This is a genomic window from Pseudomonas sp. MF08831 (genome assembly GCF_059862645.1).
This window is the reverse complement of sequence record NZ_JCBCUX010000017.1, coordinates 112,237-169,907: the sequence shown is the minus strand read 5'-3', so window position 1 is coordinate 169,907 and position 57,671 is coordinate 112,237. Positions and strand designations below refer to the sequence as shown.

General features: G+C 61.1%; 42 protein-coding genes and 2 pseudogenes (1 of these 44 running past the window's edge). 26 read left to right on the top strand and 18 right to left on the bottom strand.

All coding sequences use genetic code 11. The features are described from left to right. The 3 genes in view from AC19YS_RS28060 to AC19YS_RS28050 are tightly spaced (at most 1 nt apart) and all read right to left on the bottom strand, a layout consistent with a single transcriptional unit that may run on beyond the window. Positions 1-79, bottom strand: partial view of an efflux transporter outer membrane subunit gene (locus AC19YS_RS28060; RefSeq protein WP_179608542.1) — the start only. It extends 1,367 nt beyond the left edge of the window; only the first 79 of its 1,446 coding nucleotides appear in the window; the start codon lies at positions 77-79; its stop codon lies beyond the left edge, outside the window. Continuing rightward, on the bottom strand, positions 72-1,241 hold the full coding sequence (locus tag AC19YS_RS28055) for an efflux RND transporter periplasmic adaptor subunit (protein WP_179608544.1): 1,170 nt from the start codon (positions 1,239-1,241) through the stop codon (positions 72-74). The genes AC19YS_RS28060 and AC19YS_RS28055 overlap by 8 nt, the downstream gene beginning before the upstream one ends. Before the next feature lies 1 nt (position 1,242). Further along, positions 1,243-4,422, bottom strand: a complete 3,180-nt coding sequence (locus AC19YS_RS28050; RefSeq protein WP_500603138.1) for an efflux RND transporter permease subunit — start codon at positions 4,420-4,422, stop codon at positions 1,243-1,245. Between the two features lie 328 nt (positions 4,423-4,750). On the opposite strand from AC19YS_RS28050, the gene AC19YS_RS28045 reads away from it, so the two are divergent. Next, positions 4,751-5,170 (top strand): MarR family winged helix-turn-helix transcriptional regulator, encoded by a 420-nt coding sequence (locus AC19YS_RS28045; protein ID WP_124418887.1) that lies wholly within the window; start codon positions 4,751-4,753, stop codon positions 5,168-5,170. A 929-nt stretch (positions 5,171-6,099) separates the two neighbouring features. On the opposite strand, the gene AC19YS_RS28040 is transcribed toward AC19YS_RS28045, so the two are convergent. Then, a complete protein-coding gene (locus AC19YS_RS28040; protein WP_500603137.1) occupies positions 6,100-7,299 on the bottom strand; it encodes an MFS transporter in 1,200 nt (399 codons plus the stop codon). A 65-nt stretch (positions 7,300-7,364) separates the two neighbouring features. Here AC19YS_RS28040 and AC19YS_RS28035 point away from each other — a divergent pair, with 65 nt between their 5' ends. The 3 genes and pseudogenes from AC19YS_RS28035 (at position 7,365) to AC19YS_RS28025 (ending at position 9,525) form a co-directional block, all read left to right on the top strand. Continuing rightward, positions 7,365-8,363 (top strand): cupin domain-containing protein, encoded by a 999-nt coding sequence (locus AC19YS_RS28035; protein WP_448201525.1) that lies wholly within the window; start codon positions 7,365-7,367, stop codon positions 8,361-8,363. Next, positions 8,360-8,892 (top strand): annotated as a pseudogene (gene mug, locus AC19YS_RS28030) (G/U mismatch-specific DNA glycosylase). The gene AC19YS_RS28035 and the pseudogene mug overlap by 4 nt, the downstream one beginning before the upstream one ends. Before the next feature lie 30 nt (positions 8,893-8,922). Then, a complete protein-coding gene (locus AC19YS_RS28025; protein WP_119736126.1) occupies positions 8,923-9,525 on the top strand; it encodes a glutathione S-transferase in 603 nt (200 codons plus the stop codon). Between the two features lie 5 nt (positions 9,526-9,530). Here the strand turns inward: AC19YS_RS28025 and AC19YS_RS28020 are convergent, their stop codons facing one another. Next, a complete protein-coding gene (locus tag AC19YS_RS28020) occupies positions 9,531-10,298 on the bottom strand; it encodes an SDR family NAD(P)-dependent oxidoreductase (RefSeq protein WP_200623694.1) in 768 nt (255 codons plus the stop codon). A gap of 138 nt (positions 10,299-10,436) precedes the next feature. On the opposite strand from AC19YS_RS28020, the gene AC19YS_RS28015 reads away from it, so the two are divergent. Then, positions 10,437-11,585 carry an aldose epimerase family protein gene (locus AC19YS_RS28015; protein ID WP_500603135.1) on the top strand — a complete coding sequence of 383 codons (1,149 nt, stop codon included), beginning with the start codon at positions 10,437-10,439 and terminating at the stop codon, positions 11,583-11,585. 143 nt (positions 11,586-11,728) lie between these two features. Here AC19YS_RS28015 and AC19YS_RS28010 read toward each other — a convergent pair whose 3' ends face one another. The 5 genes from AC19YS_RS28010 to AC19YS_RS27990 are packed head-to-tail and all read right to left on the bottom strand — an operon-like array spanning position 11,729 to position 17,572. After that, positions 11,729-12,733: a substrate-binding domain-containing protein gene (locus AC19YS_RS28010; protein WP_500603134.1), complete on the bottom strand. Its 1,005-nt coding sequence runs from the start codon at positions 12,731-12,733 to the stop codon at positions 11,729-11,731. 38 nt (positions 12,734-12,771) lie between these two features. Next, positions 12,772-13,635 carry an SMP-30/gluconolactonase/LRE family protein gene (locus AC19YS_RS28005; RefSeq protein WP_500603132.1) on the bottom strand — a complete coding sequence of 288 codons (864 nt, stop codon included), beginning with the start codon at positions 13,633-13,635 and terminating at the stop codon, positions 12,772-12,774. Between the two features lie 15 nt (positions 13,636-13,650). Next, positions 13,651-15,231: an aldehyde dehydrogenase (NADP(+)) gene (locus AC19YS_RS28000; protein ID WP_500603131.1), complete on the bottom strand. Its 1,581-nt coding sequence runs from the start codon at positions 15,229-15,231 to the stop codon at positions 13,651-13,653. A 10-nt stretch (positions 15,232-15,241) separates the two neighbouring features. Beyond that, positions 15,242-16,234, bottom strand: a complete 993-nt coding sequence (gene araD1 / locus AC19YS_RS27995) for an AraD1 family protein (protein WP_500603130.1) — start codon at positions 16,232-16,234, stop codon at positions 15,242-15,244. A gap of 15 nt (positions 16,235-16,249) precedes the next feature. Further along, positions 16,250-17,572, bottom strand: a complete 1,323-nt coding sequence (locus AC19YS_RS27990) for an MFS transporter (RefSeq protein ID WP_500603129.1) — start codon at positions 17,570-17,572, stop codon at positions 16,250-16,252. 191 nt (positions 17,573-17,763) lie between these two features. Between AC19YS_RS27990 and AC19YS_RS27985 the strand changes: the two genes are divergently transcribed. The 3 genes from AC19YS_RS27985 (at position 17,764) to AC19YS_RS27975 (ending at position 21,519) form a co-directional block, all read left to right on the top strand. Next, a complete protein-coding gene (locus AC19YS_RS27985) occupies positions 17,764-19,500 on the top strand; it encodes an IlvD/Edd family dehydratase (RefSeq protein ID WP_500603128.1) in 1,737 nt (578 codons plus the stop codon). A gap of 47 nt (positions 19,501-19,547) precedes the next feature. Beyond that, positions 19,548-20,270: a FadR/GntR family transcriptional regulator gene (locus AC19YS_RS27980; RefSeq protein ID WP_106579793.1), complete on the top strand. Its 723-nt coding sequence runs from the start codon at positions 19,548-19,550 to the stop codon at positions 20,268-20,270. 292 nt (positions 20,271-20,562) lie between these two features. Beyond that, positions 20,563-21,519, top strand: coding sequence for an HdeD family acid-resistance protein (locus tag AC19YS_RS27975; protein ID WP_500603126.1), 957 nt, complete (start codon positions 20,563-20,565; stop codon positions 21,517-21,519). Here AC19YS_RS27975 and AC19YS_RS27970 read toward each other — a convergent pair. The 4 genes and pseudogenes from AC19YS_RS27970 to AC19YS_RS27955 all read right to left on the bottom strand — a co-directional run bounded on the left by AC19YS_RS27970 (position 21,477) and on the right by AC19YS_RS27955 (position 27,059). Next, a complete protein-coding gene (locus tag AC19YS_RS27970; protein WP_500603125.1) occupies positions 21,477-22,076 on the bottom strand; it encodes a hypothetical protein in 600 nt (199 codons plus the stop codon). The genes AC19YS_RS27975 and AC19YS_RS27970 overlap by 43 nt on opposite strands. Before the next feature lie 13 nt (positions 22,077-22,089). After that, positions 22,090-22,668, bottom strand: coding sequence for a papain-like cysteine protease family protein (locus AC19YS_RS27965; RefSeq protein WP_119736146.1), 579 nt, complete (start codon positions 22,666-22,668; stop codon positions 22,090-22,092). Between the two features lie 393 nt (positions 22,669-23,061). Beyond that, positions 23,062-26,123: pseudogene (locus AC19YS_RS27960) on the bottom strand (Ice nucleation protein). A gap of 666 nt (positions 26,124-26,789) precedes the next feature. Continuing rightward, entirely contained in the window at positions 26,790-27,059 is a 270-nt protein-coding gene (locus tag AC19YS_RS27955) for a hypothetical protein (RefSeq protein ID WP_500603124.1), read from the bottom strand. A 207-nt stretch (positions 27,060-27,266) separates the two neighbouring features. On the opposite strand from AC19YS_RS27955, the gene argP reads away from it, so the two are divergent. From argP to AC19YS_RS27930, 5 genes are all read left to right on the top strand, one after another. Next, a complete protein-coding gene (argP, locus tag AC19YS_RS27950; protein WP_500603123.1) occupies positions 27,267-28,196 on the top strand; it encodes an HTH-type transcriptional regulator ArgP in 930 nt (309 codons plus the stop codon). A gap of 270 nt (positions 28,197-28,466) precedes the next feature. Next, on the top strand, positions 28,467-29,363 hold the full coding sequence (locus tag AC19YS_RS27945) for a bestrophin family protein (protein WP_106579800.1): 897 nt from the start codon (positions 28,467-28,469) through the stop codon (positions 29,361-29,363). A gap of 79 nt (positions 29,364-29,442) precedes the next feature. Beyond that, the gene (locus AC19YS_RS27940; RefSeq protein WP_500603122.1) at positions 29,443-30,330 is read left to right on the top strand and encodes a proline iminopeptidase-family hydrolase; all 888 of its coding nucleotides are present in this window, start codon (positions 29,443-29,445) and stop codon (positions 30,328-30,330) included. A 327-nt stretch (positions 30,331-30,657) separates the two neighbouring features. Further along, entirely contained in the window at positions 30,658-33,066 is a 2,409-nt protein-coding gene (locus AC19YS_RS27935; protein ID WP_500603121.1) for a glucose/quinate/shikimate family membrane-bound PQQ-dependent dehydrogenase, read from the top strand. A 58-nt stretch (positions 33,067-33,124) separates the two neighbouring features. Further along, entirely contained in the window at positions 33,125-34,390 is a 1,266-nt protein-coding gene (locus AC19YS_RS27930; RefSeq protein WP_500603120.1) for a carbohydrate porin, read from the top strand. A 1,257-nt stretch (positions 34,391-35,647) separates the two neighbouring features. Here the strand turns inward: AC19YS_RS27930 and AC19YS_RS27925 are convergent. After that, positions 35,648-38,071, bottom strand: a complete 2,424-nt coding sequence (locus AC19YS_RS27925) for a hypothetical protein (protein ID WP_500603119.1) — start codon at positions 38,069-38,071, stop codon at positions 35,648-35,650. A 724-nt stretch (positions 38,072-38,795) separates the two neighbouring features. Further along, positions 38,796-40,292 carry a CoA-acylating methylmalonate-semialdehyde dehydrogenase gene (locus AC19YS_RS27920; protein WP_500603118.1) on the bottom strand — a complete coding sequence of 499 codons (1,497 nt, stop codon included), beginning with the start codon at positions 40,290-40,292 and terminating at the stop codon, positions 38,796-38,798. A 110-nt stretch (positions 40,293-40,402) separates the two neighbouring features. Between AC19YS_RS27920 and AC19YS_RS27915 the strand changes: the two genes are divergently transcribed. The 12 genes from AC19YS_RS27915 (at position 40,403) to AC19YS_RS27860 (ending at position 56,460) form a co-directional block, all read left to right on the top strand. Beyond that, positions 40,403-41,344, top strand: coding sequence for a LysR family transcriptional regulator (locus AC19YS_RS27915; RefSeq protein WP_500603117.1), 942 nt, complete (start codon positions 40,403-40,405; stop codon positions 41,342-41,344). 407 nt (positions 41,345-41,751) lie between these two features. Then, complete coding sequence (locus AC19YS_RS27910) at positions 41,752-43,617, top strand: 3-dehydroquinate synthase (RefSeq protein ID WP_500603115.1); 1,866 nt, start codon at positions 41,752-41,754, stop codon at positions 43,615-43,617. Positions 43,618-43,622: 5 nt separating this feature from the next. Next, positions 43,623-44,492 (top strand): UbiA family prenyltransferase, encoded by an 870-nt coding sequence (locus AC19YS_RS27905; protein ID WP_500603143.1) that lies wholly within the window; start codon positions 43,623-43,625, stop codon positions 44,490-44,492. Next, positions 44,489-45,172, top strand: coding sequence for an EboA domain-containing protein (locus tag AC19YS_RS27900; RefSeq protein ID WP_500603114.1), 684 nt, complete (start codon positions 44,489-44,491; stop codon positions 45,170-45,172). Before AC19YS_RS27905 ends, AC19YS_RS27900 begins: the two co-directional genes overlap by 4 nt. Before the next feature lie 40 nt (positions 45,173-45,212). After that, positions 45,213-46,097 carry a TatD family hydrolase gene (locus tag AC19YS_RS27895; protein ID WP_500603113.1) on the top strand — a complete coding sequence of 295 codons (885 nt, stop codon included), beginning with the start codon at positions 45,213-45,215 and terminating at the stop codon, positions 46,095-46,097. Continuing rightward, positions 46,094-47,308 (top strand): metabolite traffic protein EboE, encoded by a 1,215-nt coding sequence (gene eboE / locus AC19YS_RS27890; protein WP_500603112.1) that lies wholly within the window; start codon positions 46,094-46,096, stop codon positions 47,306-47,308. Before AC19YS_RS27895 ends, eboE begins: the two co-directional genes overlap by 4 nt. Next, positions 47,298-48,743 carry an alkaline phosphatase family protein gene (locus AC19YS_RS27885; protein WP_500603111.1) on the top strand — a complete coding sequence of 482 codons (1,446 nt, stop codon included), beginning with the start codon at positions 47,298-47,300 and terminating at the stop codon, positions 48,741-48,743. Before eboE ends, AC19YS_RS27885 begins: the two co-directional genes overlap by 11 nt. Then, positions 48,713-49,855 (top strand): hypothetical protein, encoded by a 1,143-nt coding sequence (locus AC19YS_RS27880; protein ID WP_500603110.1) that lies wholly within the window; start codon positions 48,713-48,715, stop codon positions 49,853-49,855. The genes AC19YS_RS27885 and AC19YS_RS27880 overlap by 31 nt, the downstream gene beginning before the upstream one ends. A gap of 10 nt (positions 49,856-49,865) precedes the next feature. Further along, positions 49,866-52,229 (top strand): hypothetical protein, encoded by a 2,364-nt coding sequence (locus tag AC19YS_RS27875; RefSeq protein ID WP_500603109.1) that lies wholly within the window; start codon positions 49,866-49,868, stop codon positions 52,227-52,229. Positions 52,230-52,287: 58 nt separating this feature from the next. Beyond that, complete coding sequence (locus tag AC19YS_RS27870; protein WP_500603108.1) at positions 52,288-53,586, top strand: hypothetical protein; 1,299 nt, start codon at positions 52,288-52,290, stop codon at positions 53,584-53,586. 3 nt (positions 53,587-53,589) lie between these two features. Then, positions 53,590-55,398 (top strand): hypothetical protein, encoded by a 1,809-nt coding sequence (locus tag AC19YS_RS27865; protein ID WP_500603106.1) that lies wholly within the window; start codon positions 53,590-53,592, stop codon positions 55,396-55,398. Positions 55,399-55,410: 12 nt separating this feature from the next. Continuing rightward, positions 55,411-56,460 carry a hypothetical protein gene (locus AC19YS_RS27860; RefSeq protein ID WP_500603105.1) on the top strand — a complete coding sequence of 350 codons (1,050 nt, stop codon included), beginning with the start codon at positions 55,411-55,413 and terminating at the stop codon, positions 56,458-56,460. Positions 56,461-56,462: 2 nt separating this feature from the next. On the opposite strand, the gene AC19YS_RS27855 is transcribed toward AC19YS_RS27860, so the two are convergent. Further along, positions 56,463-56,759, bottom strand: coding sequence for a putative quinol monooxygenase (locus AC19YS_RS27855; RefSeq protein ID WP_500603104.1), 297 nt, complete (start codon positions 56,757-56,759; stop codon positions 56,463-56,465). Between the two features lie 470 nt (positions 56,760-57,229). On the opposite strand from AC19YS_RS27855, the gene AC19YS_RS27850 reads away from it, so the two are divergent. Further along, positions 57,230-57,364 (top strand): hypothetical protein, encoded by a 135-nt coding sequence (locus AC19YS_RS27850; RefSeq protein WP_256660607.1) that lies wholly within the window; start codon positions 57,230-57,232, stop codon positions 57,362-57,364. Positions 57,365-57,423: 59 nt separating this feature from the next. Here the strand turns inward: AC19YS_RS27850 and AC19YS_RS27845 are convergent, their stop codons facing one another. Beyond that, positions 57,424-57,582, bottom strand: coding sequence for a hypothetical protein (locus AC19YS_RS27845; protein WP_177410126.1), 159 nt, complete (start codon positions 57,580-57,582; stop codon positions 57,424-57,426). Positions 57,583-57,671: the final 89 nt, after the last annotated feature.

The following is a 57,671-nucleotide window of genomic DNA, read 5'->3' as shown; positions in this document are numbered from 1 at the left end:
GCACGTTCAGCGGTGGCGCCAACGAGCAGGCGCCCAAACTCAACGTGGCGATCAGGCCCAGCACATTGCGCTTAGCCATGGGGTTTGACCTCAGTGGCGGCGACAGCCAGCTGCACCGAATCATCATCAGCCAGGCCATCGGGCGGCGTGTCGATCACGCGGTCGGCGGCCTGCAGGCCACTGGCGATTTCAACGCTGTCACCGAAATCGCGGGCGATGCTGACGGTCTTGAAGTGCACATGGTTGTTGGCGTCCAGGGTCGCGACGCGCATGCCCTTGTCATCGAACACCAAGGCGCTGGACGGCACGCGGATGACGTCGGCCTGCACCGGCAGGTCAAACTGCACGCTGGTGTAGCCGCCGGGCAGCAAGCGGCCACCGGGGTTGTCCACCAGCAGTTGCACGAGCGTGCTGCCAGAGGCGGCGTTGACCGCGTCGGCGGTGGCAATCACTTTGCCGGTAAAGGTTTCGCCGCGGTACTCCGGCACGCTGAGGCGCGCGGTGGTGCCTTCGCGAATCTGTGGCGAGAAGGTTTGCGGCACCTGCACATACACGCGCAGGCGGCTGACGTCGGCCACCGCAAACAGCTCTTTGCCGGCGGTGCCGCCGGCGCTGATCAACGCGCCTACGTCAGTGCTGCGCGCGGTGACCACACCGGCAAACGGCGCGACCAGATGCTGGAAGCCCTTGGTTGCGACCAGCTGGTCGACATTGGCCTTGGCCGCCGCCACTTTGGCTTGCTTGGCGGTCAGGTCACCGGTGCGTTCATCCACGTCCTGGCGCGACACCGAGTCGTTCGCCAGCATGGCCTGCCAGCGTTTGGCGGTGGTGTCGGCGAGGTGTTCATCGGCTTGGGCCGAGGCCAACGTGGCACGGGCCTGCAGCAGTTGCTGGTCGAGTTCCGGGGTGTCGATTTCCGCCAACACTTGCCCGGCTTTGACGCGGGTGCCGATGTCGACATTCCAGGATTTCAGGTAGCCGTTGACCCGCGCAAAGATCGACGCGCGTGAATACGCCTCCATCCGCCCCGGCAAGTTGAGCACCGGGCCCTGGGCTTGCACCACCGGTTTGATCAGGTTGACGCTGGGCAGCGCCTGGGCGTCGGTCCAGGTCTTGAGGTCGCGCGATTCACTGGCGCGCACGCCGATGCCGACACCGACGATGACAACCACCACGGCCGCGCCCCCGATCAGCCACAACAGGCCACGGGAAGACTTGGATTTAGAAACGGAAACGGACATGTCAAACCCCTTGGGTAACGGTGGTCGCACGCGTGGCGTGCTGGCGACGCCCGTGGACAAGACTGAAAATCAACGGAACCAGAATCAACGTGGCAATGGTGGCAAAGGCCAGGCCGCCGATCACCGCACGGCCAAGTGGCGCGTTCTGCTCGCCGCCCTCGCCCAGGCCCAAGGCCATGGGCGCCATGCCGATGATCATCGAAATGGCCGTCATCAACACCGGCCGCAGCCGGGTGAAGCCGGCTTCGAGCGCGGCCTGCACCGCATCGCCGTGCACCGCCAGGCGTTCGCGACAGAAGCTCACCACCAGAATGGCGTTGGCAGTGGCCACACCCATGCACATGATCGCCCCGGTCAGCGCCGGCACCGACAGCGGCGTGTGGGTGACAAATAGCATCCACACAATGCCTGCAAGTGCCGCCGGCAATGCGGTGATGATCACAAACGGGTCGGCCCAGGATTGGAAGTTGACCACGATCAGCAAGTAGATCAGCACCACTGCGCCGAGCAGGCCGAACAGCAAGCCACTGAACGCCGCGTTCATGGTCTGCACCTGGCCTTGCAGGATGACCTTGGAGCCGGTCGGCACTTCACCGGCGTGGGCGGCGATGATCTTCTGGATATCGGCGGCAACGCCACCGAGGTCGCGGTCTTGGATCGCCGTCAGCACTTCGACCACCGGCTGGATATCCGATTGGGTGAACACCGAATTACTGTGGCTGCGCTGGATATTCGCCAGGCCGCCCAATGTCTGGTCGGTGGCCGCCCCGCTGCTGCCACTCAACGGCAGGTTGTGCAGCGCCGCCAGGCTTTCAAGGCTGTACTGCGGGGTTTGCATGACGATCGGGTAAGAGATCCCGTTGGCCGGGTTCAACCAAAAGGTCGGCGCCACCTGGCTGGAACCGGCGAGGTTGACCACCAGGCTGTTGGTCACGTCACGCTCGGTAAGGCCGACCAACTGCGCACGGGTGCGGTCCACGTCGATATTGAACGTCGGCAGTTGCCGCGACTGCTGGATACGCGCATCGACCACGCCCGGCACGCGACGAATATCCCGCAGCAACGTACTGGCGTAGGTGAAGTTGCCCGCCAGGTTATTGCCGGTGATTTGCAGGTCAATCGGCGCCGACGAGCCGAAGTTGAGAATCTGCCCGACGATGTCCGATGCCGGAAACGAGAACACCGCACTGGGGAACTCGCGTGGCAGGGTTTCACGCAATATGCGCATGTATTCCGCCGTCGGGCGGTGGCCTTCATTGAGGCTGATTTGAATGTCGCTGTCTTGGGAACCCACGGTGCCGGTGTTGTTGTACACCACGTTGATACCGCTGATGGACAGGCCGATGTTGTCGACCAACGCCTTGAGCTCATTGGCCGGGACTTTGCGCCGGATCGCGTTTTCGATGTCGGCGATCAAATGCGCGTTGCTTTCCACCCGTGTGCCCACCGGGGCACGCACGTGCAGCAGGATCAGCCCGGAATCGACCTCGGGGAAGAAGTTGCGCCCCAGGAACGGCACCAGCGCAAACGACACCGCAACAAACGCCAGCAGGCCGATCACCACTGTGCGGCGATGGTGCAAGGCACTGTCCAACACGCTGTGGTAGCGCTCGCGAAACCCTTCAAAACGCCGTTCGAAACCGCGCTGGAAATTCACCAGCGGGTTGCGCGATGGCGCGTGCCCGTCCTCAGCGTGCCCATGCGGTTTGAGCAGGTAGTTAGCGAGGGTCGGCACCAGCGTACGCGACAGGATGAACGAGGCGATCATGGCGAAAATCACCGCTTCGGCCATCGGTACGAACAGAAAGCGCGCCACGCCGTCGAGGAAGAACATCGGCACAAACACGATGCAGATACACAGCAGCGAAACGAACGCCGGCGTGACGATTTGCGCCGCGCCGTCGAGGATAGCGGTCTCCACCGGCTTGCCCTGCTCCAGGTGCCAGTTGATGTTCTCGATGGTCACCGTGGCGTCGTCCACCAGGATGCCGACTGCCAGCGCCAGGCCGCCGAGGGTCATGATATTGAGGGTTTCGCCGAGGGCCGAAAGCGTGGCAATCGACGCCAGGATCGCCAACGGAATCGACGTGGCGATGATCACCGTCGAACGCCAGCTGCCAAGGAACAGCAGGATCATCAGGCTGGTCAGCGCCGCCGCGATCAAACCTTCACGGGCCACGCCGCTGATCGCCGAGCGCACGAACAGTGACTGGTCGCCAATCAGGTCGATGTTCAGGTCAGGCGGCAAGGCGGCCTTGTTGTCCGCGAGTTTTTCCTTGATCCCGGCGATCACGCCCAAGGTCGAGGCCGAGCCGGTCTTGAGCACCGGCAGCAGCACCGAGCGGTTGCCGTTCACGTGCACGATGTTGGTTTGCGGCGGGTTGCCGTCGCGCACGGTGGCCACATCGCGGATCAACACGGTGGTGCCGTCGGCGGTTTTGATCGGCAGGTTTTCCAGGTCATGGAAATCCGACGGTGCGTTGTTCAGTTGCAGGTTGAATTCGTAGCTGCCGATCTTCTGCGTGCCCACCGGCGTGATCAGGTTCTGCGTGGCCAGCGCGGTGGCGACGTCTTGCGCCGACAGGCCGCGCGCCTGCATGCGCGCCGAATCAAGGTCGATCTGCACCTGGCGGCTCTTGCCGCCAAAGGGGTATGGCAGCGCCGCACCGGGCACGGTGGTGAGCATCAGGCGCACCTGATTAAGGCCAATATCGCCCAGGCGCTGCTCGCTCAAACCGGGGCCCGACAGGGCCAGTTGCACGATGGGCACGGTCGAGGCGCTGTAATTGAGCACCAGCGGCGGCACGGTGCTGGGCGGCAATTGCCGCAGGATCGCCTGGGACACCGATGTGACCTGGGCGTTGGCCGTGCTGATGTTGACGCCGGGCTGGAAGAAGATCTTCACGATCCCGTAGCCATTCATCGACTGCGCCTCGATATGGCGAATGTCGTTGACCGTGGTGGTCAGCACGCGCTCGAACGGCGAAGTGATGCGCCCCGCCATCTGGTCGGGCGGCAGGCCGGTGTACTGCCAGATCACCGCGATGACGGGGATACGGATTTCGGGAAAGATGTCGGTCGGCGTGCGCCAGGCCGCCAATGGGCCGATGATCAGGATGAAAATAGCCAATACCAGAAAGGTATAGGGGCGCCGCAACGCGATGCGCACGAGGCTCAGCATAGGAGGTGATCCAGACAGGGGTTGGATGATCAAGCAGGCAGAGCCGTGCCGTTTTCCCGCCTCGCCCCATGCGTTTCCTGGGGAGTTTGTAACGACATCCGGGTCACAAAGAGGCATATGCCACGATATCCAATTTAGTGGCGTACGCAACTAATTTGTTTCAAGCTGTCTCAGTCTTCATCTGCGAGCTATCTTCGGTCTGAAAGGCCTTGTCCTGACAGGTCGCGCAGGCATAATCACCCGCGTCGTGTTTTGTATCAGAGAGTATCTGCCCTTGAAATCTGCCCCGCCTTGCTCCGAGAGCCCCAGCGCCTGCGTGAACGGTGCCGTGCGCCGTACGTCCCGTCGCCTGGGTCAGATCTATGACGAGGCGTATGCGCCCTGCGGGTTGAAAGCTACCCAATTTGCGGTGCTCAACCGTATTGCCAAGGCGGGTACGCCGAAGATGGGCGAGCTGGCCCAAGCCTTGGTGATGGACCTTTCCGCTCTCGGCCATACGCTTAAGCCGCTGGTACGCGATGGGTTGGTGGAACTGCAGGTGGACGAACTCGACCGCCGCACACGGCGGGTGTTGCTGACCGAACAGGGCAAGCGCACACATGCGGCGGCCAAGCGTATTTCGAACAAAATGGCGGAGCGTTTTGATCAGGCGTTCGGCCGGGAAGCGGCGGCGCAGTTGCGCCAGACACTGGACTTTATTGCCTCCGATGACTTTGCCAAGACGTTGCTGGCCAACTTGGAAGACTGAATGCGGGGCTTTTGAGTACATATCCGTTTTTTGGGTGATGGCGGGTATGGGTTCCGCCCTTACGGCGGGTCACTTTGGAAAAGCCCCAAAGTAACCAAAGGGCTCTTGCCCCACCACTCGGCACCTCGCCTAGGCTCGGTGTGCCCTCGCTCCGTACTACCTGCGTTCGGCCAGCGTGGTTTGACGGGGCGCCTAAGATCAAGATCAAGATCTACAGCACGGCGGCCTAGTAGCCGACCTGAGTGGTTAGATCAAAAGCAAGAGCGAGGCGGCCTGACAGACGACCTGATCGTGGAAACTGAACTGAGTTTAATGTGGGAGGGAGCTTGCTCTCGATGGCGGTGTGTCAGTCAGTTCATTTGTAACTGAACCACCGCATTCGCGAGCAAGCCCGCTCCCACATTTGGAGCTCAGTACATCAGGTAGATGTGTGTGTACTCGGTCAATGTGGGAGCTGGCTTGCCTGCGATGGCATCAACTGGTTATGCCTGAAGTACCGAGGTGCCTGCATCGCAGGCAAGCCAGCTCCCACAGAAAAGCAGCTCTGCTTTTGCTCTGCTTTTGCCCTGTTGCCCTGCTTTTGCTTCAACCACTCAGGTCGGCTACTAGGCCGCCGTGCTCTGCTTTTGATCTTGATCTGCTTTTGACTTTGATCTTAGGCGCCCCGTTAAACCACGCTGGCCTCACGCAGGCTTTGGAGCGGGGGTAAACCGGCAGGACGCCGGTTTAGCCGCGCTGGGCCAAGGATGGCCCATCGCGGCGGCCCCCGCTCCAAAGCCTGCGTGAGGGCACACCGAAGCGTGAGCGAGGTGCCGAGTGGTGGGGCAAGAGCCCTTTTGGTTACTTTTGGGGCTCTTTTCCAAAAGTGACCCGCTGTAAGAGCGGAACCGATATCCGCCTTCTCGCAAATAATGGATATGTACTAAAACCTACTCGCCTAGCCCCCCAGGCACCCGCACCCGCCACGCAATCAACAAAGCTGCCAGCAGCATCAAAACCCCAGCCGCAACAAACACGCCACCAATCCCACTCAAACTAAACATCGCGCCGCCCCCCGCAGCCCCCGCTGCAATGGCCGACTGCACCGACGCAACCACCATGCCACCGGCGCTTTCCGCCTGGTCCGGCACAGCACGCGCCACCCAGTTCGACCACGCCACCGGCACGCCGCCAAACGCCATCCCCCATAACGCCAGCAGCAACGCTTGCCCCGGCAGCGAAGCCGGCAGCAGCACCAACGCGAGCGCCGCAACGCCCACCAACACCGGCATCAGCACCAACGTACCGCGCGGGTTGCGCACCAGCATCCACCCGGCCAGCAGCGTGCCGACGAAATTGGCCGCGCCAAACCCCAGCAGCATCAACGCCAGCCCCTGAGCGCCAACCCCTGTGGTGCTTTCCAGAAACGGCCGGATATAAGTGAACAGCGCGAAATGCCCGGTGTGCACCAGCACGCAGCCGAACATGCCCATGGCAATGCCTGGGCGCAACAGCACCTCCAGCACGGTGCGCAGGCGCGCGGTGTCGGTCGGCGCCAGGCGCGGCAACGTGAACAGTTGAAACACCAGCGTCACCACCCCCACCGCAGCCGCCGCGACAAACGCACTGCGCCAGCCATACACACCGCCAAGGTAGCTGCCCAGCGGCACGGCGACGACGGTACCCACCGCAATCCCGCTGAAAATAATCGACAACGCCCGTGGCAGCAGCGCAGGCGGCACCAGGCGCATCGCCACGGCCGCCGCCATGCTCCAGAAACCGCCAAGGGCGATGCCCAACAGGATGCGCATCAACAGCAATACGGCCAGGCTGGACGAAAGCGCCACCAGCAGGTTCGACGCAATCATCAGAGTGGAAAAGCCCAGCAACACCAGGCGCCGGTCGAGGCCACGGGTCAAGCCCGGTACCAGCAAGCCGGCGAACAACGCCACCACCGCCGTCACCGTGACCGCCTGGCCGGCCAATGCCTCCGAGACCCCAAGGTCCAAGGCCATCGGCGTCAACAGGCTGGCCGGCAAGTATTCCGCCGTCAGCAGGCCGAACACCCCCATTGCCAGGGAGAACACCGCCATCCAGGCCGGGGTGGTCGGCTGCGCCCTGGTGCCGACATGGGCTGCATAATCATTCATCACAAAACATCCTCAGGAAATGAGCGAGGTCGCCAGTCTAGGTTCGCCCTCCAGGATGATCTATGATGCAAACCCTTGAGTTTTTGACCGAAACCCCGAGCATGACTTCAACTGACGCGTTTACCGTCTCTTCCGACCTCATCAATGAGCTGCTGCAGGGCATGCGCCTGCGCGGGGTGCAGTACCGTCGCATCGAAGCCGGGCCTGTGTTCGGCGTCGGTTTTGAGGCCACGCCCGGGCACGCGTATTTCCACTTCCTGGCCGCGGGTTGCGCCACCTTGAGCCTGGACGACGGCAGCCTCTACGCGCTGTCGGCCGGCAATGCGGTGTTCATCTCCCATGGCGGCGCTCATCAGCTCTTGTCGAGCCCGGGCGCAGCGGTGCGGGATATCGGCAGCTTCGAAGCGGCCTCGCTCGGTGATGCGGTGTGCGCCGTGAAGGCCCCCGCCGACGCCGACAGTTCAGCTGGCAGCTTGCTGTTCAGCGCCTGCATGGAATTTGAATTGGGCAGCATCCAGGGGCTGGGTCGCCTGATGCCGGCGATGATGCTGATCGATGCGCGGGGCCAGCGTTATCCGGGGCTGATGCCGATTCTGGCGACCATGGAGCGCGAAGTCTGCAGTGCCCGTATCGGCTACGCGGGCATCCTGGCGCGCCTTGCCGATGTGGTGGCGGCGATGATTGTGCGCGGCTGGGTCGAATGCGCCTGTGGCAACGCGTCGGGCCTGGTGGCCGCGTTGCGTGACCCGCGATTGGCGCGCGCCCTCCTCGCCTTGCACCAGCAACCGGGCCGCGACTGGAGCGTGGCCGAGTTGGCAGCGCAGGGGCACACCTCGCGCTCGGTGTTCGCCGACCGCTTCCAGGCGACCCTCGGTATTCCGCCACTGCGCTACGCCACGGAACTGCGCATGCGCCTGGCCAGCCAATGGCTGACCCTGGAGCGGTTGCCGATCGAAGAAGTCGCGCAGCGCCTGGGCTATACCTCCCAGGCCGCCTTCAGCCGCGCCTTCAAGCGCATTACCGGGCAACCGCCCGGGGCGAGTCGTGCCAGGAGCCCAGCATGAGCGACAGACTCCAAGACATCCTTGCCGACCACCTGCACGTGGTGTTCTGCGGCATCAACCCGGGCAAGGGCTCTGCCGCCCTCGGCCAGCACTTCGCCAATCGCAGCAACCGCTTCTGGCGCACGTTGCACCTGGCGGGTTTTACCCCGCATGAAATTCGCCCGGAGGATGGGCGCAGCCTGCTTGACTATCACTGTGGCCTGACCACCTTGGTCGAGCGCCCGACGGCGAGCGCAGGGGAATTGGCGCGGCATGAATTCACCGAAGCGGCGACGGCGTTTGAACACAAGATCCGCCACTGCCGGCCGCGCATCGTGGCGTTCCTCGGCAAGCCCGGTTACAGCGCGTTGTCCGGCCAGCGCAAGATCGCCTGGGGCTGCAGCCGCAGCGAATGGGCGGCGCCTCGGTGTGGGTGTTACCCAACCCGAGCGGGCGCAACCTGGCGTTCAGTCTGGAGCAACTCGTGCAAGCCTATCAGCCGCTGCGCGCGGCCATTGCGCAGGCCGGCCCGGAGCCCTTAATCTCTTGAGCCAAACACCCCGAGAGCCTTGGAGGCTGCATGAAACTGGTCGGCATGCTGGACTCGCCTTACGTGCGTCGCGTCGCAATTTCCCTTGAACTGTACGGGGTGGATTTCGTACACGAGTCGCTCTCGGTGTTCAGCACCTACGCTGAATTTTCCGCGATCAACCCGGTGGTCAAGGCGCCCACGCTGGTGCTCGATGATGCAACGGTGCTGATGGATTCCAGCCTGATCCTGGACTACTTCGAAACCCTGGCGCCGACCGACAAGAAGCTTCTGCCACACAACGCCGGTGCACGCGCCAAAGAACTGCAAGTGCTCGGCCTGGCCCTGGCGGCGTGTGAGAAAACCGTGCAGATCGTCTACGAGCACCACTTGCGCCCAGCGGAAAAATTGCATGAACCGTGGCTGGATCGCGTGACCGGGCAGCTGCTGGCCGCTTATTCGCTGCTGGAAACACACCTGGCCCAGGCGAGCGGTGAACGCCTGAACCAGGCCGCGCTGACGGCGGCCGTCGCCTGGTCGTTCACTCAGTTAAAACTGCCGACGGTGCTCAAGGCCCAGGCGTTTCCCAACCTGCAACGCCACGCCGATCAGCTGGAACAGCACCCGGCGTTCAGGAAATACCCCATCGAATAACTGGCCTACACCCAGCCCCCATCCACAATAAAGTTTTGTGCCGAACACATCGCCGACGCATCGGAGGCAAGAAACAGCGCCATGTTGGCGATGTGTTCCGGCAGCACACTGCCTGGCAAACACTGGCTGCGGCTGATCAGTTCCCTGGCCGCATCGTCCACCCACATCGCCAGCTGTTTTTCGGTCATGACCCAGCCGGGCACCAGGGTGTTGACCCGAATACGGCTGGGGCCCAATTCCCGCGCCAACGCTCGGGTCATGCCATGGGCCGCCGCCTTGCTGGCGGCATACACCGGGTAGCCCGCCGACGCCATCATCCAGCCGACCGAGCCGAGGTTGATAATCGCCCCGCCGCCCGCGCTTTTCATCATCGGCACCACCGCCTTGGCAGCAAAAAAAGCGTGCTTGAGGTTGACGGCGATCAGCCTGTCGAACATCTGCGAATCGACCTCTTGCAGCGTATGACGCACGTCATTGGCCGCGTTGTTCACCAACACGGTGATCGGCCCCAGCGTTTGCTCAAAACGGGCTATCGCCGCTTTGTAGGCGATTTCATCAGTGATATCGCAGCACACGAACTCAACGCGATGCCCTTGGTCACTCAACAACGCCGCCAGACGCTCGCCCTGGCTCTGCGCGCGGTCCACAAAGGCCACCTTGGCGCCTTGCGCGGCGAAAGCGCGCACCATGAATTCGCCAATGCCCGAGGCACCTCCGGAAATCAGTACGGTCCTACCCTTCAGGTCGGGATAAACGGCGTGTGCAGTACTCATATAACGCTTGCCTCAATCAATTAGTCTTATTTTATTTTGCGTATCTGGGGTTTAACGCTATAAATTCGCTGTCAACTCGACGAAATATCGCACATTAGTAGAACTATTCCACTGAAAACAACAAAAGGAAGTTCGACCATGAAGCACCCTCGACACCTGCTTTCGGGCCTCGCCCTGTCCATGCTGATTGCCAGCGGTGGCGCCCAGGCCGCCGGGCTTAGCAGTGAACACAAGCCTTTCGGCAAAACCAACGACGGCACTGCCGTCGAGCAATACATCTTGCGCAACAGCCATGGCATGCAAGCCACGGTGATCACTTACGGCGGCGTATTGCAGTCGCTGAAAGTGCCGGATAAAAACGGCAAGGTCGATGACGTCGTACTCGGTTTCGACGACGTGCAGGGCTATCAGAGCGGTACGGCCTTTTTCGGCGCGAGCATCGGCCGCTTCGGCAACCGTCTGGCCGCCGGGGCGTTCGAACTCGATGGCAAGCGTTACCAGGTGCCGCTCAACGATGGGCCCAACTCGCTGCACGGCGGTGCCCAGGGCTTCGACAAGCACGTGTGGCAAGCCGAACCGGTCAAGGGCAAGGATTCGGTCGGCGTGAAGCTGAGCTACCTGTCCAAGGACGGTGAAATGGGCTTCCCCGGCAACCTCAAGACCGAGGTCACCTATAGCCTCAACGATAAAAACGAACTGCACATCGACTACAAGGCCACCACCGACAAACCCACGGTGCTGAACCTCACCAACCACAGCTACTTCAACCTCGCCGGCGCGGGCAATGGCGACATCCTCAAGCAAGTGGCGACCTTGCATGCCAGCCACTACACGCCGGTGAATGCCACGTTGATTCCGACTGGCGAACTGGCACCGGTCAAAGGCACGCCGATGGATTTCCTCACACCCACGCCGATCGGCCAGCGCATCAAGGACGACCATCCGCAGCTCAAGTTCGCCGAGCCCAAACAGGGTGGGTTTGACTTCAACTGGGCGCTGGACACCAAAGGCAATATCAAGCAACTCGCCGCCGAGGTGCACGACCCCGCCTCCGGCCGCCGTTTGCAGCTCTACACCACCGAGCCCGGCGTGCAGTTCTATACCAGCAACTTCCTGGATGGCACGGTGAAGGGCAAGGCCGGCAAGGCGTATGCGCATTGGAGCGCGTTTACCCTGGAAACCCAGCACTTTCCGGATGCACCCAACCAGCCAACATTTGCTTCGACCCGATTGAACCCTGGGCAGACCTACACCCAGAACACCGTGTTCAAGTTTTCCGCCGACTGAACTGTGGGAGCGGGCTTGCTCGCGAAAGCGCTGGTTCAGTGACAGATGCAGTGACTGACACTGCGCTTTCGCGAGCAAGCCCGCTCCCACATTCAGTGATGTTCCGGCGTGACTCAGCAGTGGTTCATCGGTTTGGCCAACCCTCAGTTCCAGAGGCCGATTTTTTCCAGTTCCTGCTTGAAGTTCTCGCGGGTGATCAGCGTCACTTCATCCATGGCGGTGTACTTGGGCGGTTCCTTGCCGGTGGTGACCCAGTCGAACATCATCTTCGCGGTGTTGTAGCCTTCAATGTGCGGGCTGGGCAGCATCGAGCCGAAGAAGCCGCTGTTGGCTTTCTTCAATTCGCCGATGGCGTCGGTGCCATTGATGCCGATGCCGATCACATTGGCCGCGGCAAAGCCTGCGGTTTCGGTGGCGCGTACGCCGCCGAGCACGGTGTTGTCGTTCATGCCGCCGATGATCAGGTTTTTCGCGCCGCCGGGCAGTTTGACCAAGGCCGAGTTGGTGGCGTCCATGCTGCCCGGAACGTCGAGGGTCTTGGCGGCGGTGAACAGGATGTGATCCTTGGGAAGGCCTGCATCTTCCAGGGATTTAACCGAGCCGTCGGTGCGCTTTTTACCGGTGTCGAGTTCGTTGAAGGTGTTGATCACCGCATAGGTGTCCTTCCAGTCCCAACCGCGTTTTTTCGCTTCAGCCGCCATCGCCGCGCCCTGCTTCTGGCCGACTTCAAAAGCGGCCATGCCCAGGTACGGCACGTCCTCCATGAAGTTGCCCTTGGCATCGACAAAGCGATCATCCACGGCAATCACTTTCAGGCCGTTGGCGCGCGCCTTGGCGACGATGGCCGGGCCGAGGGACACGTCCGGCGGGCAGATCACAAAGCCCTTGGCGCCGTTGGCCGCCAGGCTGTCGATGGCGGCCAGGGTTTTCTCGCCATCGGGCACGGCGATCTTGATCACGGTGAAGCCATGTTCCTTGCCGGCTTTTTCGGCAAACGCCCATTCGGTCTGGAACCACGGCTCTTCAGCCTGCTTGACCAGAAAACCGATCTTCACTTCTTCAGCAGCCAGCAGCAGGCCGCTCAGGCCCAGGGCTGACACCGCTACAGCGGCGCAGCACAGGGAACGCAAACCACGACGACGATTCATACGGGTGACTCCTTGTTGTTGTTTTTGAATGTCAGGATTTAACCGGCAAAGCGGTGACAGGGTGTACCGGGTACATCGACCTCGATGGCCAATACCGCGCCATCCAGGGGGTGATCCAATGGGCTGGCGGCGCTGGTGATATAGAGCGTGGTGAGATTGGGCCCACCAAATACGCAACTGGTGGGGCGGCTGACGGGCAGTTCGATGACGCGGTCCACTGCACCGTCGGGCGTCAGGCGCAGCAGGCAACTGCCGTCCCAGCGTGCATTCCAGACATAGCCCTGACTGTCCATTGCCGAGCCGTCCGGCCCACCGCGTGGGTGCGGGCCAAACCAGACCTGCGCCGGGTCGAGCTGGCCGCCCTCCTGGATCACGTGCCGATAAAGCGTGCCGTCCATACTGTCGCCGAAATGCACCTGACTGCCGTCCTCGCTCCACAGCAAGGTGTTGGGAATGCCCAGGCTACGCAGCAGCGGCGTGACCTGCGCATCGGCGTCGACGCGAAACAGGCCACCGGAACGTCGGGTGATCGGCAGGTCTTCGCCCTGCTCGCCAATGTTGTTCTGCATGGTGCCCAGCCACAGGCGACCCTGGGCATCGCAGCGCGCTTCATTGCCCCGGTTACCGGGTTGCGGGTCGGCCACACACAGCAGCGTCAGCGCTTCGGTCACCAGGTCGAGCCGGTAGACGCCGCTGCTCAAGGTCACAAGCGCATCGCCGCTTTCACACGGAATAAACGCCGAGACGTGCTCGGGCAACTGCCAGATCTGCAACTGCCCGTCCATCAGGCGCAACGCCTGTTTGCCGATAATATTGACCCAATACAGCGCCTGGGTCGGCGCATCCCAAAACGGGCCTTCGCCCAACTGTGCACGGTGTGCGGTGACGGCATTAAACGGCATGTGAACTCCTGTTTTTTACAGCGGCTCGCGCGATGGCGTGCCATCGACCAGCCGCTGGATGCGCAACGGGTTGGCGTTTTTCAACGCGTCGGGCAGCAGGCTATCAGGGTAATTCTGGAAGCACACGGGACGCAGAAAGCGGTCGATGGCCAGGGTACCGACCGAAGTGCCGCGCGCGTCCGAGGTGGCCGGATAAGGCCCGCCGTGGACCATCGCGTCGCAGACTTCAACGCCGGTTGGGTAGCCATTGAGCAGGATGCGGCCGACTTTTTGTTCCAGCAGCGGGGTCAGTTCGGTGAACTGCTCAAAGTCGGCCGGCTCGCCAATAATCGTCGCCGTCAGTTGGCCGTGCAGCCCCTGCAAGGCGGCGCCGAGTTGGGCTTGATCAGTCACTTCGACCACCACTGTGGTCGGGCCGAACACCTCTTCCTGCAGCACGTCATCGCCGTCGATCAGCAGGCGGGCGTCGGCCTTGAACAGCTGCGGCTGCGCCTGATTGCCCGCTTGGGCACTGCCCGCCAGGTGCTGGATACCTGGGTGCGCGAGCAGCTTTTCCAGGCCTTTGCCATAGCTGCTCAAGGTGCCGGCGTTGAGCATGGTTTGTGCCGGCTGATCATTGATCAGGCGGGTCACCTGCTGGGTGAATGCGCTGAACTGCGGCGATGCGATGCCGATCACCAGGCCTGGGTTGGTGCAGAACTGACCACAGCCTTGCACCACCGAGGCCGTCAGATCGCGGGCGATGGTGTGCGCCCGCGCCTGCAACGCCTGCGGCAATACGATCACCGGGTTGATGCTCGACATCTCGGCAAACACCGGGATCGGCTGCGGCCGGGCGGCGGCCATGTCGCACAAGGCGCGACCGCCCTTGAGCGAGCCGGTAAAGCCGACCGCCTGGATCGCCGGGTGCTTGACCAGCGCCTCACCGACGCCGCCGCCGAAGATCATATTGAACACGCCCGCCGGCATTTCGGTGGCGTGGGCCGCGCGCAGGATTGCATCGGCGACTTGCTCGGCCGTAGCCATGTGCCCACTGTGGGCCTTGAACACCACCGGGCAACCCGCCGCCAGCGCGGCTGCGGTGTCGCCACCGGCGGTGGAAAATGCCAGGGGAAAGTTGCTCGCGCCAAACACGGCAACCGGGCCGAGGCCAATGCGGTACTGGCGCAGGTCCGGACGCGGCAACGGCTGACGCTCGGGCAACGCTTTGTCGATGCGTGCACCGTAGAAATCGCCACGGCGCAGCACCGTTGCGAACAGGCGCATCTGGCCGCTGGTGCGGCCGCGCTCGCCGTTGATGCGCGCGGCGGGCAGCGCAGTTTCGCGGCAGACCAACGCGATGAACTCATCACCCAGCGCGTCCAGCTCGTCGGCTATTGCGTCAAGAAACTGCGCGCGCCGCGAGGCACTCAACCCGCGGTATGCCGGGTAAGCAGCGGCGGCCGCCGTGGCGGCGGCGTCGACTTCTTCGGGGGTCGCCTGGAAAAAACCCTGCGGCAAGGCTTCGCCGGTGCTGGCATCGACGCTGTGCAGGGTCACGCTGCCGAGGGCGCTGCGCTGGCCGCCGATGTAGTTGTGGCCGAGGAATTGGGTCATGTAGATCTCCTTAAAGGGTGATGACATTGCCGGGCTCGAACACCGCGTCAGCCTTGCCGACCGTGTTGACCAGCGGCGCGCCGAATTCGGCCTGGCTGATCTCGAACACATCGCCCGCTTGGGTACGTATACCGTCGGCAAATGACAAGGTGGCGGTGCCGAAGAAATGCACGTGCACGTCGCCCGGTGTGAGGAATTGACTGTATTTGAAGTGGTGATACTCAAGGTTTTCCAGGCTGTGGCACATATTGGCCTCGCCGCTGAGGAATTCGTTTTGCCAGATCACTTCGCCGTCACGCAGGATGCGGCTGGTGCCCGCCAGGTGCTGCGGCAACTCGCCAACGCGTAACTCAGGGCCATAGCTGCAACTGCGCAACTTGGAATGGGCCAGGTACAGGTAGTTTTTGCGCTCCATCACGTGATCAGAGAATTCGTTGCCCATGGCAAAACCAAGGCGATAGGGTTTGCCGTCGTGGCCGATCACGTAGAGGCCGCCGATTTCCGGTTCTTCACCGGCGTCTTCGGCAAACGGCGGCACCGGGAAAGCCTGGCCCGGGCGCACCACGATGCTGCCGTCGCCTTTGTAGAACCACTCCGGTTGCACACCGACTTGGCCAGACGCGGGCTTGCCGCCCTCCACGCCCCATTTGAAGATGCGCAGGGTGTCGGTCATCGCACTGTCGTCACCGGCCTGCTGGTGCATCTTGTCCCGCGCCGAGGCGCTGCCCAGGTGGGTCAGGCCGGTGCCGCTGATCAACAGGTGAGCCGGGTCCGGGTGGTCGAGCGGCGGCAGGATTTTCAGGTCGGCCAGCAGTGCACCGTAGTCGTAGCTGTCGCCCAGGCCCAACCTGTCGACCTGCTGCGCCAACTTGATGCCCGCCTCGATGGCCGCCAACGCCAGCTCACGCACGCTGCGGGCCGTTTGCACTTCGCGCAGCTGGGTGCCTTCTACGAAGCCGACACGGCGCTCTCCGTTGCGTAACTCAAACTGAACTAAACGCATGAAATTTCTCCTCGATTAAGTACGCGTGGCACCCCGGGCGCTGGCGGCAAATTGCTCGGCGGGCAGCACGTGCTTGCGTTCCAGCACGCGGTACACCACGCCTGTCAGGATTAACCCGAACACCATCACACCCGACAGGAAGTACAAGCCCGAGCCCAGGTTGCCGGTGTACTCCTTGAGCGCGCCGATCACGAACGGGCCGATGTAGCCGCCGAGGTTGCCCACCGAGTTGATCAGCGCAATGCCCGCCGCCGCACTGGCGCCGGCAAAAAAGCGCCCCGGCAAGGTCCAGAACACCGCCGTGCAGGAAAACAGCGCGAACGCCGCCAGGCACAGCGCGGCCATTTGCAGCACCGGCAAGCTCAGCCAGGCACTCAAGAACAGCCCGATGGCGCCCAGCACATACAGCCCCGCGAGATGGCCGTAGCGATCATTCAAACGGTCGGAGCTGCGCGGGATGATCAGCAGGCCGAGGATGCCGAAGATATACGGCACCGCCGAGACGAAACCGGTGACCAGGTCACTGCCGCCGAACTGCTTGATCAGCGTCGGCAGCCACAGGCCGAGCCCATAAATGCTCAGGGTTACGGGCAGGTAGAACAGCGCCAGCAGCAGCACTCGCTTGTCCTTCAGCGCATGCAGCGGGTTGCCGTGGCGGGTCTGGCCGTAGGCTTGCAGGTCTTTATTCAGCTCGCCGGTGAGCCAGGTTTTCTCGGCCTCGCTCATCCACTTGACCTGCTGGGGGCCGTCCGGCAGCCAGCGCAGCACTGGCCAGGTCAGCAACAGCGCCGGCGTGCCGATGACAACGAACAACCACTGCCAGCCATGCAGGCCCAGGATGCCGTCCATGCCCAGCAAGCCGCCGGACACGGGGCCGGTGATCATCATCGCAATGGGTTGGGAGAGGATGAACAGCCCGAGGATCTTGCCGCGATGGCGCACCGGGAACCACTGGGTGATGTAGTACAGCACGCCCGGAAAGAAACCCGCCTCCGCCGCGCCGAGCAAAAAGCGCATCAGGTAGAAACTGTGCGGCCCTTGCACGAAGGCCATGCCGATAGTGATCGCGCCCCAGGTCAGCATGATGCGCGCAAACCAGCGCCGAGCGCCGAAACGGTCGAGCATCAGGTTGCTGGGGATCTCGAACAGGAAGTAGCCAATGAAGAACAGCCCCGCGCCCAGGCCATAGGCGGCGTCGCCAATGCCGACATCGGCGCCCATGTGCAGCTTGGCGAAACCCACTGCCGAGCGATCCACGTAGGCGATCAGGTAGAGCAGGATCAGGAAGGGAATCAGTTTCAGCGTGATGCGCCGAATAAGCCGCAGCTCCTGGCTCATGGGTCGATCTCCGATTGTTGTTTTTATAGAAGCTCGGGGGGCGCCTCTCGCGAAAAACCGCCAGGGTCATGCCTCAGTTAAGTCGGACTATATAGTATGACTATTTGCAAAACAACACTTCCAAAGCCTCGATTTTGCGCTTATGTTTAGCCGTATATAGAACATATAGTCATACAATAAGAGAGGCCACCATGCCTGAGAAAACGCCCACCCTCCGCTCCGCCCAGTGGTTTGGCACCGCCGACAAAAACGGCTTCATGTACCGCAGCTGGATGAAGAACCAGGGCATCGCCGACCATCAGTTCCATGGCAAACCGATCATCGGTATCTGCAACACCTGGTCGGAGCTGACGCCGTGCAACGCGCACTTCCGCCAGATCGCCGAGCATGTCAAACGTGGTGTCATCGAGGCCGGTGGCTTCCCGGTGGAATTCCCGGTGTTTTCCAATGGCGAGTCCAACCTGCGGCCCACCGCCATGCTCACCCGCAACCTGGCGAGCATGGACGTGGAGGAAGCGATTCGCGGCAACCCCATCGACGGCGTGGTGCTGCTGACCGGTTGCGACAAAACCACCCCGGCGCTGCTGATGGGCGCGGCCAGTTGCGACGTGCCGGCCATCGTCGTCACCGGCGGGCCGATGCTCAATGGCAAACACAAAGGCCAGGACATCGGCTCGGGCACAGTGGTGTGGCAGCTCAGCGAACAGGTCAAGGCCGGCACCATCACCCTGGACGATTTCCTCGCGGCCGAAGGCGGCATGTCGCGCTCGGCCGGCACCTGCAACACCATGGGCACGGCCTCCACCATGGCCTGCATGGCCGAGGCACTGGGCACTTCTCTGCCCCACAACGCGGCGATCCCGGCGGTGGATGCGCGCCGGTATGTGCTGGCGCATATGTCCGGCATGCGTGCGGTAGAAATGGTGCGCGAAGACTTGAAGCTGTCGAAGATCCTCACCAAGCAAGCATTTGAAAACGCGATCCGCGTGAATGCCGCCATCGGCGGCTCAACCAACGCGGTGATTCATTTGAAAGCCATCGCCGGGCGCATCGGTGTCGAGCTCGACCTGGATGACTGGACGCGCATGGGCCGCGGCGTGCCGACCATCGTCGACCTGCAACCGTCTGGGCGCTTCCTGATGGAAGAGTTCTATTACGCCGGCGGCCTGCCCGCCGTGCTGCGCCGTCTTGGCGAAGCCAACCTTATCCCCCACCCGGACGCCTTGACCGTCAACGGCAAGTCCCTGGGCGAGAACACCAAGGACTCGCCGATTTACGGCCAGGACGAAGTGATCCGCACCCTCGACAACCCGATCCGCGCCGACGGCGGCATTTGCGTGCTGCGTGGCAACCTGGCGCCGTTGGGCGCCGTGCTCAAACCATCGGCCGCCAGCCCCGAGTTGATGCAGCACCGTGGCCGGGCTGTGGTGTTCGAGGACTTCGACATGTACAAGGCGCGCATCAATGACCCGGAGCTGGACGTGGATGCCGATTCGATCCTGGTCATGAAAAACTGCGGCCCCAAGGGTTACCCGGGCATGGCCGAAGTCGGCAACATGGGCTTGCCCGCCAAGCTGCTGGCCCAGGGCGTGACCGATATGGTGAGGATTTCCGATGCGCGCATGAGCGGCACCGCTTACGGCACGGTGGTATTGCATGTGGCACCGGAAGCCGCCGCCGGTGGCCCGTTGGCCACGGTGAAAGAAGGCGACTGGATCGAACTCGATTGCGCCAATGGCCGTCTGCACCTGGACATCCCCGACGCAGAGCTGGCAGCCCGCATGGCCGACCTGCCGCCACCGCAGAAGCTGATCGTCGGCGGCTACCGTCAGCTGTATATCGACCACGTGTTGCAGGCCGACCAAGGCTGTGACTTTGACTTTCTGGTGGGCTGCCGTGGGGCTGAAGTCCCGCGTCATTCCCACTAATTGGGATGCTATGATGCCGCCTATTTAGCCAGGGCCTCCCGTTCGTTATGGATCACCAGCCGTCCAAGCCGCGCAAGAGCATGCATGCCCAGATCGTCCAGGACTTGGGCATGCACATCGTTTCCGGTCGCTTCAAACCCGAAGAACGCCTGCCCATGGAGGCCACGCTGTGCGAGGAGTACAAGGTCAGCCGTTCGGTGTTGCGCGAGGCGACGCGCGTGCTCAGCGCCAAGGGCCTGGTGTATTCCAAACCTCGGGTGGGCGCGGTGGTGCGCCCGCGCTTGAAATGGCATTTGCTCGACCCTGACGTGTTGTCCTGGCTGATGCAAACCACGCCTCACAGTGAGTTTTTCAACACCCTGGCCGGCGTGCGACGCATCCTCGAACCGGAAATCGCCGCCATGGCCGCGACTACCGCCACCGATGAAGACATCGCCACCATCGAAAAAGCCTACCTGGGCATGGAAACCGCGAAGACCCATGACGACCTGCTGCAGGCCGACCTGGACTTCCACCGCGCGATTGCTGACGCCACCCGCAACGATTTGCTCGCCTACATGTGCAACATGCTGTCGCTGCCGCTGCGCGAGTCGATCAACATCACCAACCGCCGCCCGGACATCCAGGGCCTGAGCCTGCCCCGCCACAAGGCCATTCTCACGGCGATCCAGAACCGTGATGCCCTCGGCGCCCGGCACGCCTCGCTGGTGCAGCTGGATGACACGCGCGTGGCGCTGGACACGGTGATGAACGTGCTGACGCCGCTGTAAATTCATCGTCTACGCTCAGGAGGTCAGTTCGAGGAACCGGCCATGTGCGCACGATGCTCGCAGTACCCCTTCGCGGCGCCCTCCACGCCTCTCGCCCTGCTGCAGCTTGAAAATGACATGTTGCACGCCGACCGCGCTTCTGTCCTCTGGCTGAGAACACGCTTTGTTCTCAGAACCGCAGGCTGCCCGCCAAGCGGCGGTGCACATCGCGTTGTGCTGGAGACTCAACACCCAAATGGGAACGTGACCACTGCCGGCTTAATACGCTGGTTCAAGGGTAGAGGACGGTGCAATGGTCAGGCTTGTCATACTGCTATTGGGGGTTGATTACCTTCGGTCATATTGGCGCACGCTGACAGCCATTGGGGTTGTCGGCACCCTGTGCGGGAGCATCCTATTCATTGATGCACTGGATGACGCACTGTACTTCCCGATAAACCCTTTCGCCTGGTTACTGTTGATCGAGGGCAGTGCGACGTTGGTCGTGGCACACAGCGGGATCGTCGGGCAGCGTAAGCTTCGCTACCTCAAAGGCTTGTCTTTCGTGACGGCTGCATCACTGATCCTGGCAGGCCACCACCACGGCAACTTTATTCTTTCGATGATCTTCGGCACGTTGTTTTTAGCCGACGGCTTACTGCAGATCGTGTCCGCTTACGTTGTCCGCTACCGAACCTTTCGTATCGCAATGTTCGGCGGCGGGGTCGAAATCGCTCTGGCCGTGTTCTTCTTTCAACCCTACCCAACACACTATATCGGCACGGTCCCCTACTGCCTCGGGCTGGGATTGTTTTTTGCAGGTTGGAATATGTTGCTTGTTGCGGGCCGCGCCCGGCGAATGATCTCCAACCCGGCGCTAAACGAGGATGCTGATCGCCCCATGCCTGGGCCAGGTCACACAGAGCAAACCACGTGTGAGCGTCCCACAGGAGAGAATGCCCGGCCCCTTATCGTCCATATTTGGACGCCGCTGGGTGTAGCGAATGCTGAAGTGGTACGCCGCCCATCGCTTTACGCCGTCAGTGGAAAAATGAAAAAACATCAGCCGAGTCCGGTCGAAAATCAACGCCGGATGATCTCGAAAAACCTATGTGATTTTTTCTCCGCCGCCCCAGGCTGCGTATCACGTCTGACTGACCCTGATTCGCTGAGCCGTTTCGATAAAAAACCCGGACAATGTCCGGGTTTTTTTACCCTAGAGTTTTATCAACTGCCCAACTCGCCACGGGTGTCGGCGTCGAAGCGCTGACGGGCCTGATCAGCCGCCGGTTTGAGCAAAGCGAGCAGCGCCGCCTCACTGTACAACTGAGTGACCGCCAGTTCCTTGGGGGTCGGCTCAATCGGGATCAGCACCTCTTCGCCGTCGGCGTGCAGCCAGATGGCCACAACGTGCAGTGCCGAGATGAACAACACGCGCAGTTCCACGGTTTTACCCTGCAATTGCGGCGACTGTTCCGCCAGTTTCAGCGCATCCACCGTCGCCGCTGCCAACGTCCCGTGGTTGAGCGAAGCGAACTCGACATGCCCACGTACGTCGGCCAATTGCGCGTCGGCAATCGTCGCCCCGTCGGCAAATACCAGGTAATGCCAATCGCCGACTTCAGCGTCTTTGAGGCCCTTACCAAGACTCAGGTCCTCCAGGCTGAGCGAGTAGCCACGATAGCCTTCGCTCAGCCTGATTTGGCCTGGCACGGCGGCTGCGAATTGTCGATTGACGCCGAAGCCCTGAGTTTGCAGCGCGGCTTGCAGCGCCGGACGCAGTACCTGTACGCCGTTGGAAGGCGCCTTTGGATAAGTCAGTTGCATGATGCAGCCCTCCTCAGTTCTTTACGGTGAAGTAAGTGTTGGTCCAATTGCCGCCGCCGTTGTAAGAACCGGGGAACGAGTTCAATGCGCGAGTCGAATAGCCGTAGATCGAATCTGCGATCAACAGGTAGTTGCCGTTGGTGCCATAGATCACCAGAAAGTGCGCACCGCCACCGTACCAGGCGCAACGCAAACCGATGGGGCGGCCCATGTTGAGCTGGTTCTGGATGGCCGACATCTGCAGCGAGCCTTGATTCATGCCGTTGTAACTGCGCGTGATTCGCAGGGCGGAATCCAGATAGCCGTAGACGTTGCACGGGCCGGGCTGGTTGCAGCAGTTGCGGTCCAGCGCGTTACTGGCGACACCGCACTGGGTCCAGGACCCGGTGCCGTAGTAGTTGCCGACCGACGCGGAAACCGCCGCCCAGCACCAGTTGGTCTGGGTTTGTTTCTGCATGCTGAAATTCAGGCTGGCGCCAGCCATTGCTTTAGTCTGATGCGCCGCTTCGACCAGTTGCGGGTCGAGCAGATGGCCGATCAGGCAGTTGGGCTGTGTGTCGCCGGTGAATCGGGTTGTTTCAGGGGTTAACATTTTTCAATCCTCCATGAATGAAAACACGCATCCAGCGTGTAAAGGTACAGCGGTGTTGCTGAGCTATCGACGTTCCGAGATGCCCGGATTAGAGGGCGCGTTCCGATCTGGCTCGACCTAACCCTAGGCGTTAATATGCATTAACGCAAACACATAAATGCACAATTGCATAATCATTGAAAAAGATGGCAGACGATGAGGATCACCGTGTTCGTTTCCTCCACCTGCCTTTCGCCGATTGATAACAAAACGCCCCAAACAAGTCGGGGCGTTTTGCATTGGCCTTCATCAGGGCTTCGTCACAGCGTCATGTTGCCCTTCACAAGAATGATTGAAAGCACCTGGGGGGTTAGGTTTTCAGCGCTCGGCCGCAGGCGGGTTTAGAGAATAAGTTCATGGCTGCAGTTGAACCGGGTCCGCCACACTGTGGCTGTCCTCAGACTTGATTAGAACGTTGCTGTCCTCGTCAATTTGATAGGGAACATCAGCTTCCACGCCGTCGCTGCCCGTCTTGACGACCACGTTGGTGTAGCGCTTACCGTCCCAGCAGCGGAAAACCAGTGTCGAGTTCTCCCCGCCTGAAAGCGTCGAGCCCAGACTCCCTATGAGCCTGCTGTCAGCGCCTGCGGTCAATACGCAGTTCTTGCCAGCCGTCAGCTTGCTACGGTCCCCGGCCATCAGCACACAATCGTCGCCGGCAGTGAGTTTGCTCCGGTCGCCAGCCGTCAGGTAACTGTTGCTACCGGCCAAAAGCTTGCTGCGATCGCCGGCTGTCTGGGTGCTGTCTGCACCGGCAGTCAGCTTGCTGCGGTCGCCCGCCATCTGGATACTTTTAGCGCCGGCGATCAACGTGCTGCGACAACCCGCAGTTTGCGAACTGTTTTTGCCGGCAATCAACATACTTTTGTGCCCTGCAATCTGGGTGCTCTCATGGCCCGCAATCAGCGAACTCTTATGGCTCGCAATCTGGTTGCTGCCGTATCCCGCCGTCAGGCTGCTGCGCATGCCTGAGGTAAGACTGCTGCCGTAGCCCGCCGTCAGTACACTGTGCAGTCCACTGATGAGTGTGCTGCCGTAGCCCGCGGTCAAAAAGCTGCGCGTGCCACTGGTCAAGCTGCTGCCATAACCGGCAATCAGCGAGCTGTCCTGCCCGGCAGTACCGGTGCTGCCATAGCCTGCGGTGAGCGTGCTGTCGCGCTCCGCCATCTGGGTACTGCCATAACCGGCCGTTAATGTGCTTTCACAACCGGCAGTCTGCGAACTGCCGTAGCCGGCCATTAACGAACTGCCAAATCCGGCGGTTTGCGTGCTGCCATAGCCGGCAGTCAGCGTACTGCTGTCCAGGGCGGTCAGCGTACTGCCATACCCCGCAGTCATGACACTGTCGTAACCCGCAGTCTGGGTGCTGCCATAACCCGTCGTCAGGCTGCTGTTGTAGCCGGCGGTTTGAGTGCTGCCGTAACCGGCGACCAGCGTACTGTTGTAGCCCGCCGTTGAAGTGCTCCCATAACCGGTAGTCAGCGAGCTTTCTTCCTGGGCGGTCTGGGTACTGCCGTAGCCTGCGGTCAGGGTACTTTTGTAGCCGGCGGTTTGCGTACTGCCATAGCCGGCAATCAGTCTGCTTTCATAGCCCGCTGTTGATGTACTGCCGTAGCCGGCAGTTAACCAACTTTGCTCTTGAGCCGTCTGGCAACTGCCGTAGCCGGCTGTCAGGGTCGACTCATAACCTGCGGTCTGGGTGCTGCCGTAACCCGCAACCAACGAACTTTGATAACCCGCCGTGGAGGTACTGCCATAACCCGTGATGAGCGAGCTATTGTCCTGGGCCGTCTGTGTACTGCCATAGCCGGCCGTCAGGGTGCTCTCATAGCCCGAGGTTTGCGTACTGCCGTAGCCGGCGATTAATGAACTGTTGAATCCGGCAGTTGAGGTACTGCCGTATCCTGCAGTAAGCGAACTGTCCTCCTGCGCTGTTTGGGTGCTGCCGTAGCCTGCAGTGAGTGTACTTTCGTGTCCTGCGGTCTGAGTACTGCCGTAGCCTGCGATCAGCGAGCTGTCAGCGCCCGCGGTGCTCGTACTGCCATAACCTGCGGTGAGTGAACTGCCTTCTTGTGCTGTCTGCGTGCTGCCGTATCCGGCAGTCAGAATGCTTGCGTAACCGGCTGTCTGGGTACTGCCGTAACCGGCGATCAACGAACTGTCGTAACCACCGGTTTCAGTACTGCCGTAGCCGGCGATGAGATCACTGCTTTCCTGGGCGGTCTGAGTGCTGCCGTAACCCGAAGTCAGAATGCTTTTGTAACCGGCCGTCTGGGTGCTGCCATAACCGGCAATCAACGCACTCGCGTGACCGGCAGTCTGCGAACTGCCGTAACCGGCAGTCACCATACTGCCAGGTCCGGTGGTGGCCGTGCTGCCGTAACCGGCAGTCAGATCACTGCCTTCCTGAGCCGTCTGAGTACTGCCGTAACCAGCAGTCAGGGAGCTTTCGCCGCCCGCAGTTTGGGTGCTGCCATAACCCGCGATCAGCGAACTGTCGGAGCCCGCAGTGCTCGTGCTGCCGTAGCCGGCAGTGAGGTCACTGCCCAATTGAGCTGTTTGCGTACTGCCATAACCGGCCGTCAGGGTGCTGTCTCCCCGGCAGTCTGCGTGCTGCCATAGCCGGCAATCAGTGAGCTGTCGGAACCCGCAGTGCTGGTACTGCCGTAACCGGCGGTAAGGTCACTGCCCACTTGAGCCGTTTGGGTACTGCCGTAACCGGCCGTCAGAGAGCTGTCTGTGCCGGCAGTTTGCGTGCTGCCATAGCCGGCAATCAGTGAGCTGTCGGAGCCCGCAGTGCTTGTACTGCCGTAACCGGCGGTCAGATCACTGCCTAAGCGGGCTGTTTGGGTGCTGCCATACCCTGCGGTTAGAGAGCTTTCACCGCCGGCAGTTTGCGTGCTCCCGTAGCCAGCGATCAGCAAACTGTCGGAGACGGCGGTGCTCGTACTGCCATAACCGGCGGTGAGATCACTGCCTTCTTGAGCCGTTTGGGTACTGCCGTAACCGGCGGTCAACGAGCTTTCGCCGCCTGCCGTTTGCGTGCTGCCATACCCGGCAATGAGCGAACTGTCGGAGCCGGCAGTGCCGGTGCTGCCGTAGCCGGCGGTGAGATCACTGCCCACCTTGGCTGTTTGTGTACTGCCGTACCCCGCCATCAGGGAGCTTTCATCGCCCGCGGTTTGTGTACTGCCGTAGCCGGCAATGATCGAGCTATCAGAACCCGACGTTCCGGTACTGCCATAGCCTGCAATCAATGTGCTGCTGTCTCCGGCAGTTTCAGTGCTTCCGTAGCCTGCAATGAGTTGGCTCTGATTAGCGCCAGTGAGCGTACTGCCATAAACGGCCGTTTCCAGCGTTTGCGTAGAACGCACCGTAGTACGGCGAGTGACCACATCGGCAGGAGCCTTGGTCACAACCGGCAGGGCGGGAAGAACAGCCTTCGTCCCTGATTGCGCATCAGGAATAACCAAGGCCTCAATCAAATTTGTCGTGGAGGCTTCATACTTGCAAGCATTGTCCTGAATAAAGTCCAGTGCACTGCTTCGCGTACCGACATGAACAACTTCAGCACGAGAAAATTTCACGCCTTCATCCTCTTCGAGGAAAATCAGGTCACTCACTGCCACTTCACACACTACCCATCTCGCGTCTGCCTGCGGGCTCAACTGCGCACTCGCGCCCTGCCCCCACAACACGCCAGTCAACCCATTTTCAAGCTTTAGGGTGGGTTCCCAAAACTTGCATTCGACCCGTCCTGAAACAGGCCAGATCAGACCACAGTGGTCGGCCATATTATTAGCGCATGTTCGCAGCACCAGAACTTTTTCGGCTTTCATTTTGAAACACCTTTACAACTACTTCTGTAAAATCCTTTGGAGGCAAACTTCCATAACAAACACATCAACAAAATCAAGGCGGCCGATAACGCGAGCACTGACCAATTGAATTGACTGCGCCCTGCTGAAAACCAAATGCCTTAATCTTGAATAATCAGGAAAACACCGGCGGTATAAAACCACTGGCAAACAACTCGACAGCACAGCCAGGCGACTATCAACGGCCCACCCTGTGTCTATTTTTTACTGCCCGACATAACCCTTTACCCGCAGGCAGTCGTTGATCAGTTCAACTTGTTTTTGCGCAATAACAATCCCGTCACCCACGGCATTGCCCATGCCGGACGTTTTGTCGTCAGCCGAAGGCGAGGAGTGATAGCTTGCCGTCGCCGCTTTGGCCTCGTACTGACAACGGGCTTTGTCTTGCGCAACATCCGTGGTTTGCCCGTCTATTCTCTTCCAATTGCGGACAGAGGTTGTGCACGCGCACAACGTCAACGCGTGCAAAATCATAAACACACATCTCATGCTTAACTCCTGGGGTTAAACAGTACTTCCCCTGCGCCACCTTTAAACTGTGGGCGAAGATAGGGTCGGGCACTGCACCGGAAAATTACCTTGTGTCGCCCTGAAGTCATCATTGAATGCATTGAAATAAAAGTGAAGTAAAACGAAGTATATTTCAGTACCCATAAGAAATACTTAATCAGGAATTCGACAATGAAGCTCGATGCGAGGCACATGCAGGCGTTTCTGGCCGTCATCGAAGGTGGCAGCTTCGAAAAGGCAGCCGAATACCTGAAAGTGACTCCGTCAGCCGTCTCACAGCGGATACATGCACTGGAAGCGCGTCTGGGTAGCTCCGTGGTGGTACGGGGGCGGCCGTGCGAGCCGACTCAGATTGGGAGGAAGTTGATGACTTATCTGCGTCGCGCGACAGTGCTGGAGGAAGAATTGCTCAACGATATAGCAGGAACCGGCGAGGACTATGTACGGTTGGTAATAGGCGTGAACGGCGACACCTTGAACACATGGTTTTTCCCGGCATTGGCAGAGACGTTTGTCAGCGAAAAGATTCTCCTAGAGCTCGTGGTCGATGATCAGGATCATACGTATGCCCTGCTGGAGAGTGGGCAAGTCATTGGATGCATAGGCACGCGTCCAGTGCCGATGCGTGGCTGCTTTGCAGAACCGCTAGGGTCGGTTCGCTACCAATTGGTGGCATCGACGGCCTTTCAGGCGCGATGGTTTCCGTCCGGGCTGACACGCGACGCCGCACGCAGGGCACCGGTGCTTGCCTACTCTCGCAAAGACACATTGCAGTCAGAATTTTTACAGTCGCGTTTGGGCCTGCATGCAGATGCCTTTCCGAGCCACTACCTGTCGCTGCCCGAAGCGCGCTTTCGGGCGATACGTCATGGCCTCGGCTACGGCATGGTTCCGCAGATGAAAGCCAGTACCTTGCTTAAAAGTGGAGATCTCGTGGATCTGGTCCCTGGGCATTTCACCGACGTTGCGTTGTATTGGCACGCCTGGGCCTTGCAATCTCCACGCATGGAAGCGCTCTCCAAGCATGCAGTAGCTGCCGCCAGGCGCATCTTGAATTTCAAGAGGCAAGAGACATTCGTGGTTGGCACGTCGATCAGATAACACCCTCGCCGTTTCAACCCACACTCATGCAATGGGCAGATAAACGCCTCACTTTCAGGCTCCCATTTATCCAAATCGCCGGATTTGCAGGGTAAACATCAACGGCGTCTGTGCTGTGGACCACTTACGCCGACCGCCCCGGCCTATAAATCAGCGTGTGAAACCTGATAACCCGTAACTTAAACGATTCAGGCCCAAGGCGAACCTTTCTCCGCAAACGGGCGTCCGAGCTTAAGCACTGTTGCTTATCGCCCGCTTCGAGGTTCACGTTTGAAAGCCGCCATCATCAAAAAATACCGCTTGGTCATCAAGACCATGGGCTATGTGGGCTGGTCCCTGTTCTGGCTATTGTTGTGGGATGTCGCCGTCACGGTGGATTTCATGCTGTTTCTGACCACCAAGATCAATCTGCCGCTGATGCCGCTGACATTGCTGGGTTCGGCCCTGGTGGTGCTGATCAGTTTTCGCAACAGCAGCGCCTATAACCGCTGGTGGGAAGCCCGCACGCTGTGGGGCGCGATGGTGAATAACTCGCGCAGCTTTGCACGCCAGGTACTGACCCTGCTCGACGACCCTGAAGGCGAGGTGAACCCAGCCAAGGCCACGCTGTTGCGCCGCCATGTGGCGTATGTGAATTGCCTGGCGGCGCACCTCAGGGGCAATCCATGCCCGGACGAGGTGCGTGCATTTATCCCGGCTGAAGAGTTCGCGCGCAAGGGCGCCACCAATAACTTTGCCAATGACATCCTCACCGGCTCTGCAGCGTTATTGGCGCGTGAATACAAGACTGGGCACCTGGACAGCATTCGCCTGGCTCGGCTGGAGTCCACCCTGGTGGACCTGTCCAACGCCCAGGGCGGTATGGAACGCATCGCCAATACGCCGCTGCCCTACCCTTACGTGTATTTCCCGCGGCTGTTTATCTCGCTGTTCTGCCTGATCGTGCCGGTGGGCCTGGTGGAATCCCTGGGCTGGTTCACGCCGCTGGCGTCGACGGTGGTGGGCTTTATGCTGCTGGCGATCGAACGCATCGGCACCGACCTGCAAAGCCCGTTTCACTCCAGCGAACACCAGATCCAGATGGAAACCCTCTGCGAGACCATCGAGAAAAACCTGCAATCGATGCAGCGTGATGCGTTGGGCGGTGACCGTTTGCTGCACGCGTAGAACCTATCATTTCTACCAGTGCACCTGACGCGCGGTTTTGGTTAGCCTGTACCGCATCAATTCCAAGGAGGTACACAGCATGCAGGTTCGCGAAGGTTATGCCGATTTCCGTGGCTATCGGACGTGGTTCCGGGTCACTGGCGATTTGAGTTCAGGGCGCCTGCCCTTGATCATTGCCCACGGCGGCCCGGGCTGCACCCATGACTACGTCGACAGTTTCAAAGACCTGGCCGCCACTGGCCGCGCGGTGGTGCACTACGATCAGGTCGGCAACGGCCGCTCGACCCACTTACCCGGCGCCTCCGTCGATTTCTGGAGCGTGGAGCTGTTCCTGGCAGAGTTGGACAATCTGGTCGAGCACCTTGAGATCAGTGACTACGCGCTGCTGGGCCAATCCTGGGGCGGCATGCTCGGCGCCGAGCACGCGGTGCGCCAGCCTGCCGGCTTGAAAGCGTTGATTATTGCCAACTCGCCGGCCTCGATGGATTTGTGGTGCGACGCAGCAAATGAGCTGCGCCAGGCGCTGCCGCCCGAGGTGCAGGCCACGTTGCTGCGCCATGAAGCCGCCGGCACCACCGACACCGCTGAATACCTCGCCGCGGCGGAGGTGTTTTACGCGCGCCATGTGTGCCGTACCCTGCCGGTGCCCGCCGAAGTTGAGCGCACCAATGCCGCCATCGAAGAAGACCCCACCGTTTACCACGCGATGAATGGCCCCACTGAGTTCCATGTGATCGGCAGCATGCGCAACTGGACGATCATTGATCGGCTGCCGCAGATCCAGGTGCCGACGCTGTTGATCTCCGGGCGCTTCGACGAAGCCACACCGGCCACGGTGCAGCCGTTTGCCGACGGCATCAGCGACGTGCGCTGGCAGATTTTCGAGCAGTCCAGCCATATGCCGCATGTTGAAGAGCGTGACGCGTGCATGACGTGTGTAGCCGAGTTTCTTGCCTCCCTTGAGTGAAAACACAACGCTCTGTGATGGGCAGGCTTTAACTGGCCAGCATCCTTGAAGTGGCCAGCAGGCTTGCCCTGCGTTGGGCGGCGAAGCGGCCCCAATAAAAACACCGCGGTCTGCCAGCCAGAACGCGGTGTTTGTTTTCAGGACTGCTTTGCCGTCCAACGCAGGGCAAGCCTGCTCGCCACACAAAGCCTGCTGGCGCCTCCAAGCCGGTTTGCAACAACACCATCCCGAAGGCTGTAAAAGACTATTACCCAGTAGAATGTACTAACCAGTTACTTATCTTGCTAACATTCGACCTTTAGTCACTCACCTTCGAGTCCTGTCGACATGAAACGAGCATCCCGCGCCGCTGGCGCCTCACGATATCTTCTGCTGGGCCTGGGCATCATCATTGCCCTGCTCGGCGTGGCCCTGGCCGTTGGCGGCGCCAAACTGGTCAGCCTGGGCGGTTCCTGGTACTTCCTGATCGGTGGCGTGGCCATGGCCGTTTCCGGCCTGTTGATCGCGCGGCGCAACCCGGCTGGCGCGTGGCTGTTCGCCGCTTTTCTGGTGGGCACGGCTGTCTGGGCAGTGGCGGACGTAGGGCTGGTGTACTGGCCGCTGTTTTCGCGGCTGTTCATGTTTGCGGTGATCGGCGTGGTGGTGGCGTTGGTGTATCCGCTGCTGGTGGGCAAGCCCGCTCGCGGCGCGTATGGCATTGCTGCCGTGTTGGCAGCAGGCGTGGCCGTCGCTGCAGGCAACATGTTTGTGGCGCACCCAAGCGTGGCGCCCACCGGTAAAGGCCCAGGCATCACGCCAGTGGCTGCAGCCGATGCACAAAAAGACTGGGCCCACTACGGCAACACCGAAGGCGGCAGCCGTTTTGCAGCGCTGGACCAGATCAACCGCGACACCGTCAACAAGCTCAAAGTGGCGTGGACCTACCACACCGGCGACGTTGCCATCAGCGACGGCAACGGTGCCGAAGACCAACTGACGCCCCTGCAGATCGGCAACAAGGTGTTTATCTGCACGCCGCACAACAACCTGATCGCGCTGGATGCCGACACCGGCAAAGAGCTGTGGAAGAACGAAGTCAATGCCAAATCGGCGGTGTGGCAGCGTTGCCGTGGCATGGCGTATTTCGACGCCACCGCGCCCATCGCTCAGCCGACCCAACCCAACAGCTCGCCGATCATGGCCGCCAGCGTGCCAGCCGGTGCGCAATGCCAGCGTCGCCTGCTGACCAACACCATTGACGCACGCCTGATTGCGGTGGATGCCGACACCGGCAAGTTCTGCGAAGACTTCGGCACCCACGGCCAAGTGGACCTGAAAGCCGGCCTGGGCGATGTGCCAGACAGCTACTACCAATTGTCGTCGGCACCGTTGATGGCCGGCACCACCGTCGTGGTGGGTGGCCGCGTCGCCGACAACGTACAAACCGACATGCCCGGCGGCGTGATCCGTGGTTTCGACGTGATCACCGGCCAAATGCGCTGGGCCTTCGACCCCGGCAACCCCGAAGACAAACAAGCGCCAGCCGCCGGCAGCACCTATGTGCGCAGCACGCCGAACAGCTGGGCGCCAATGTCATACGACCCGCTGATGAACACGGTTTTTCTGCCGATGGGCAGCTCGTCCACCGACATCTATGGCGTTGAACGTACCCAACTGAATCACAAATACGGCGCCTCGGTGTTGGCGCTGGACGCCTCCACCGGCGCAGAAAAGTGGGTGTACCAGACCGTCCACAATGACCTGTGGGACTTCGACCTGCCGATGCAGCCGAGCCTGATCGATTTCACCCCACCGGGCAGCGACAAGGCAGTACCGGCTGTGGTGATCGGCACTAAGGCCGGGCAGATCTACGTGCTCGACCGCGCCACCGGCAAGCCGCTGACAGACGTCAAGGAAGTGCCGGTCAAGGCCGCGAACATTCCCAACGAGCCGTATTCGTTGACCCAGCCTAAATCGGTGGGCATGCCGCAGATCGGCGCGCAAACCCTGAACGAATCGGACATGTGGGGCGCCACGCCCTACGACCAATTGCTGTGCCGTATCGACTTCAAGGGCATGCGCTACGAAGGCCTGTACACCGCGCCGGGCACCGATAAATCGCTGAGTTTCCCAGGCTCGCTGGGCGGCATGAACTGGGGCAGCATTTCCACCGACCCGGTGCACGGTTTTATCTTCGTCAACGACATGCGCCTGGGCCTGTGGATCCAGATGGTGCCGTCGCAGAACAAGGCCCAGGCCTCGTCCGGTGGCGAAGCGCTGAACACCGGCATGGGCGCGGTGCCACTCAAGGGCACGCCGTATGCGGTGAACAAAAACCGCTTCCTGTCGGTGGCCGGCATCCCGTGCCAGGCGCCGCCGTTCGGCACCCTGACCGCCATCGACATGAAGACCCAGCAGATCGCCTGGCAAGTGCCGGTGGGCACGGTTGAAGACACCGGTCCGCTGGGCATCCGCATGCACCTGCCGATCAAGATTGGCCTGCCGACCCTCGGCGGCACGCTGTCCACCCAGGGCGGCCTGATCTTTATCGCCGGCACCCAGGACTTCTACCTGCGCGCCTTCAACAGCGGCAACGGTGATGAAGTCTGGAAGGCCCGCCTGCCGGTGGGCAGCCAAGGCGGCCCGATGACCTATGTGTCGCCGAAAACCGGCAAGCAATACATCGTCATCACCGCCGGCGGCGCGCGCCAGTCCACTGACCGTGGCGACTACGTGATCGCCTACGCCCTGCCATAACCCTGTGTTCGCGCGGTGCCGCCCCCGGCACCGCGCTTTTTTGTCTGGAAAACCACGCATGACCCCCACTTCTCATTTGCCCCTTGGCCGCCTGGTGCTGGGCCTGGCCTTTGCTGCCGCCCTGCCCGTTCAAGCCGACGACACCACCCTGACCGGCGACTGGGGCGGCCTGCGCCGTGAACTCGACGAGCAAGGCATCCGCTTCACCGGCGACTACAGCGGCGAAACCGCCTACAACGCCGACGGCGGCCAACACCGTTCGGCGCGCTACTCGCAAAACATCAAGCTTGGCGTGCAGTTCGACCTGGGCAAGCTCTACGGCCTGAACAATGGCGACCGCATCCAGCTGACCATCAACGACCGGCGCGGCAACAGCGCCTCCGAAGACCTGGTGGGCAACCGCCTGCCGATCCAGGAAAACTACGGCGGCCTCTACACCCGCCTCACCGAATTGAGCTACGAACGCACGCTGTTCACCCCCGCGCTGAACGTCAAGCTTGGCTACATGGCCATGGGCAACGACCTCGGCGGCCTCGACAGCGGCATCCTGTGCAACTTCATGAACGCCGGTTTCTGCGGGCACCCGCTGAACATGTCCGGCGGCAGCGGCTGGGCCAACTACCCCAACGCACACCTGGGCGCACGGGTGAAATACGACTTTTCGCCGGCGTGGCAACTGCGCGTGGCGGCGTTTAATGTCGACCCGTCGAGCAACGGCAATTCCAGCCGCGCCTGGCACTTGGGGCCCAAGCACACCACCGGCACCGTGGTGCCTATCGAGCTGGTCTACAAACACGCGGGCACGCTGCCGGGTGAATACAAGCTGGGTTATTACTACGACAGCTCCGATGTGAAACGCATCGGCAGCAATAAAACCGTCAGCGGTCGCGGCGGTCACTACCTGCTGATCGACCAGGCCGTGTGGGCGTCCAGCGCATCCGCCGGTCGCGTGCTGCACGCCTTCGGCCAATACTCGGCCGCCAGTGAGGCCGCCTCGCCGTTCAGCAAGTGGTATAGCGCGGGCGTGGTGCTGTACAAACCGTTCGAAGGCCGCCCGCGCGACACCGTCGCCCTGGGTTACGGCCACGCGGTGCCGAACCCTCGCAGTCGCGACGTGCAGGAACTGGCAGCGTTCAACGCGGGGACGGACTATCCGAACCTGAACAATGCCGAGCAGTTGATCGAACTCAGTTATGGCTACCAGGCCACGCCGTGGCTGACGTTGCGTCCGGATGTGCAATACATCATTGAGCCGGGGACGTTTTCGGGTACAGAGATCGACAATGCACTGGTGCTGGGCTTGCAGGTCAAGGCAGTGTTCTAGGCCGCGCCGTTCAGCCACAAAACGCCGCCGGTACCGCCCTGCCCAAGGCCCGCTCCCACATTCGAACTTTTGCTGACGCAAAAACCACCGCCTGAACACGGTGAAAAGTGTGGGAGCTGGCTTGCCTGCGATGGCGGTAGACCAGTCCCCAACAGGCTGACCGTCACGCCCTCATCGCGGGCAAGCCCGCTCCCACATTGATCTTCTGCTGGCGCAAAACCACCGCCTGAACACGGTAAACAGTGTGGGAGCTGGCTTGCCTGCGATAGCGGTAGACCAGTCCCCAACAGATTGACCGTCACACCCTCATCGCGGGCAAGCCCGCTCCCACATTCGATCTTCTGCTGGCGCAAAACCACCGCCTGAACACGGTAAAAAATGTGGGAGCTGGCTTGCCTGCGATCCCGGTAGACCAGTCCCCAACAGCTTGACTGACACACCCTCATCGCGGGCAAGCCCGCTCCCAAATTGATCTTTTGCTGGCGCAAAACCACCGCCTGAACACGGTAAAAATGTGGGAGCTGGCTTGCCTGCGATGGCGGTAGACCAGTCCCCAACAGGCTGACCGTCACGCCCTCATCACGGGCAAGCCCGCTCCCACATTGATCTTCTGCTGGCGCAAAACCACCGCCTGAACACGGTGAAAAGTGTGGGAGCTGGCTTGCCTGCAATCGCGGTAGACCAGTCCCCAACAGATTGACCGTCACACCCTCATCGCGGGCAAGCCCGCTCCCACATTGATCTTTCGCTGGCGCAAAACCACCGCCTGAACACGGTAAAAATGTGGGAGCTGGCTTGCCTGCGATAGCGGTAGACCAGTCCCCAACAGCTTGACTGACACACCCTCATCGCGGGCAAGCCCGCTCCCACATTGATCTTCGGCTGGCGCAAAACCACCGCCTGAACACGGTAAAAATGTGGGAGCTGGCTTGCCTGCGATAGCGGTAGACCAGTCCCCAACAGCTTGACTGACACACCCTCATCGCGGGCAAGCCCACTCCCACATTGATCTTTTGCTGGCGCAAAACCACCGCCTGAACACGGTAAAAATGTGGGAGCTGGCTTGCCTGCGATAGCGGTAGATCAGTCGATCTAGTCGGCAACTGACACGCTGCACTCGCGATGCAAGCCCTGGATCATCAACCGCCCTGGTTAAATTGGGCACCGGTATCGACAAAACGCAGGCCAGGGCTCTGCGCGCCAAGGCGGTGCTTCAGCTCACCCCTGTTGCGCAACGCAGCAACATTCGCTGCCGAATCAATCATAGTCATCGTCGCTATCGTCACTGCCGCTATCCTGCGCACTGTATTGCTCGAGCATGAACTGGTCGTTTTCCTCTTTCTCCGCCGGGGTCAGGTGTGTGCTTTCATCCCACAGTCTTCGTTGTGCGGGCGTCAGGTCATATTCATCCACAAATCGTTCTGCAGGCAGTATGTTTTTGACTTCGGGTGTGAGGTTCGTATCGCGCAGTTCGGCGGATGGCGTGTAGTGACCGCTCGAGTTTGTCCAAAACTCGGGCTGGCCATCTTTTATGTAAATAGTCCCCGCATACATCACATCAGTAGTCCCTCCCTTCAGTGATTTCAGCCCGCTGGTCAGTGCTGAGTGCCCCTCCACCCAGCCGGGGTTGGTTCGCAAGTTGTAGGGGTAAGGCTTGCCTTGAGGGGTGAGGCCTTTGTTCATCGAGCCGACATACACCCTGTCCGGTTCATCCGCACGTATAACAAATGCGTACGCACCATCGGCAATAAACGGCTTGGCGTCCCGCGGGTCTTGCGAAGTCAACGCATAGCGCCCACTTGGCCTTCGATTGAACTCCAATATTTGTTCAGGGGCCGCGGGTCTTTGTTGCGTGGTGCCTGCAATGTGTTCCTTGAGTGGAACGAATTCAGTTCTGCCCCCGCCGGCAACCCCTCTTCGTTTCCAAATACCGGCGTTGTCCGGCTTGGCAATTTTCCCGCTACTGACTAGTTTTCCGGGGTTGTGCGGGTCTTTGACACGCAATAGAAAATAGCCGCCCCCTGCATCTGGCTTATCAGCGACGAAGTACTTTTGCCCCGCATACTCTACTTCTCGCATCTGCCCGATAGCGCCCGACGTATCAGCCGCAGGACTCACCTTAGGCGCACCCTCAAGGGGAACGGACACCGCCTCGGTATTTTTCAACGCATTGTTAACGCGCACCAATTCGAAATCGTTGGTCTCAGGGTTGTGTTTCCAGAAGTACTTCAGAGGAGTTGCGGCGGCAGGTCGTTCACCTAACCCCACCTCCACGCCAATTGAGGCAAGTTCATGTACCAGTTGCAGGCCTGATAACACCGCCGCCGCACTGCCGCCTACGCGGTCGTCGGCGGTCATGCCATAGATGGCGTCATGGACGCCAAAGACCACATTGCCCACATTGCCCACCACAGGTAGGTAACCGAAGGTATTGCCCCAAAAGTCTTTCGCAGACTTCCAGTTTTGCTGTGAGGAACCAAATACTTCAGTTTGGTCGGACCACACGGCATTTTTGGCGTTGACCTCTTGGTATTGAGTGGCAATACCGGCATTCAAATCGCCGTATTTCAACCGATAATCCGTCGCTCGCGACTCGGTGTAGTTAAACGTCTCCCAGACCGGCACCCCTTTATCTTTGAGAAAACTGGCGTACCCCGGATAGTGGGCATTAGTGCCCTCAATAAAACTATCAAGCACACGTTCCGCCTTTGGCCAATGTGCATCGTGCCTGCCTTGTCTGTCGCTGGCATTGAAACCGCGCAGCAGATCACTTCGATTGTTTTTAGCCCACTGGGCGAATGCCTTGTCGCCCGTTATTTCATGGACCATGCCGTTCTTTAAGTCGACCATCACGCCCTGGTTAGGCCTGTGCTCAGGCTTACCGTCATAGGGGGTATTGGGAATAAAGGCATACCCTGCCAATGGATAGCCATACAGGTTGGGAATAATGACCTGCCCATTTTTTTGCAACGTTCGCTTGATAGCCTCTTGACCTTCAAGGCTTAACTTTTCGAAACTTTCTTTATCGTTAGACAGGTGCTGCAAGGTGCCGCGTACCGCATAGGCGTCCGCTTTTCCGGAGCGTTTGGACAGCGCGCCGTTAGCATCCCGCATGGGCGTTGCTATTTCATTTTCCCAATGTTTCTGAAGCTGTTTGCCCTGTAATTCCAGATCGGCGACCTTGGTCAGGTCTTGTTTTTCGATTTCCATGAATTGGAAATTGACCGGGCCTCCTCGCTGCACTTTGTCATGCGCGAGGGCGCCGGCTGCAATTTCCCAGGCAAAGTAGGTGCGTTTGTCGGTGTTGGTCAGTGCTTCGGGTCGCCCTTTGCCGGTGTAGGAGGTGAACGTCACTGTGACCTTTTCATGCGGGTCGTACCCTGCCGCTAATAACCCACCGCTGAAGTAACCCGCCGGTTCCAGGAACTGGCGCACCTTCTGGAACCTGATATTGCTTTCGCCTTCGCTACCACTTTCTACGTTTTGGATTTGCGTCACGACACGACCGGCATAGGCATCGATACGCTTCAGTCGCTCCTGTTGCGTATAGCTCGCCGTCGGCGGGGTGACGGTAACGGCTCCATAGATCACCGCTTTGGCAACATCAGACTCGTGATTGGGGGCTGGAGGGGCAATCGGTTTCTGCCCAAGACTGACCTGTTTATCCTCAGAACCGGTCATTTCTCCCGGAACACTGTTTTGCAAAGGTGGCGACGCGTCGACTGCTCGGGGATTACGGCTCTGCCCTTGAGCGGGTCCGATACCGGCGCCAAAGGGGTTGGCGTTGGCGGCTGGAGGAACGGGGGAAGACGGACTTATATTCATCATCGGCTGGCTTTTTCTGACTGTTGCCCTGGATAAGCCCCCCCGCAATTGAAGATCCAGGCCGGATCAAGCACCGGATGCTTCGGTTTGGGGAGCCTCGTTCACCGGTGTTGTTTTTTCGTACAAAAACCGCACGAACTTACCTACACCAGCGACCAATCAGTCGTACGCCAGAGTGAATAGGTTCCCTCACTGAAAACGTCGTTTGTTACGTGGTGTTTTCGCCAATTCCTACGGTAGCTGTGCGTAGGGCACCTTCGGGTGCGCCGGTTTTCCTATTGACCGGTCTGCTAGCCCGCCTACAGCCGCCACCCTCGTTTAGCCGCGTTGGCGCTAGCGTCCTTGTTCAATAGCAGCTGCACCATGGATAAAGTCGTCCCCAACCGGCCCCTCGGTTAAGCCAAAGCCCGGGCGGGGGAAGATTCTGGCGGTGTGGCATTGGCTGGAGATGGCCAAGACCACAGTGGATCGCTCCAGCGAATGCCTGAACCCAACAAAAACCACGGCCTGAATAAACGCGGTCAAAAAAATGTGGGAGCTGGCTTGCCAGCTCCCACCGTTGATCTACAGCGCGCTGAGGTTATTTGGACACGGGCATCGCAAACTCCGCGCCCTGCTCGATGCTCTCTGACCAGCGCTGCATGATCGACTTCTGCTTGGTGTAGAAGCGCACGCCTTCAGTGCCGTAGGCGTGCATGTCGCCAAACAAGCTCTTCTTCCAGCCGCCAAAGCCGTGCCAGGCCATCGGCACCGGAATCGGCACGTTGATGCCGACCATGCCCACTTCGATACGCCGGGCAAACTCGCGGGCAATGTTGCCGTCGCGGGTGAAGCAACTGACGCCGTTGCCGAATTCGTGGTCGTTGACCAGCTTGATCGCCTCACCGAAGTCATTCACGCGCACGCAGGCCAGCACCGGGCCGAAGATTTCTTCGCGGTAGATGCTCATGTCTTTCGTCACGTGGTCGAACAAGGTTGCGCCGAGCCAGAAGCCGTTTTCCAGGCCCGGTTCGCTGGGCACATAGTCGCGCCCGTCGAGCAGCAGTTTTGCCCCGGCTTGCACGCCTTGTTCGATATAGCCGCTGATGCGCTCCAACGCAGCCCGCGACACGATCGGGCCCATCTCGGCTTTCAAATCGCGGCCGTCGGTGATGCGCAATGTCTTCGCGCGCTCGGTCAAGGCGGCGATGATCTTATCGCCCACATCACCCACCAGCACCGCCACCGAAATCGCCATGCAGCGCTCGCCGGCACTGCCATAGGCGGCGCCCATCAGCGCGTCGACGGTTTTTTCGATGTCCGCGTCGGGCATCACCACCATGTGGTTTTTCGCGCCGCCCAGGCCTTGCACACGCTTGCCATTGCGCGCGCCGGTCTCGTAGATGTATTGCGCAATCGGCGTGGAGCCGACAAAGCTCACGGCCTTGACGTCCGGGTGTTCGAGCAGGGCATCCACCGCTTCCTTGTCGCCCTGTACCACGTTGAACACGCCTTTGGGCAAGCCGGCTTCGCGCAGCAACTCAGCCATGAACAGCGAAGCGCTCGGGTCGGTCGGGCTGGGCTTGAGGATGAAGGTGTTGCCCGCCGCGATGGCGATCGGGTACATCCACATCGGCACCATCACCGGGAAGTTGAACGGCGTCACGCCGGCCACCACGCCCAAGGGTTGGCGCAGGGTCCAGTTGTCCATGCCCCGCGACACCTGGTCGGAATGTTCGCCCTTGAGCAGGTTGGGAATGCCGCACGCGAATTCGAGGATGTCGATGCCCCGGTCGACTTCGCCCTGGGCGTCGGTGAACACCTTGCCGTGTTCGGCGACGATGATGCGCGCCAGGTCGTCTTTGCGGTCACGCAGCAGGTGCAGGTATTCGAACAGTACGCGGGCACGGCGGATCGGCGGGGTGTCGGCCCAACCGGCGAAGGCGGCCTGGGCGGCGGCGACGGCCTCGCCCACGGTCTGGCGGCTGGCCAAGGCCACGCGACCGGTCACCTCACCGGTGGCCGGGTTGTAGACGTCCTGATAGCGATCATCGCGGGAAACGCGCTGGTCGTTGATGTAATGCTCGAGGATGCTCATGGTAGTGGGTCCCAGGTCGGTAAACGTTGGAGCCCACGATAGGCTTTCAGTTTGTTCCGAACCAGAGCAGAATCCAGAACTGATTGTCCTCATAAGCGAACAATAGAATCATGGAAAAGGCTGAGATCGAAGGGCTGTGGACTCACATTCATTGGCTGTCGGTGCTTGAGGAGCAAGGCACCTACACCGCCGCTGCCGCGCGCCTGGGCGTGAGCAAATCCGCTGTCAGCCAGCGCATTTCAGACCTGGAAAAAGCCACCGGCACCCGGCTGGTCACCCGCACCACGCGCAGCGTGCGGCTGACCGATGCGGGCCTGTCACTGACCCGCGAAGTGCGCAGCGCCTATGCGCAGATCGCCCGTAGTTTCTCGTCGGTGCGCGACGCTGCCGGGGAAATTCGCGGCCTGGTACGCCTCACCGCGCCGGTGGCATTTGCCCGCCAGCAACTGGTGCCGCACCTGTCCGAATTCCTGCAACTTTACCCGCAGGTGCGCATCCAGCTGGACGTCTCGGATGCCTTGAGTTCGCTGGCGGCCGAAGGCTACGACCTGGCGGTACGGCACGGCTTCCAGGTACCGGAAACCCATGTAGCGTGGAAGCTGTGCGACACCGGCTCGGTGCTGGTCGCCACGCGCGAGTACCTGCAACAGCACGGCGAACCGCGCGAACCTGGCGACCTCACCGCGCATAACTGCCTGTACTACCCTCGGGGCACCGACCAGCCGGCATGGACCTTTGAACGCGGCGGCAAACAGGTTGAACGGGTGACCGTGCCGATCTCTGGGAGTTTTTCGACCAATAACAGTGAAGCGCTGCGCGACTCAGCGATGAACCACCTGGGCATTGCCCTGCTTCCGGATTTCAGCGCGCAGTCCGCCCTGGCCCATGGCAACTTGGTGCAGGTGCTCACGGGCTGGACGCTCAAGGGCGCGTTTGCCGATGAGATTTACCTGATTCGACCGTACTCGCCCCATGTACCGAAATCGGTCAGTACGTTAGTGAGCTATCTAAAGGATAAGTTATCCGGCGGTTTTCGATTTGTGGGTAAGTAATACACTCATACAGACAACTTAAGCGGAACCATTCTCGACAAGTAGTTATTACCGATCTACTTATAGCCAGCGGCAATAATCCAAATAACAAACTTCAAGACCTTGTAGTGAACTTGTTACCGGCGAAAGCCCGCAACAACGGGTTCTTGACGCTTTGAAAAAAGCCATACAACTAATTGTAAAGCGTAAATAAACAGCGCTGTTTAAACCGCGCCAACCTCTCGGCTTTAAACTCCTTGATGCGCAAACTTGCAAAAAAACCACAACCGGCTACGTTCATGAATACCGTGAAAGCCATCAGCCATTACGCACACAGCCAGCCCAACGGGCGAGGGACTCTATTGCTCTGAAAACAGCGCTTAACACTGACACGGAACTTAGTCTTAACTCTCAAAAGGGATGCTTTGATGAAGCGCAGCCGGTGGTACCGTGCGTTCTCGAAAAAGGGGCCAGCCGAACATTTTTGGCTGTCGTTGATAGGCTTTGCTGTGCTGGTGATCGCCAGCTTCCTGTTGTTTGAACAACAGATCCAAGACTTCCTGCTTCACCTCAACCTGTATCAACCTTCGACGCCTGCCCAAGCATTCAACCTGGCACTGCTGCTGCTCGCCCTGCTCGCCCTCGATGTGGTGTTGCCGGTGCCGTCAAGCCTGGTGGCGTTGCTGGCGGTGGCCATGCTCGGCAGCCTCGGCGGTTACCTGGTGATTTTCATAGGGCTGTGCCTGGGCGCCGGGCTGGGCTATGTGCTGGGCGCCGGCTATTTGCGCTTGCTGTCCGGCCGCCTTGGCTTGCATCAGCGCCAGCCAGGGCAGTTGGCGTATCGGTTGAGCACATTGTCGTTGATTTGCCTGCGTGGCGTGCCGGTGCTGGCGGAAACCTCGGTGGTCGCCGCCGGCATGCAACGCTATCCGCTGCGCGCATTTTTGCTGATCACCACCCTGGCCAATGCCGGACTGGCACTGGCTTACACCGCCATCGGCACGCTGCTGATCGAGCAGAACTCACTGCTGGTCACCCTCCTCGCCAGCATGGTGTTGCCGCTGGCGTTTATGGCCGGTTATAGCCTGCTCAAACGCAAACCCGCTGGGCAGCAGCCGCTGCGCGGACGGTTCGAGGTCAGTTACGACTACCCGGTGATGTTCACCGATCACGTGTTTGATCCGCTTAACCCGTGCCTGCATCGCGCGCTCATCACCCAGCACGCGGCACCGGTGACGGTGATGGTGTTCGCCGATGCGCAACTGCTGCACAGCGCCCCACAGTTGCTGGCTCAAATCGACGCCTATTTCGCTGCCCATGCAGACCTGCATTTGCAAACCGCTCCCATCGCCGTGCCGGCGGGTGAACTGAGCAAAACCGCACGCGTGCTGGAGCAGCTCTACACCGACATGCTGCAACACGGCCTGGACCGGCATTGCTACGTGCTGGCCCTGGGCGGCGGCGCGGTGCTGGATGCGGTGGGCTACGCCTGCGCCACCTTCCACCGCGGCATCCGCCTGATCCGTATTCCCAGCACGGTGCTGGCCCAGAACGACGCCGGCATCGGCGTGAAAAACGGCATCAATGCCTTCGGCCAGAAGAACCTGCTGGGCACCTTTTGCCCTGCCACGGCGGTGATCAACGACTTCCAACTGCTCACCAGCCTCACCCGCCGCGACCAGATCGCCGGGCTGGCCGAAGCGGTCAAGGTAGCGCTGATCAAGGACCAGGCGTTTTTCGCGTGGATGGAACAACACGCCGATGCCCTCGCCCGCTTTGATCACCCGGCCAGCCGCCACGCGATTCGCCGCTGCGCCGAGCTGCACCTGGCGCACATCACCGGCGCCGGCGACCCGTTCGAACGCGGCAACGGTCGGCCGCTGGATTACGGCCATTGGGCCGCGCACAAATTGGAGAACCTCAGCCAGCACCGGCTGCGCCATGGCGAAGCGGTCGCGGTGGGCATGGCATTGGATGGGCTGTATGCGAATGCCTTGGGGTTGTTGAGCGATACCGACACTGAGCGAGTGATGAGCCTGCTGCGCAAACTGGGGTTCAACCTGTGCCCGCCTGAACTGACCTTGAGAGATGCGCAGGGCCGCTCGCCGCTGTTGCTGGGGCTGGAGGAGTTCCGCCAGCACCTGGGAGGGCAACTGTCGATCCCCATGCTCAACCGCATCGGCCAGTCGGTGGACCTGCATGAAATCGACAGCGCGACGATGGAGGCCGCGCTGCAACGCTTGTCGACCGCAAGCGAAGCAGCGCTGACGCTGGACGAGGGTTACGCACAATGAGCCCGATGAAAACCTGGATGACCCTGGGCCGCGTCTCCAACCTGCCCACGGTATGGACCAACACCCTCGCTGCGGCCCTGCTCGCCAGCAGCGCCGGCGCCCTGGCACCGCCGTCGTCGCTGGTGTGGGGGCTGCTGCTGATCACGCTGTCGTTGCTGTACCTGGCCGGCATGCTGTTGAACGACTGGCTCGACGCCGACTGGGACCGGCAACACCACAACCCGCGTCCGATCACGCTGGGTTTGGCCAGCCGGCAGCAAGTCGGCCTGGCCACGGCGCTGCTGCTGATACTCGCCGCCGCGGCGGTGCTGGGCCTGAGCCGCTTGATCGACGAGCCGCATTGGCTGCTTGGCAGCGTGGTGCTGTTGGTGGGCTGCATCGTCGGCTACAACCTGCTGCACAAGAAATACGCCCACAGCGTGTGGCTGATGGGCGCCTGTCGCTCGGCGCTGTACCTCACGGCGGCGGCCAGCCTGGCGGTGCCGCCGGAGCCGATCTGGCTGTGCGCGATGCTGCTCGGCGTGTACATCAGCGGCCTGACCTACCTGGCGCGCCAGGAACACCGCAACCAGCTGATCAGCCGCTTGCCATTGCTGCTGATGCTCAGCCCATTGGCTCTGGCGTTCTACTCCAACACGCTGTGGTTCTGGCCGGTGCTGCTGCTGTGGCTGGGCTGGCTGGGCTGGCATTACCGCAAGCACCTGGCCAACCCGCAACACCGGCAAGTCAGGGCGTTTATCGGTGCAGGGCTGGCCGCCTTGCCGCTGTTTGACGCACTGGTTTTGGCGGTGGCCAATCAACCGATGGGCAGCCTGTTGTGTGTGGTGGTGTTTTTCCTGCTTCCCCACTTCCAGCGTTGGATCAAGCCGACATGAACATGCGCCAGGATGGCCTCGCCGCACACCTTCAAGCCCTGACCCAGCAACTGACCGCCGCCCAACTGGAGTGGTGGCAGCAGGCGCAGGCGCAGCTCGCCCAGCAACCCAACGCCACCCTGGCGGCGTTGTTGAGCGGCCAATGCAAGCGCCTGCTGCCCGCGTCGGCCGTGGAGTTGGCACGTGCACTGGTGCTGGCCAAAGCACTCGAACACACCCCGGTAACCGAGCAGGTGCCGCTGCTGCGTCAGCTGTTCCTGTGGGGTGACGACCAGGAAAAAATCGCCCTGCTGGGTGCCCTCGACTGGCTCGACAGCGACGGCCTTTGCGTGGCGCTGGCCCTGCAGGCCGGGCGCACCAGCAACCCGCAGGTATTCGCCGCCCTCGCCCTCGACACGGCCTACCCGTCACGCCATTACCCGGAGCGCGCCTTTCACCAACTGGTACTCAAAGCGCTCGGCATGGGCCTCGACGTGGGGCGCGTGGTGGGGCTCACGCAGCGCCAGGGCGTCACGCTCAACCAACTGGCCCTTGACCTGCTCGATGAACAGCTCGCGGCCGAGCGCACCGTGTCCCCAGGGCTGCCCACCGTCATCGCCTTTGACCTGCTCAGCGCCGCGCAACGCCAGCGCCTGCGAAGCCTGAGCCTGCCGCCGCAATGGCGCGCCTACCTGAACTGACACCGCACAACGCCGCCCCTGCCCTTGACGAGGATTCACCATGCTCAAGTACTTCGATCCGCATATTCATATGGTCAGCCGCACCACCGACGACTACCAGAACATGGCCGCCGCCGGCATCACCGGCGTGATCGAACCGGCGTTCTGGCAGGGCCAGGCACGCACCAGTGTCGGCAGTTTCGTCGACTACTTTGACACGCTGCTCGGCTGGGAACGCTTTCGCGCGAGCATGTTTGGCATTCATCACTTCTGCACCATCGGCCTTAACCCCAAAGAAGCGAATGACCTGTCGATCGCCAATGAAGTGCTGCAGATTCTGCCGCGCTACCTGGTCAAGGACGGCGTGGTGGCAGTGGACGAAATCGGCTACGACGACATCACCCCTGAAGAGGACCGCTTTCTTGCCGCGCAGCTGGAGCTGGCCAAGCAATTCAACCTGCCGGTGCTGGTGCACACGCCGCACCGCGACAAGATCGGCGGCACCAAACGCACCCTCGCGGTGATCCGTGAAGTGGGCATCGCCGAACACCTGGTGATCATCGACCACCTCAACGAACTGACCTTGCCGCTGGTGCTCGACAGCGAGTGCTGGCGCGGCCATTCCATCTACCCCAACACCAAGATGTCGGAGCAGCGCATGGTCGCACTGCTCAAGGAATACGGCACCGAAAAAATGGTGGTCAACAGCGCGGCGGATTGGGGCATCAGCGACCCACTCAAAGTGCCCAAGACCGGCCAGGCGATGTTGGCCGCAGGCTTCACGGAAGCCCAGGTCGAGCAGGTGCTGTTCCATAACCCGGTGGACTTTTTTGCCCAAAGTGGCCAGCTCGACAAGGCGCGGGTGAGCACGCCACTGCCCATCGACCAGCGCAAGCAATGGCAGGAAAACTCGGCCCTGCGCGGCCAGGAACCGGTGGTCAAATGAGTGCCGGCAGCGGCTGGACGGCCGCCCAACTCGGGTATTGCAGCAATGTGCACCCGACGCGCGACCTGGCCGGGTTACGGGCCTCGATCAAGCAGCATTTTCAAGGCGTGCGCAATTTGCGCGGGCTGCAGCAACAGGACAGCGGCCTGTGGATTTGCGCCCACGCGGCGGCGCAGCTGCAGCAGGAATCGGCACGCGTGCAGTTCCTGGCATTGCTCAAGCACAGCGGCTTGCGCCTGACCTCGCTGAACGGTTTTCCCTATGGCGAATTTCATCAGGGCGCCGTCAAAGCCGACGTCTACCTGCCCAATTGGGCCGACCCGCAACGCCTGGCCTACAGCCTGGACCTGGCGCGCCTCCTCGCCCATGCCTTGCCAAACGACTGCGTCCACGGCGTGATCTCCACGGTACCGCTGGGCTATGCCGCCACCTGGACGCCGGCATTGCAGGCGCGCGCCGACGAGCAACTGAGCCAACTCACCGCCGCACTCGCCCACCTGCATTGGGAAACCGGCAAGAAAATCGTGTTCTGCCTGGAGATGGAACCGGACTGCGTGCTGGAAAACACCGAGCAGGCCATCGCATTTTTCCAGCGCCGGCAATCCATGGACCCCAACCATGCCTACTTGGCGTTGTGCTTCGATGTGTGCCATCAGGCGGTGATGTTCGAAGACTGCTACCAGTCGCTGGAACGGCTGCGCGCGGCCGAGGTGCCGGTGGGCAAGATCCAGCTGTCCAACGCGATGATTTGCCGCTTGCCATCGGACGACGCCAGCCGGCGCGAACACGTGCTCACGACCCTCAGCACCTTCGCCGAACTCACGTACTTGCATCAGGTGAAAGCGCTCACGGCCCAGGGCCATCGAGTGGCCTGGCCAGACCTGCCGGCCGCCCTGAATGACTGCGCCGGGTTCGGCGAACTGCGCATTCACTTCCACATCCCACTGTTCAGCGACCACCTGTTGCTGCCCGAACTCAGCGGCAGCCAGATTGCCCTGGCGCAGACCTTCGACTACCTGGCGGCGCATGCCGATATGCGCCCGGTGCTGGAGGTGGAAACCTACAGCTGGGGCGTGCTGCCCGTTGAATTGCGGCCCGCTACCGAGGCCGCTCAATTGGCCGGCATCGCCGCTGAGCTGCGCTGGGTCGAAGAGCAACTGCGCCAGCGCAACCTGTTGCACGTGCAGGAGGCCTACGCCGATGCCCTCTGAACAACCGCTGCTGCTGATCAATGTGGTCGGGCTCACGCCCTCGCTGCTGGGCGAAGCGACGCCGCACATCAACTCCCTGCTCAAGACCGCCAAGATGGCCAGCCTGCAACCGGTGTTCCCCGCCGTAACCTCGACGGTGCAGGCCTCGATCCTCACTGGCGCACCGCCGTCGCAGCACGGGATTGTCGGCAATGGCTGGTACTTTCGCGATCAGGCCGAGGTGCGTTTCTGGCTGCAACACAATGGGTTGATCCAGGGCGAAAAGGTCTGGCACACGCTCAAGCGCGAGCTCCCGGGCTTTCGCTGCAGCCAGTTGTTCTGGTGGTACAACATGTACGCCGACGTGGACGCCGCCATCACCCCGCGCCCGCATTACCCGGCCGATGGGCGCAAACAGTTCGGGCTGTATTCGTCACCGCCCGGGCTGCATGAGCAGATCGAGGCGCAGATTGGCGAGTTCCCTTTCCATGGCTTCTGGGGGCCGGCGGCGGGCATTGCATCAAGCCGCTGGATCGTCGACTGCGCGATGGCCGAGTTCCAGATCAATCGCCCTCACCTGCAATTGATCTACTTGCCTCACCTCGACTACAGCTTGCAGCGCGTGGGGCCTGAACATCCCTCGATTGCCGATGAAGTACGCGCCATCGACGCCGAGGTGGGGCGCCTGCTGGCCTTCGCCGCGGCGCAGGGGGCGGCGGTGATGGTGCTGTCCGAGTACGGCATCGAAGCGGTCGAGCAGTCGGTGTCGATCAACCGCGTGCTGCGCGCCGAAGGCCTGTTGCAGGTGCGCCAATCCTTGAGCTGGGAACTGCTCGACCCGGGCGCCAGTGCGGCGTTTGCGGTGGCCGATCATCAGGTTGCGCACATCTACGTAAAGCAGGCACAGGACATTGCGCGGATCAAAGCCTTGCTGCAGCGCCAGCCCGGTATCGAGCAGGTGCTCGATAACGCCGAGCAACGCGCCTGGCAGCTTGACCACCCGCGCAGCGGCGAGCTGGTGGCCGTGGCCGCCGCGGGTTACTGGTTCGATTACTACTACTGGCTGGATGAGCGCAAGGCGCCGGACTTTGCGCGCACCGTGGACATCCACCGCAAGCCTGGCTACGACCCGGTCGAGCTGTTCATCGACCCGGCGATTCGCTTCCCCAAACTGAAAATGGCGCGCCGCCTGCTGCAAAAAAAGCTCGGCTTTCGCTACTACATGGACCTGATCCCGCTGGACACCACGCTGGTGCGTGGCAGCCACGGGCGCCTGCCCAGCAGCGCACAGACCGGCCCATTGCTGATCACCAATTGCGATCTGGCGTTACCGCAGCAGCTTGCGGCGACGGCAGTCAAGCAACTGCTCCTGGAACACTTCCTGGGGCGCCCACACCTCGAACTGGCCAATGCCAAGGAGCTTCCATGCGGCGAGCCTTATCTATCACTGTCCTGAGTGCACTGGCCGGTTTGGCCCAGGCCCAAGGCGCAAACACGGCCTTCGACTGCACGGATTTTCTGCAGTTTGGCGGCAATATCGACAAGACGCGAACCACCTTCACCCAAAGCCCCGAGACCCTGGCCTGGAACTGGTTTGTCTGCCTCAACCAACCGGCTGCGGCACAAAGCCCTGATCGGGCCTGGGAAACCATGAAGCCTTCAGACCAGGTTTACCTGGCCAATGGCACGCAACCCCTGCCCTACGCCCAGCGCACACCCGTGCCCGCCGCAGTGCTGACGCAAGCCCAGGCGATGGGCATGAACGTCAATCGTCTGTTCCACAACCTCAACGCCACGCAACAGGTGGACGGGCTGATCCTGGAAATGGGCGGCCAGGTGCCGCAAGCCCAGCAAGGCCAGGCGGTGCGGTTTCAACTGCTGATGGGTCCGGACACCTTCAACTACATCGTGCAGCAGAAGGTCTACAACGTGAATGGCCAGGCCGCATTGACCAGCGACCTCAACTTTCCCTCCACGGCCTGGGAACTGAAGGCCGCCTGGCTGTGGATCGGTAACAACCCGACCTACCAGCAGCAGTTGGCCAACGATGGCTACTACATCGCCCAGACCTACTACCAGCAAGGCACTGAGTACGTGGTGGGCTATGCCGCGTTGAGCGGCTTGCATGTGATCAACAAATTGAACCCCGACTGGGTGTGGACCACCTTCGAAAACCGCAACAACAGCAAGTACACCGTGACCAACGCGATCCCGCCCACGCCGATGACCAACAGCACCGGGCCGACCCCGGCGGCGCAACCGGTCAATACGAGTTTTCAGGCGAGCAACCCGACACTGGCGCAATACGAGTTGATCGGCGTGCAGTCCAATACCACGCCTACCCTGCTCGCCAACTCCCAATTGGAATCGGCGTTCCAGAACCAGTCGTCGTGTTTCGCCTGCCACGGCACCGCCGCGTATTCGCCCACCAAGGGCTACTTCAACTTCGCCCTCAAACAAGACGGCGGCATCGTCTACCCCACCGCTGCACTGCCGGCTTCCGACTTTGTCGGGTATCACAAACTGGACTTTGTCTGGTCGCTCAAACGCGCCCAGTGGCAACGCTAAGGAGCCTCACATGAGCGTATTGAATTTCCCGCGTATCTACCTGGGCGGCCATATGTTCTGGAACCCGCCGACCGCCAACAACAACGACATGTACCCGCTCTACGATGCGGTCAAAATGCAGATGAACTGGCGGTTCCTGGAAGCCTTCAAGATCACGCCGCTGAACGCCGCCAGCCAATTGCTGCCGTGGACCATCGCGCCACTGGCGCCGGCCGCCGTGCCGGACTACGTGATGCAGGTGCCGGGCAATGCCGGGCAGTTGGCATCCCCCATGATTCCCGGCGAATGGAACCTGTTCGGCGATAACGCCTGCGGCACCGTGAGCTACAACCAGACCCAGTCGGTGATCACCGGCGGCGAGTTGCCCGACGGTGGTTACGTCAGCCAGGACCCGCTGATCAATCAAAGTTATCAGTTGCTCGGCAATCCGTTTGGCGGCGCGCCGACGTCGCCGGCACGGTTTGTCGACGTGAGCCCGTGGCAGAACACCTTCACCGCGCTGTACTTCGACAAGCTGGTGCTGGGCAATGCGCAATGCGGCCTGACGCTCAACCGCGAACACCGCATGCTCGACCGTTTCCTCAATTTCAATTGGGCCAACCTCGGCGGCCTGGCGTACGTGACCACCACCTGGCAGACCTGCTTTCCGAAGGAAAACCTGGCGTGGGTGATCGGCAACTCGGCGTTGCTGCAAAACCTGCAGGCGCAGATGGCGCAACAAAACGCCAAGGGGCTGATGTTCCGCTTTACCACCTACCTGACCTGCTACGACAAGAACGGCATCTTCAACAACTACCCACCCATCGACACCCACAGCTCCACGCCCGAGGCCCAGGCCAAGGTACAGGCCATGTATCAGCAGGCGCTGGATAACGTCGGTGATATTTTCTTCAACCCGGCCTATAGCCGTACCGTGGGCAGCCTGGGGTTGTGGTTTGAGGACGAATTCCCCACCGCGCCGGCCGGCAGGCGCCTGGTGCCGGCCGCCAAGGTGGCGATCTACAAAACCTCACCGGGCACCACCAGCCAGGTCCAGCTGGGCGTGATCTCGGCCCAGGCCCATGGCAATACCTTGTCGCTGGACCTGGGCAACGCCTTTCCGTTCTACCCCATCGACAGCAAGGCCGACATCCCGGTCGCGGCCAAGTACCAGGCCGGCGACTACCAGATCGGCATCCGCCAAGGCACGCAATTCAGCCCGTTGGCCAGCTTTGGCTATGACGATTACCAGCAATTGGCGTTCGACAAGCGCGCCGGCATCCTCGACCTGCCCCTCACCGTCGAGGCCCAGGCGCAGCTGCAATCCGGCACGCTGGAGCTGCAACAGCAAGGCACCACGCCGATCATCGCCGCGACCCAGCAATTGTGGACCGCCGAGGTGGTAGAGAGCGCCAGCTTTATCGACGTGGGCGACACCAAGACGTTGCAGGTGATGGTGCAATACGACGGCCAGCCCGCACCGGCCGGCACTACGTTGTGGGTGGCCGAATACGGCAATGCCTATATGCTGTGCACCACCGATTACTACCTGGCGTTCAGTAACGCGGCGGACTTTTCGCTGTTCAACAACGACCCGCAGAACCCGGCCAACAACAGCCCCTGCCTGCCGCAATTTGCCGGGGCGAAGACCTTGGCCGGCCAGATCACCGAAGGCACGGGTCGCCAGCTCATGGCAACCCGGCTGGCGGTGCCCGCCGATCAAACCGTGCCGGTGACCTACCAGCAATTTCTGCCGACGCCCGCCGCTGTCGCCCTGAGCCCGACGCTGACGTTCGCCAACCCGATCACCCTGCAACGCACGTTGCAAGACCCGCTGAACAGCCCGGTGCAATTTAGCCTGACCAAGATCCAGACCGACGCCAACGGCATCGCCAACCTGACGGTCACGGCCCAGGCGCCGGGCTTTCCGACCCTGCGTTTCTTTGTCCAGGACGGTCAGCAGGAACCGGAGATCCCCTTCAGCTTTCCGCTCAACCAGGCCTTTACCGATTTTCTCGCGCCGCTGCGTGTGCTGCCGCTGGAACCGCAAATGCAGCAGGATTTCGTCAACGCCTGGAACCTGATTTATCAGCGTGAAAATGCCGGCCAGCTGATCTGGGAGACCTTCATCTACCCATTCATCCTGCAGCCGTTCTATTACCTCTACCCGATCATGAGCAAGTACATGCCGCTCAATAACCTGACGCGCATCGAGGGCGCGGTCGACCAACTGATCGTGTTGATCAGCAAGGCCTATCAGGAGGAAAGCACGCTGGCGATGCCCATCACGCGGGACATGCCGCAAAGCCGTCGCGCGGTGCTGGAACTGTGGGCGCAGGCGTTGGTGAAGCGTAACTACCCGCCCGTCCCGCTGAGCATGAACGACTACGCGTAAACCGCGCACAGGACCACCGGGTGACGCACCTGCCACCCGGTTTTCAAAGGAGTGTTGTATGAACGCCAGCCGCTTGAGCCGATTGTTGCTATTGCTGATGCTGCTCAGCCCCGGCGCTTTTGCCGGGGACGACAGCGGCAAGCCCCTGGCACTGGCCACGCAACTCAATTGCCAGCCGCCGACGCGCGCGCCCGCAGCCAATGCCAGCCAGGACCAGTTCGATCAATACAGCTGGCAGCTGTTTATCGCCTTGAACTGGCCGGCACAGGACGGGCAGCGCGGCACGCCCAATTGCAGCAAACAACCCGGCGACCCCGGCTACACCGTGTGGCAGACCTACAAGACCGTCAGCGAAATTTTCCTGCCGGGGGCCGCCAACCCCGGGCCGTGGAATAGCCCGCTGATCGCCAGAAGCCTGGGCATCATCAACATCGCAGCGCTGAAAAACAGCTCGCTGGTCAACTCCATCGACCAGGCGGTGGGCGGCTGGTTGATCGATCAGGCAGGCAACCCGACCTACTACGATATCTCGGCCAACCAGGCGTCCTACAACTACATCGTCGGCAATAACTTCTACAACGCGAATGTGGTGTCCAAGGCCAACACCATCAACTTCCCCAATGGCGTGATCGAGGTCAAATCCAGCTGGCGCGTGCTCACCGCCCGTGACAATGCCAGCCATTACCTCACGCAGTTTGCCCGCGTCGCGCGGTTCAACAGCCAGGGGCAGCGCATTGGCGTCGGCGAGGCGTACCTGGGCCTGGTGGGTTTGCACATCATCACCAAGGTCAACGGCTACCCGCAGTGGATCTGGTCCACCTTCGAGCAGGTCGAAAACGTGCCGCCCAAAGCCAAAGTCAACGGTCAATGGGTCGATCAACCGGCGCCCGGCACCGCCTATTCCTACTTCAATGCGGCCGCGCCCGCCGCCGCGCTGAACCAGTCGCCCTGCAATTGGCAAACACAAGGCACCCAGCTGGTCTGCGTGCCCAAGCCCGGCACCACGTTCCAGACGCCCAACCCGCTGAACCGCGTGACGCCCATCGCGGATGTGACGAACTGGGTGAACAACAACTACCGCAACGATCCGGGCCTGCAACGCAGCGTGTTGAAGTACTACCAGTTGATCACCACCCAGCGCCCGCTGATGCCGAACAACCCAGGCAATCCGCTGGGCCAGCCGACCCCGGCGCTGTCGGCCAACGTGACCATGGAAAGCTATATCCAGCCCACCAGCAGTTGCATGAACTGCCACTCGATGGCGACACCGGTGAAGAGCCCGTTCAAGTCCGACTTCTCCTACCTGTTCAAATTTGCCAACAGCCCCATCACCCCACACGCCACGGGCAAGGAATAGACCATGAGCATCCTCAACGGACCACGACTGAATTTCTGGGGCGGCATCCGCACGGACGTAAGCTTGCCAAACAACTCGCCGACCATTCCTTTCAATGGCAACAAGCAATGGCCGCTCTTCGACCTGACCACTTCGACCCTGGCACCCGGCGCACAGCCTTACACCGACGACCAGTTGAACAGCATGATCAACGCGCCCGCCGGCAACTACTACACCGCCGGCGGCTGGAACCACTACGGCCAGCACGTGGTGGACCTGCAGCACGCCTTGATCAGTTCCCAGGGCAGCCCCGGCAACATCAGTACAACGGGTGACCAGGTCGGTCAGCCGGTGTACCTGCTCGGGTCAGTGGACCCGGTGAGCGGCCAGGCACCGGTGTCCGGGCCGATGATGGTGGATCTGGACCCCAGCGCCACGACCACCACGCAGATTTTTGTCGGCGGCCTGCAAATCGGCAGCAATGACAATATCCAGCTGCTGATTCGCTGCAATGCGGTGTGCAGCAGTTTCGACGTGACCGGGCGCGTGCTCGAGCCGGCAAAGATGGACGCTCCGGGGTCGTTCCATGCCAGCGGCACGTTCCAGCTGACGTTCCCGCTGAGCAGCATCGTCAGCTGGAACCCGAACAGCAGCGGCCTCAAGGCGATCATCCAGGCGCCGGGCGCGACGGGCATCGTCCTGCGTTTCGTGATGTTCGAGATGTGCCCGCAGATGACCACCGCGCAGCTTGATGCCGATTATGCTGCCGGCAAATACACGCCCAACCCGAGCATCGGCCGGGTCATCGGCACGCTGGCCCCGGCCTTTGCCGGCGAGCCGCTGAGCTGCCAGCCGGGGCGGCAATTGGTCAATGCGGCCACGAACAATGCCGCCTATGCGGCGCTGGGCAATAACGGGCTGTTGAGCCTGGACATGGTCAACGTGATTCCCAAGCAAACCTTCCGTGCGGTACGGGACGACATCACCAGCCCGATCGGGCCGAATGCGAATTATGGGCCGGTGACCATTTCGGCCGGTGCCGCGCCGCTGATCACCCTTAACCCGACTGCCAGCCCACTGGTCAATTACTACGTGTATGGCGGCATCGTCGATGTGGCGCTGACCACCAGCCAGCAGCAGGCCGTCAGGACCACGCCGTTGGCGATCAACGCCCCTGGCCAGGTGGCCGGGACTCAGTTGCAGGCGACCGAGTCGACCTATCGGGTGTATGCGGATCAGCGCAATGTGTACCTGGAGGATTACCCCAACGGCCTGACGATCACCTTGCAGGTTCGCTACCTCGGCGGGCCGGTGCCCGGCGCCACCACGATCGGCCTGGCAGCGAGCGCACCGGGCGTCTACGAGCAGAAGCAGTACACGGACTTTCTCAACTTTCCGCCCTCGCTGACCGTGAATGCTGGCCAACAGACGGTGAGTTTTCCCGTGACGCTCACATCCGGCAGCGCCGCCCAGGCGGGCTTCGTGGCCCTGACCTACACGGCCAATGGCGTGGACAACGGCGCCTTTTTCACCAACTTTCGAAAATACGCTCAGACAGACTTTGGCATCGCCAGGGGCAGCGTCATTACCTGGCAACAGGTGTACCCGAATGTGCTGCGCTTTCACTACCTGGCGTTCCCCGCCATGTCGCGCTACGTGCCGTTGAACCAGCCTGACGCGATCATGGGCGCGAAGAACGCCATCCTCGCGCGCACCTCGGACGCCTACAAAGGCACCACGTTGTTCATGCCGGTCGTGCGCTCGATGTCCCCCGCCCAGCGCGCACTGCTGCGGGCCTATCTCACCGGCAGCCCGTGGCAGCCACCGCAATAGGAGGCAAACGCTATGACACTCCATATTCCCGTACAGCCCATCGAAGCCCTGCGCCCGAGCAGCGTTATCGCCGAAGGCCTGCTCAACCCGCGTGGTGTGTGCCTGCAGGCCGATGGCAGCCTGTTGCTGGCCGAAGCCGGCTCAGGCTCGGCAGACCAGCCTTTGAGCAGTCGCATCAGTCGACTGCCGCCCGACCCTCTAAGGCCGGGCGCCTATCTGCCCGGCGAAGTGCTCGCTCAGGGTTTTCGCAGCATGAACCTGCAGGCGCGCATGCTGCGCGATGAAATCATGGGCCTGTCCGACATCGCCTGCGGTGACGGACGTTGCCTGGCCAGCCAGACCGATTACGTCGGCGGTTCCAGACTGCTCGATCTGCAATACAGCCCGCCCGAGCCGTTGTTCCACAGCCGTGGCAACCTGAACGCGCTGTGCTACCACCCGACGCGACGCAGTTGGCTGGCGGTGAAACCGGATACCAATGAACTGGTGGAGTTCAGCCACGGTGAGCAAGAACGCGTGCTCGCGCAATTGTCCGTTCTGGATGAGGGTCAGGAGGCTGTGCCTGTCACCCTGGTGTACGAGCCGCACACAGACGCCGTGTTGATCAGCCTGTTCTCCGGCGAATTGCACGGCGACCCCGCGCGCAAAGGCATCGACTTTGCCGACTACGCCGGGCAAGTGATTCGAGTTCACCCGGCCAGCGGGCAGACCGAGGTGGTGATTCGCGGCCTGCAACTGCCCACCGGGCTGGCGCTGTGCCCGCAAGGCAATCTGCTGGTGCTGGAGCTGTGCAGCCATCTGCAACAACCCTTGCTGCCGAACTGGAATGGCGAGCCGCTGCACGGAGGCTTTACGCGCTTTACCGGGCGGCTGTTGCGCTGTGACCTGCACAACGCAACGGTTGAAGTGCTCGCGCGCGGGCTGGATACGCCCTCCAACCTGTGTGTGGTGCAGGACGCGGTAGTGGTGAGCGAAGGCATGGGCTTGACGGGCCGACCGCTGCCGACACCCGACGGCAGTGTGGCGCCGCTCAGTGGCAGGCTGCGGCGGGTGCAGCTATGAGCCTAAACCGCATCCTCCAACAGCAGAATGGTCGCGGGGCCGGCGCGAAAAGACGGATTGTGCCGGGCCGCTTCGACCATATGAGCGGCCACATGGTGGGCGCCCAGGGCGTCCTTCGAGGCCCACTTTTCGATCAAGACAAAACTGTCAGGGTTGCCGACCACGGGGTGCAAATCGTAGTGCAGACAGCCATGCTCGGCCCTGACCAATGGGGCCAGTTTCGCGAACGCTGCACGTTGCTCGGCGCCCTTGCCGGGCTGCGTATTGATCATGACGACAAGCCGCACTTCATCTGACATGCAAACACCACCGCAAAGGTTGGTTAAGGAAGTCGCACAGTACGTGAGCACACCAACAAGGTGCAAAAAAAGCTTAACCGAGGGGCGCGTTTCACAGGGTTTTCACAGTCGCACGCATAGGCTCAACTCAGCTCCTAAGTGAACACCTTTAAGCCCGCGCCCCCATCGTGGGCTTTTCTTTGTCTGCGATTCTGAATGCGCGGCGGTTAATCCCTTATCCATCACACGCCAGAACTCAGCGTTTACGTAGCCCATCGCTCAAACGCTTTTGCGCCCAAGCTTAAGTAAACTCACCCAGCGCGGTTTTTTGCTCCGCTTCATCCGTTGACTGAACGGCGTGACTTGGCGATGACGCTGAACCCATCGCAACCCAGCGCGATAAATCAAACACGCGCATAGAAAATTTGAATTAGTCAGTTGCCCGCCCGGTCAAGAACTATGAACGCAGTAAATCTGACGAGGTAACAGTGATGACTATCCAAGCAGAGACACTCGTAGAACTGACCGAAGCGCTTCAGGAACGCGGCCTGAATCTGGTTTCAGATGTGCACTTCACCCGCGCGCCGTACCGGCAGAACCACCGCTGGATTTGCACCGTCGCGTAATGCTGCATTTTGCCGGCGGTCAGGCTTAATGGCCGACCGCTGGCACCGCTTTGATCACCCTACGTCGAGCGGCTTTCGTTACGATTTTGTTGTTTTTTAACGCCCTTCCCGGTTTTTCGCTCGTATTGGTGATGACAGAACCAGACGACCAGAAGCAGGCCTGCCAAGCCAAAAACGAACAGCAACAGCTCTAGTGCGGGACCTTCGTGTGAAAACATTTTTCGTTCCTCATCCTGAAGTCGTGCGAACCGAAATCGGTCGCACCCGAAATTATTCGTAACAATTCAAACATTTTCAGGTTAATCGC

Excerpts from the sequence above, each read along its gene's own strand:
- AC19YS_RS27935 (WP_500603121.1), top strand. The coding sequence starts at position 30,658 with ATGAAACGAGCATCCCGCGCCGCTGGCGCCTCACGATATCTTCTGCTG.
- AC19YS_RS27875 (WP_500603109.1), top strand. The coding sequence starts at position 49,866 with ATGAGCGTATTGAATTTCCCGCGTATCTACCTGGGCGGCCATATGTTC.
- AC19YS_RS27930 (WP_500603120.1), top strand. The coding sequence starts at position 33,125 with ATGACCCCCACTTCTCATTTGCCCCTTGGCCGCCTGGTGCTGGGCCTG.
- AC19YS_RS28005 (WP_500603132.1), bottom strand. The coding sequence starts at position 13,635 with ATGCCGTTTAATGCCGTCACCGCACACCGTGCACAGTTGGGCGAAGGC.
- AC19YS_RS27990 (WP_500603129.1), bottom strand. The coding sequence starts at position 17,572 with ATGAGCCAGGAGCTGCGGCTTATTCGGCGCATCACGCTGAAACTGATT.
- eboE (WP_500603112.1), top strand. The coding sequence starts at position 46,094 with ATGAGTGCCGGCAGCGGCTGGACGGCCGCCCAACTCGGGTATTGCAGC.
- argP (WP_500603123.1), top strand. The coding sequence starts at position 27,267 with ATGAAGCTCGATGCGAGGCACATGCAGGCGTTTCTGGCCGTCATCGAA.
- AC19YS_RS27970 (WP_500603125.1), bottom strand. The coding sequence starts at position 22,076 with ATGCAACTGACTTATCCAAAGGCGCCTTCCAACGGCGTACAGGTACTG.
- AC19YS_RS28055 (WP_179608544.1), bottom strand. The coding sequence starts at position 1,241 with ATGTCCGTTTCCGTTTCTAAATCCAAGTCTTCCCGTGGCCTGTTGTGG.
- AC19YS_RS27845 (WP_177410126.1), bottom strand. The coding sequence starts at position 57,582 with ATGTTTTCACACGAAGGTCCCGCACTAGAGCTGTTGCTGTTCGTTTTT.
- AC19YS_RS28020 (WP_200623694.1), bottom strand. The coding sequence starts at position 10,298 with ATGAGTACTGCACACGCCGTTTATCCCGACCTGAAGGGTAGGACCGTA.
- AC19YS_RS27980 (WP_106579793.1), top strand. The coding sequence starts at position 19,548 with ATGGATCACCAGCCGTCCAAGCCGCGCAAGAGCATGCATGCCCAGATC.
- AC19YS_RS27880 (WP_500603110.1), top strand. The coding sequence starts at position 48,713 with ATGCGGCGAGCCTTATCTATCACTGTCCTGAGTGCACTGGCCGGTTTG.
- AC19YS_RS27865 (WP_500603106.1), top strand. The coding sequence starts at position 53,590 with ATGAGCATCCTCAACGGACCACGACTGAATTTCTGGGGCGGCATCCGC.
- AC19YS_RS28010 (WP_500603134.1), bottom strand. The coding sequence starts at position 12,733 with ATGAATCGTCGTCGTGGTTTGCGTTCCCTGTGCTGCGCCGCTGTAGCG.
- AC19YS_RS27860 (WP_500603105.1), top strand. The coding sequence starts at position 55,411 with ATGACACTCCATATTCCCGTACAGCCCATCGAAGCCCTGCGCCCGAGC.
- AC19YS_RS27915 (WP_500603117.1), top strand. The coding sequence starts at position 40,403 with ATGGAAAAGGCTGAGATCGAAGGGCTGTGGACTCACATTCATTGGCTG.
- AC19YS_RS27905 (WP_500603143.1), top strand. The coding sequence starts at position 43,623 with ATGAAAACCTGGATGACCCTGGGCCGCGTCTCCAACCTGCCCACGGTA.
- AC19YS_RS27910 (WP_500603115.1), top strand. The coding sequence starts at position 41,752 with ATGAAGCGCAGCCGGTGGTACCGTGCGTTCTCGAAAAAGGGGCCAGCC.
- AC19YS_RS27850 (WP_256660607.1), top strand. The coding sequence starts at position 57,230 with ATGACTATCCAAGCAGAGACACTCGTAGAACTGACCGAAGCGCTTCAG.
- araD1 (WP_500603130.1), bottom strand. The coding sequence starts at position 16,234 with ATGCGTTTAGTTCAGTTTGAGTTACGCAACGGAGAGCGCCGTGTCGGC.
- AC19YS_RS27855 (WP_500603104.1), bottom strand. The coding sequence starts at position 56,759 with ATGTCAGATGAAGTGCGGCTTGTCGTCATGATCAATACGCAGCCCGGC.
- AC19YS_RS27955 (WP_500603124.1), bottom strand. The coding sequence starts at position 27,059 with ATGATTTTGCACGCGTTGACGTTGTGCGCGTGCACAACCTCTGTCCGC.
- AC19YS_RS28035 (WP_448201525.1), top strand. The coding sequence starts at position 7,365 with ATGCAAACCCTTGAGTTTTTGACCGAAACCCCGAGCATGACTTCAACT.
- AC19YS_RS27885 (WP_500603111.1), top strand. The coding sequence starts at position 47,298 with ATGCCCTCTGAACAACCGCTGCTGCTGATCAATGTGGTCGGGCTCACG.
- AC19YS_RS28040 (WP_500603137.1), bottom strand. The coding sequence starts at position 7,299 with ATGAATGATTATGCAGCCCATGTCGGCACCAGGGCGCAGCCGACCACC.
- AC19YS_RS27900 (WP_500603114.1), top strand. The coding sequence starts at position 44,489 with ATGAACATGCGCCAGGATGGCCTCGCCGCACACCTTCAAGCCCTGACC.
- AC19YS_RS27975 (WP_500603126.1), top strand. The coding sequence starts at position 20,563 with ATGGTCAGGCTTGTCATACTGCTATTGGGGGTTGATTACCTTCGGTCA.
- AC19YS_RS27940 (WP_500603122.1), top strand. The coding sequence starts at position 29,443 with ATGCAGGTTCGCGAAGGTTATGCCGATTTCCGTGGCTATCGGACGTGG.
- AC19YS_RS27870 (WP_500603108.1), top strand. The coding sequence starts at position 52,288 with ATGAACGCCAGCCGCTTGAGCCGATTGTTGCTATTGCTGATGCTGCTC.
- AC19YS_RS27925 (WP_500603119.1), bottom strand. The coding sequence starts at position 38,071 with ATGACCGGTTCTGAGGATAAACAGGTCAGTCTTGGGCAGAAACCGATT.
- AC19YS_RS28015 (WP_500603135.1), top strand. The coding sequence starts at position 10,437 with ATGAAGCACCCTCGACACCTGCTTTCGGGCCTCGCCCTGTCCATGCTG.
- AC19YS_RS27895 (WP_500603113.1), top strand. The coding sequence starts at position 45,213 with ATGCTCAAGTACTTCGATCCGCATATTCATATGGTCAGCCGCACCACC.
- AC19YS_RS27965 (WP_119736146.1), bottom strand. The coding sequence starts at position 22,668 with ATGTTAACCCCTGAAACAACCCGATTCACCGGCGACACACAGCCCAAC.
- AC19YS_RS27985 (WP_500603128.1), top strand. The coding sequence starts at position 17,764 with ATGCCTGAGAAAACGCCCACCCTCCGCTCCGCCCAGTGGTTTGGCACC.
- AC19YS_RS28050 (WP_500603138.1), bottom strand. The coding sequence starts at position 4,422 with ATGCTGAGCCTCGTGCGCATCGCGTTGCGGCGCCCCTATACCTTTCTG.
- AC19YS_RS28025 (WP_119736126.1), top strand. The coding sequence starts at position 8,923 with ATGAAACTGGTCGGCATGCTGGACTCGCCTTACGTGCGTCGCGTCGCA.
- AC19YS_RS27920 (WP_500603118.1), bottom strand. The coding sequence starts at position 40,292 with ATGAGCATCCTCGAGCATTACATCAACGACCAGCGCGTTTCCCGCGAT.
- AC19YS_RS28000 (WP_500603131.1), bottom strand. The coding sequence starts at position 15,231 with ATGACCCAATTCCTCGGCCACAACTACATCGGCGGCCAGCGCAGCGCC.